Raw genomic sequence first — 55,551 nt, forward strand, 5'->3', positions numbered from 1 at the left:
TCTCCACCCCCCCCCCCCCACCCCGGCCCCCCCCCCCCCCCCCCCTTCCCCCTCCCCCCCCCCCCCCCCCCCCCCCCCCCCCCCCCCCCCCCCCCCCCCCCCCCCCCCCCCCCCCCCCCCCCCCCCCCCCCCCCGCGACCGTTCCCGTGGCAGGAGGAACGGGGTGGCCAGGAGCAGTACCCCGGCGATGCCGATCGCGATGCGCGCGCCGGTGGCGGCGGCCAGAACTCCCCACAGCGCGGTCAGCACGGCGATCGCGCCCGTGCCGGTCACTTTCCAGGCCACCAGGACCCGCCCGACCCGCTCGGCAGGCACCCGTTGGAGTCGTTCGGTCGCGAACAGCGGGTTGAACACACCCATGCACGTGATCAGGACCAGTTCGACGGCGACGACCAGGACCACGCCCGCGTACCCGGGCATGACGAAGAACAGCCCGACGGGCCACAGCGCCCGCAGTGCCCCGGAGGCGGTCAGGACGCGGCGGCGCCCGTAGCGGGCTGCCAGGCGCGGGGCGATCCGGGCGCCGGCGAATCCGCCGACGCAGGGCAGGCCGAACGCGAGCCCGTACTGCCACGCCGCCCAGTCCAGGTCGTCGAGGAGCAGGACGGCAAGGAGCGGTTCGGTGGCCATGATCAGCGCGTTGACGGCCACGGTGTTCCGGAACAGCGGGCGCAGCAGCCGGTCCTCGTGGATGAACCTCCACCCCTCGACCAGGTCCCCGGCCCGGAGCTTCCCGGCCCTGACCCGCTCGGTCGCCGCCTCCCGCTGCCGGATCGCACCGATCCCGAGCGCGGACAGCAGGAACCCGACGGCGTTGGCGATCACGGTGACCGCGGGTCCCAGCAGGCTGATCGCCGCCCCGCCCAGGGTGGGGCCGACCGCCGTGGCGGTCCAGGTGGTCGCCTCGAAACGGCCGTGGGCGACCAGCAGGCGGTCCGGGCGCACGAGTTGCCTGAGGCAGGCGCCGCCGGCGGCGGTGAAGGCGATGTTCGCCGCCGTACTGATCACGGAGACGGCCAGCAGCTGCGTGTAGGTCAGCAGACCGACGAACCACGCGGCCGGGATCGTCAGCAGGGCACCGAACCGCACCACGTCGGCGCCGATCATGACCGGCCTCTTCCGCCGGCCCTCGACCCACGGACCGAGCGGCAGCGCGAGAAGCGCACCGGCCGCCGGGCCGGCGGCCGCGAGCGCCGAGACCGCGGCCGGGCCGGCATGCAGCACCTGGATCGCGATCAGGGGGAAGGCACCGAACCCCAACCAGGTACCGACGGTGGAGGCGGCGAACGCCGCCCACAGCCATCCGAACGAGCGCCCGAGCTCCTGCCGTGCCATGTCCCGCCGCGCCATTTCCCGCCGCGCCATGAAGAACCCTCCACAACCTGTCGTCGACGGCGAGGATTCGACCAGGCGGACCTGCCCGTGATCCAACAACCACGGCATCGGTGAGCCACAACCACTGGTTGTACGGACGTAGGGTTCGCGGCGTGGACATCGAAGCCGTGCGCACGTTCGTCGCCGTCGCCGAGAACGGGCAGTTCCAGGAAGCCGCCGTGGAGCTGCGCGTCACCCAGCAGGCCGTCTCCAAGCGCGTGGCGAGCCTGGAACGCGGACTCGGGGTGACCTTGTTCGCGCGCACCGCCCGCGGTGCCCGACTCACCCTGGACGGACAGGCGTTCCTGCCGCACGCCCGCGAGGTCCTGCGGGCCGTGGAGCGCGCGGCCGCCTCGGTACGTCCCGGTGAACGGGTGCTGCGCGTGGACGTGCTCCAGCGGCGCATCGCCCCGGGCCTGGCGGTGCGCGACTTCTACCGGTCACACCCGGGCACGGACCTGGACGTGGTCACGCTCGGGAACGCGAACGCCACCAGGGCGATCGAGGCCGTCCTTGCGGGCGAGATCGACGCCACCTTCCGCGCGGTGCCCCAAGGCGGCCTGCCCGAGGGGATCAGCGCCGACCGAGTCCTGGACGACCCGCTGCACCTGGTCGTCGGTCCGCGCCACCCGCTCGCCTCCGCCCGGTCCTTGTCCCCGGCGGACCTGACCGGTCACCGGATCTGGATCCCGGGCATCAAACAGGGCACCGAATGGGCCGCCTACTACGACGAGCTCACGGAGGCCTTCGACCTCCGCATCGACGCGGTCGGCCCCGACTTCGGGCCCGAAGCGCTGATGGACGCGATCGCCGACTCCGCCGCCCTGGCCACACTCGTCGGATCGCGGGACAGCTACGTGTGGCCGACGGCCCATGATCTGCGGCGGATCCCGATCGCGGGGCCGACACCGGTCTACCCGCACTCGTTCCTCTACCGGACGGCCGACCCGCACCCGGTCCTCGCGGCGCTGCGCAGGCATCTCGTCCGGGCACGGCCGACGCCCCCCGCCGACGCCTGGACACCCGGCTGAGCGGGAGGAGGGTCGTCTCCCCCGCGCGGCGGAGGCGGTTCGTCGGTGGGCAGGAGGTGACGGGAGGGGTGCGCGCGGGAGCGTGGGGCCATGACACAGACCGCTTCCCTCCCCGCCGCGGCCCCCACGGGCCGGCCGAGCGCCGCCCGCCGGGTCCTGCGCGCCCTCGCCGTCCTGGCCTGCCTCCCGTACATCTCGCTCAAGATCGCCTGGGTGGCGGGGAGCGAAATCGGCATCCCGGCCGGCAGCCCGCTCCTGGAGGACCGGGAGCTGATGGCCGCCGTCAACGGGGTGACGGTGGCGATGGACGCCGCCGTCGTGGTCCTCGCCCTGCTGCTCACCCAGGCGTGGGGGCGGCGCGTGCCGTCGTGGCTGCTCGCCTTCCCCATGTGGGTGGCGACGGGTTTGATCGCCCCGATCATGGTGGGCTTCCCGGCGCAGACCGTCGTCTCGCTCTTCACCGGCCCCGAGCCGGCCGGCAGCCACGAGCCCTTCCTCGACCAGTGGGTCTTCACCACCGTCTACGGCGGCTTCATCGTCCAGGGGCTGGCGCTCGGCACCCTCTTCGTCCTCTACGCGCGCGACCGCTGGGGCCACGTCTGGCGCGGCACGCTCGGTGACCTGCCCGCCCGCCTCTCCGGAACCGGCGTGCGCGGCACGGCCGTTGTGGCCTCTCTGCTCGCCCTCGTCCCGGCCACCCTCCACGTGCTGTGGGCGGCCGGCTCCGCGACCGGGCTTCCGGCGGCGCGGACCGGCGGGCGGGACGGGGACTTCTACGTCCTCGAAGGACTGCGGCTGCTGTTCCTCGCCGTCGCCGTGGCCTTCGTCCTGGCGCTGGTGTTCCGCTGGGGCCGGTCGCTCCCGGTGCGCACGGTGCTGGGTCTCGGCTGGGTCGGTTCGGCCGGGGTGGGCTGCTGGGGCGGGTATCTGCTGCTGGTCACCTTCATGCCGGAGACCGATCCCGCGAAGGAGGCCACGGGCCTGATGCAGCTGACCTACTCTGGAGAAATGATCACGGGGGTCCTGCTGGCCGGCTGCCTGGCCGTCTTCCTGCGGCGTCGGAGCGCGAGCGCGTGAGACGGCCGTTCGCGCCGATCCTGGGCCGCCGGGCCAGGCTGCGGTGGGTGCATCTGATCCTGGGCGGCGCCCTGTTCATGCCGTACTGGCTGGTCGGCACGGTCGTCATGGGCTGGTTCCTGGGCGGGGAGTCGATGTTCGGGGGCAGTCTCTCCGTGCAGTTCGGGGCGTACGCGGTCGGTCTGCCGCTCGCCGCGCTCACCTCGCTCTTCCCGCTGACCCGGCCGATGTCGGTGGCGGCGGCTCGGGCGCTGTGCGGGATCGCGGGTGACGACCGGCTCGCGGACGGGCCGGCGCGGGGACGGAGCGCCAAAGCGCGTACGGCGGCCTGGTTCACGCTCCATCTGGGGATCGGCGCGCTGGTCAGCGGGGCGACGCTGGCGCTGCCGCCGTTCGCGGTGACGGTGATGGTGCTGCCGTTCTTCCGGTCGCTCCAGGAGTCGGAGCTCACGGCGTTCTGGGGCCTGGACCGGCCGGAGCTGCGGTGGGCGGGGGTGCCGGCCGGGGTGCTGATGCTGCTCGCGCTCGCCGTCGTCGCGGCGGGCACGGGAGCGTTCCTCGCCCGGCAGGCGCCGCGGCTGCTCGGGCCGAGCCCGGCCGACCGGCTCGCGGCGGCCGAGCGGCGCGCCGCCGAGCTGGCCGTGCGCAACCGGCTCGCGCGCGAGCTGCACGACTCGGTCGGTCACGCGCTGAGCGCGGTGACGCTCCAGGCGAGCGCGGCGCGCCGGGTCCTCGACGCCGATGTGGAGTTCGTACGGGAGGCACTGGCCGCGATCGAGGAGACGACCCGGCGCACGGTCGGCGAACTGGACACGGTCCTGGGCCTGTTGCGCGAGGGCGAGGACGACGGGGAACTGCCCGGGCCCCGGCTCGACGCTCTCGACGCGCTGGTGAGGGGCGCGGGGCGGCACGTGGAGCTGACGGTGACGGGGGCGCTCGACCGGGTGCCGGACGCGGTGTCGAGGGAGGCGTACCGGATCGTCCAGGAGGGCCTGACGAACGCGGCGCGGTACGCGGGCGGGGAGCGCGTGACGGCGCGAGTCGCCCTGGACGACGACGAGTTGGAGATCACGATGGAGAACCCCCTACCCGCCCGCGCGGCGGCGACCCGCCCCGACGGCGGCCGCGGCCTCCACGGCATAGCCGAACGCGCCCGCCTCCTCGGCGGCACATCGAAGGCGGGGCCGGTGGGGGACACCTGGCGCCTCACGGTGCGCCTGCCGCTGGGGGATGGACAGTGACCAGGATCGTGCTTGCCGACGACGAGCGGATGGTGCGGACGGCCCTGCGGGTCATCCTGGACGCGGAGCCGGACCTGGAGGTCGTGGGTGAGGCATCGACGGGGGCCGAGGCGGTGTCGGTGGTGCGTGAGGCGCGGCCCGACGTGGTCCTGATGGACGTGCGGATGCCGGAGATCGACGGGATCCGGGCGACCGAGCAGATCCTGGCGGGGATGGCGGATCCGCCGCGGATCGTCGTGGTGACGACCTTCGAGAACGACGCGTACGTCTACGACGCTCTACGGGTCGGGGCGGCCGGCTTCCTGCTCAAGCGGGCCGGCGCGGAGGAGCTCGTGGACGCGGTCCGGCTGGTCGCCCGCAGCGACTCGCTGCTCTATCCGGCGGCGGTACGGGGCCTGGCCGCCGAACACGCCCGCCGCCGGCCCCCGGCGGCGCCACCCTGGGTGGCCCGGCTGACCGAGCGGGAGGCGGAGGTGCTGCGCCTGGTGGCGACCGGCCTGACGAACGCGGAGATCGCCGAGCGCATGGGCGTCGGCCCGGCGACGGTGAAGACCCACGTGGCGGCGGTCCTGGCCAAGACGGGCGCGCGGGACCGTACGCAAGCGGTGATCCTGGCGTACGAGTCGGGGTTCGTCGCCACCAGGCGCGGCACCTCCGCATGAACGTTTCCTGAGAAAGGGGACACATCAGGAACCCGCCGCCGGGACCCGTTCGTCCCGCATATGGGATGAACAAGACGATCAGGCGCGCCTCCGCCTTCTCGCTGCTCCTGGTACTCGCCCTGCTGGGCCGGGCCACCTGGGTGCAGGCGTACGAAGGCAAGGCCCTCGCGGACGACAAGAACAACCGGCGGAAGGTCATGGCGCAGTACGCGCAGCCGCTCGGGAACATCATCGTGGCCGGTTCGCCGGTCACGGGCTCGAAGAAGACGGAGGGTGGCGATCTCGCGTACAAGCGCGGCTACACCGACGGCGAGCTCTACGCGGCCGTCACCGGGTACAGCTCACAGGCGTACGGCGCCACCCAGCTGGAGGGCATCTACTCCGACGTCCTGGACGGCACCGACACCCGGCTGAAGAACCCGCTCGACGCCCTCACCGGCAAGCAGCAGGAGCCCGGTGACGTCCTCACGACGATCGACCCGGCCGTCCAGAAGGCCGCGTACCGGGCGCTCGGCGACAAGAAGGGCGCGGCCGTCGCCATCGACCCGAAGACCGGCCGGATCCTGGGGATGGTGTCCACTCCTTCGTACGACCCCTCCGCGATCGCCGGTCTGACCGACGGCAGCACCTGGCGGGAGCTGACCGAGGACAAGGACAAGCCGCTGGTCAACCGTGCCCTGCGGCAGCCGCTACCGCCCGGCTCGACCTTCAAGCTGGTCGTCGCGGCGGCCGCGCTCGAGGACGGGCTGTACGGCTCCGTGGACACGGCGACCGAGAGCCCGAACCCGTACAAGCTGCCCGGTTCCACGCGCTATCTGGAGAACGAGAACCCCTCCGCGCCCTGCGAGAACGCCACGATCCGCACCGCGCTCCAGTACTCCTGCAACAACGTCTTCGCGAAGATCGCGGTCGACCTGGGCCAGGACAAGGTGAAGGCGATGGCGGAGAAGTTCGGCTTCAACGACAAGGAGCGGGACGTCCCGGTCCGCGCCTACCCGAGTGTGTATCCGTCCGACATGGACAAGGCGCAGACCGCGCTGACCGGTATCGGCCAGTTCGATGTGACGGCGACCCCGCTCCAGATGGCCATGGTGTCCGCGGCGATCGCCAACGACGGACTCATGGCGGCGCCGCACATGGTCTCGCAGGTCGTCGACTCCGACGGCGACACCCTCGAATCCTTCGAGGACGGCGACACGAAGCGGATCGTCTCCTCCTCGACGGCGGAGCAGCTGCGCAGCGCGATGGTGACCGTGGTCGACAAGGGCACGGGCACGAACGCGGCGATCTCCGGCGCCGAGGTGGGCGGCAAGACCGGCACCGCCCAGCACGGCGAGAACAACAGCAAGACGCCGTACGCCTGGTTCACGTCCTACGCGAAGGACGCGGACAGCGGCAAGGAGGTCGCGGTCGCCGTGCTGATCGAGGACTCGGGCGCGGCGCGCTCGGAGGTCAGCGGCAACGGTCTCGCGGCCCCGGTGGCCCAGAAGATGATGAAGGCGGCGCTGAAGTGAGCTAGCTACCGGTCCAGGGGCCTGGCCATGAAGAGCGCGGTCTCGCCCTCGGACTCGGTGCCGGTGTAGAGGGTGGTGTCCAGGCCGCAGAGCCGGAACCCCATGCGCCGGTAAGCCCGTACCGCCGGGACGTTGACGCTGGTGACCTCCAGCCAGGCGGTGCGGGCGCCGCGCTCGCGGCCGTGGGCCAGGGCGCGGCGCATCAGCTCGCCGCCGATGCCCCGGCCGCGGTGGGCGGGGGCGACGGTGATCTGGTGGACGACGAGTCGCCGGTTCCACTCCTCGACGCCGACGGCGATGAACCCGCAGAGGGTACCGTCGGCGTCGACGGCCACGATCTCGTGCAGGTCCGCTTCCCCATCTTCCGCGTCTTCCGCTTCTCCGGGGAAGACCTTGACCAGGGGCGGGTCGACGGGGACGAGCCGCAGCCCGAATCCGACGTCCCCGGCGGCGACTTCGTAGACGTAGTCCGTGGTGAACGAGTCGTCGAGCGCGGCGATGGCCGACTGGTCGGCGGGCCCCGCGACACGGTATGCAAGGTCACTCATGAACCGAGCATAGTTTCGACCCCGCGGAGGACCGCCGTGCGACTGCCCCGTTCCCTGTCCGGCTGGACCATGGCCGTCTTCGGGCTGCTCGCCGCCGCGTTGGGGGTGGTGGGACTGGTGACGCCCGACGCCGTGCTCACCGTCATGGGCTTCGAGCCCATACCCGAAGCCAGCCGCGCGGACGGGGACCACACCCTCGTCTTCCTCGCCGCGTCCTCGATGGCCGCGCTCAATATGGGCGTCTACTACATCCTGGCCGCGCTCGCGGACTGGAAGCCGTTCTTCCGCTGGACGGTCCCGTTCCGGCTCCTCACCTGTGCCGTCTTCACCCTCGCCGTCGCCTCCGGCCGGGCACCGACGGGATTCCTCGGCGTGGGCCTGTGGGAGGGTCTGGGCGCGGCGGCGACGGGGGCCGCCCTGCGATACGAGAACCGGGCCGCCCGGAGGAATGCCACGGCATGAGCCCGCGCCCTTCCGACGGCGAGCTGTGCGACGCCGCGCGCCGCACAGCTCGCCATCTCCAGTGCTAGCAGCGCTACTTGACGCCGAGCAGCTGCTCGATCGGGTCGATCGCGAAGTAGACCGCGAAGAGCGCCGCCGCCGCCCACAGCAGCCCGTGCACCTCGCGCGCCTTGCCGAGGACGGCCTTGATGACGACGTAGGCGAGGAAGCCCGCGCCGATGCCGTTGGTGATCGAGTACGTGAACGGCATGACGGCGATCGTCAGGAAGGCCGGGATGGCGATCTCGTACCTCGTCCAGTCGATGTGCCGCACCTGCGCCATCAGTAGGAAGCCCACGGCGACCAGGGCGGGTGCGGCGGCCTGGGCGGGGACGACGGTGGCCAGCGGGGTGAGGAAGAGGGCCAGGGCGAACAGGCCGCCGGTGACGACCGAGGCGAAGCCGGTGCGGGCGCCCTCGCCGACGCCGGCCGCCGACTCGATGTAGGAGGTGTTCGAGGAGGCGGAGGCCGCGCCGCCCGCGACGGCGGCGGCGCCGTCGATGAGCAGGACCCGGCCGAGGTGCGGGACCTTGCCGTTCTCGTCGAGGAGCCCGGCCTCGCTGGAGACGCCGACGACGGTGCCCATGGTGTCGAAGAAGTCGCTGAGCAGCAGCGTGAAGACGAGCAGGACGAGGGTGACGAGCCCGATCTGCTCGAAGGCGCCGAAGAGGCTGAAGGAGCCGACGAGACCGAAGTCGGGCGCGGCGACGATGTCCTCGGGCACGGCGGGGACGGTCAGGCCCCAGGCGGCTGCCGGGATGTCGGCGATCTTGTCGATGACGATCGCGACAACGGTCATCGCGACGATGGAGAGGAGGATCGCCCCCTTCACCTTGCGCGCCATGAGCGCGACGGTGAGCAGGACGCCGAGACAGAAGACGAGGACGGGCCAACCCGAGAGGTGGCCGCCCGCGCCGAGCTGGACGGGCACGGAGCCGGTCTCGCCGGGGATGCGGGTCACGAAGCCGGCGTCGACAAAGCCGATGAAGGCGATGAACAGGCCGATACCGACGCTGATGGCCTGCTTGAGAGCCTGCGGGATGGCGTGCATCACGGCCTCGCGCAGCCCGGTGACCACGAGGGCGCAGATCAGGAGGCCTTCGAGGACGACGAGCCCCATCGCGTCCGGCCAGCTCATGAGGGGTGCGAGCTGGAAGGCGACGACGGCGTTCAGGCCGAGTCCGGCGGCGACGGCGAGCGGGAGGTTGCCGCCGACGCCCATGACGACGGTCATGACGGCCGCCACCAGGGCGGTGACAGTGGCCAGTTGGGCGCCGCTGAGCGTGTGGCCGAACTTGTCCTCTGCGCTGCCCAGGATGATCGGGTTGAGCACGAGAATGTAGGCCATCGTGAAGAACGTGGCGAAGCCGCCGCGTATCTCCCGGCCGATCGTCGACCCTCTCGCGCTGATCGCGAAGTAACGGTCGACGGGGTTGGTTCTGGTGTCGAACATGGCTCTCCTCGGGACGGCTGGCTGGATTGTGCCCAGTGGTGAGCGCGTTCAGATGTCGTCGGTGTTACGGACTAAGACTTGATCCGCAATTCACCAGAGGGTGAGCTGGGGACTGCACGCGGGGTGGGGTCCGGGCTTTCTGGCGTGGTCGCGCACGGGGTGCGGCTCATCCGGGGTCGCTCGGTCCCGCCGTCCGGCGGTTCGGTGAGCAGAGGCACCACGTTGCCGTGGTACTGCCACGCGACCAGCACCCCGAGGGGTGTTCTGGCACGGTGTGGTTGACTCACGCAGGGCCTCTTCCAGCCCTTCTCCGTACATGATCTGTGCGTGCCGCGACCGTGCGGAGTCCAGGGTCGCGGTCTTGGGGTCGTCCGGGTCGGCCAGGTCCACGAAGGCGGCCAGGGCGGCGGAGACGAGATCCCGCTTGCCGACGAGCCCGCACGCGATGCACTTGTGCTCCCGGTCCCGCAGGGTCTTCTTCACGCGCTCGCCGCACAGGCAGTGCTGGGACAGGGCGGTGGACCAGGTGGAGGCCCGGACCAGTCGGCCGCCCGCGGCCCGGCATTCGGTCTCCAGGGCGGAGATGAGCATGCCGGGCGTGGTCTGCGAGAGACGCCTGCCCCACAGTCGGTACCAGGTGCGGATGTCACAGTCCTCGACCGTGAGGTTCGGGCCGTGGGCGGCGATGATCTCCCGCGCCACGGTCCGGGCGCGATGGCGCCGGTACTCGGCAGCGGAGGCGGCGGCTTCGGCCTGCCGGGCGCGCAGCTCCCGGTAGCTGCCGGACAGCCGGTCACGCCGGAACGCCTGCTTCGGAACCCCATCTGTGCGGGCGGTACGAGCGCCGCCAGGTACCGTGACCGTCTTCTCCGGAAGGCCCTTCGCGGCCCGGCGTTCCGCCCTGCGGGCCTGTCGCTTGGACATGCCGTACTGGGCGGTGTTGGTGGCGCGGCGGGAGCGCTCAAGGGCTCGTGCACGGCCCCGGCGCTTCTTCGCGGTCTTCTGCAGCCGCGCCCGCTCGGTGTCCGTGAGGACGATCTCGGAGGACTCCGGCTTGCCGTCTGCGGCGTCCAGGGAGGCGGGGAAGGAGGCGACGGAGAGGTTGGATACGTTGCCGTCCACCCCTCCGATCCGGTCCACCCCCGCCGCCTGGTCGCGCATGGCGCGTACGGCCGGGGAGGCGTAGCCGGGGCCGAGGACCATCAGGTGTGCCTCGTACGTCCAGCCGCCCAGCGCGGATGCCTTGCGGCGGCGCACGAGGTCCACCTTGTGCCAGCGGGCATCGGCCTCAAGGAAGTGCCGGACGCGCTCCTCCTGGCCCGGACCCTGCGGGATGCGCACGGGGAGCACGAGGTCACCACGCATACCGTCCGGGCCGCCCGCGAACACCACGGCGAGCGGGCCGATGTGGTCCCACCAATTGGCCTTCCGTGTCCCCTTGCCGGTGGAGACCTTCCCGTCCGGCCTGCTCGGCTTGGGCATCCGGTGCGGCTGCAGCAGGGTGTGCCGGCCGCCGTCGGTGTAGGCCATGACATGGCCGTGGAAGGTGCCGACCAGGCGGAAGGTCTCCCACTTGCGGTCGGTGGTGTGGGAGCGGGCACGGCCGGGGATGCGGGTGAAGTCGTGCCGGCGGCCCGTCTTCGGGCGGCCGAAGCGGTGGCCGGTGGCGTCCGGGAACAGGTGCCGCGAGACGCCGTTCCACACCTCGTCAGCCATGTGCATCGCCAGGGCCTTGGACACGTGGTGCTTGAGATGCCCGGCGTCCTCAAGGTGCCGGTACGCGCAGCGCTCCAGGGCTTCACGGGACAGGCCGAGGCGCTGCCGTACGGCCTTCGGCCCGCGCTCGTCGCGCTCGTGCCTGGCAGCCCAGTAGGCATCGACCTTGGCACGGGCATCGCGCTGGACGGCCCGCTTGATCGACCACATCGCGCCGAACAGGTTCTCCAGCCGGGCACGGTCGGCGGGGTCGGTGACGGCCAGCGGAAGCACCATCACGGACACGATCCCGTCGTCGGGCTTGGTCCACTTCGGGGCCTTGTTCTCCCCCCGGAACTTCCTCTGCGTCTGGGCAGCCCGCACAACCCTCACCCCCCTTCACCACGACCCCGGTTACACACCCCCAACCTAGAGAGCGCTCCGCACACACAGGCGAACTACGCACACATTCACCAATACTCGCGACATCTCGTGCATGTGTACGAGATGCAGGTGGCGGCACCACTCAAGGTCACCGTCCAGCACGTCTACAGCCTCAACAGCAGTCGCGACGGCTTCCCCACCCTCGTCTACGTCGGTGCTGGTCGCCCGCGTCGCCGCCCTCCTGCCCTCGGAGCGCGGGCGCGGGCGGCCCTGGGCGCTCCTGCTGGACAACCGCGTCCTGTTAGAACTCCTAACAAAATGAGATGAAGGATGGCCTCAGGTCGGGCGAGGATCGCTCAGTACTCGCCGACGAAAGGGCAGCTATGGGCGACGGTCCCCCGAGGGAGCTCATCTCGCTCGCTGATGACGAGGGCAACAGCGTCTCGGTCAACGTTCTGGGACGTAGTCCCAGGTGGTCCGCCGGGCTCGACGCGGAGATCGTCGTCAAGACGCCCTTCGTGTCCGGTCGTATCGACCTGGCGCTGTACGTTGCGAGGTTGGAGAGCTGGGCCGACGCACTGCACCGGCTTGACGCCGGCGAAGACGTGGCCTGGATGGAGATGAGCAGCGGGCCATCCATCTTCATCCAACTCACGGGCGAGCGCGACTGCCCGGAGGTGGTCGTGGAGGACGAGTCCGGGTCCATGGTCACCGTACGAGTCCCGCTCGTCCCGCCGGACGACTGGATTGCCGACCACCGCCAACGTCTGCGTCAGGTGATGGATCACTGGGTCCCGATGCTGTCAGGGTAGGGAAACAAGTCGCCGCCAGCAGATGAGGGCGCATGCGGGGGTCAGGAAGACTTCGTGGATGTCGTCGCGGATCTCCCAGCGGATCCGCAGGCGGCGGAACCAGTGCAGATGGGTGAATGAACGCTCCACGACCCAGCGTTGGGTGCCCAACCGGAGCCGTGCTCGGTACCGCGTCGAGCGATCACCGGCTTCACGCCGAGGTCCCAGACGAGTCGGCGGTACTTGTCGTGGTCGTAGCCGCGGTCACCGAGCACGATGTCCGGGCGACGTCGGGGCCGGCCACGCTTGCCCCGCACCGGCGGAACGGCTTTGAGCAGCGGAATGAGCTGGGTGACGTCGTTGCGAATTGCCCGGTCAGGGTAACGGCGAGCGGGGATGCCGGTGGCGTCGGTGATCAGGTGATGCTTACTGCCCGCCCTGCCCCGGTCAACAGGACTTCGTCCCGTCTTGGGGCCACCTTTAACGCCCGAATGTGGGAGCCGTCGACGGCCGCCCGGGAGAAGTCCAGGGCGTTCGCGGCGTGGAGCCGGGCGGGGAGAACTTCGTGGAGCCGGAGCCACACCCCGGCCTGGGTCCACTCGGCCAGGCGCCGCCAGCAAGTCATGCCGGAGCCGAAGCCGAGCTCCTGCGGCAGGTGTTCCCACACGAACCCGTGTGCAGCACGACAGGATGCCCTGGAACACCAGCCGGTCCGCATGCCGCTTGCGTCCCGGATGCCGGGTCCGACGCTCGACCCTGGACAACAGCGGCTCGATCACCGCCCACAAACCGTCATCGACCTCCCACGGCTTCGGCCGAGCCACCCCACACCCTTAGGGCAACTGCCCGATCCGCGCGGGCCGCCTCAGACGCCACGCTGCGCCCATGAGAGGAACAGCGGGTCTCTATCTGACCGGGGTGCTGGTGTCGGGCTTCGGTTCGACCGCGATGTGGCTGGCGTCGGGGATCTGGGTCAAGTCCCTGACCGGCTCGGACAGTCTGGCGGCCCTGACCGTGTTCGCGCTGTGGGCCCCGGCGCTCGTCGGGCCGCTGCTCGGGACGGTCGCCGACCGGGTGCGGCGGCGGCCGCTGATGGTGTGGTCGAACGTGGCGATGGCGGCGCTGCTGCCGGCGCTGCTCTGGGTCGACACGGCGGACCGCGTGTGGCTGCTGTTCGCGGTGCTCGTGCTGTACGGGGTCCAGGGCACCGTCCACGAGGCGGCGGAGGTCGCGCTGGCGGCGAGCGCGCTCGACAAGCGGCTGCTCGCGGACTTCAACGGGCTGCGGATGACGGTGAACGAGGGCGTGAAGCTGGTCGCCCCGCTGGTCGCGGCCGGTCTCTTCGCGCGGTACGGCGGAGGGCCCGTGGCGCTGCTCGACGCGGCGACGTTCGCGCTGGCCGCCGGGGTGTTCGCGCTGATGCGGGTACGGGAGGAGAGGCCGGCGCGCCCGGCCGTGGCGCACTGGCTGCGCGACGCGTCGAAGGGCCTGCGCACCATCCGGTCCTCGCCGGTGCTGCGCCCGCTGGTGCTGACGGGCTCGTTCACGATGCTGCTCGCCGGGGTCAACGGGGCGGCGGTCTACTCCGTGGTGGACCGAGGGCTCGGCCACTCCCCCGCGTACGCCGGGGTGTTGTACGCGGTGCAGGGCGCGGGCTCGCTCGTCGCGGGCCTGGCGGCGGGGCCGCTGCTGCGCCGGGTGCCGGGGTGGGCGGTGGCCGCCGCCGGACTGGCCGTCTTCGCCGTGGCGGTGGGCGCCCGCGCCGTCCCGCACGACGGCGTGGCGCTTGCGGCAAGCGCCCTGATCGGGGTGGGCCTGCCGCTCGTCCTGGTCGCCGCGATGACGGCGGTCCAACGGGAGGCCCCGCCGGACGCCGTCGGCCGCACGGCCGCGACAGCGCACACCCTCCTCTTCGTCCCGAACGCGATCGCCCTGGCGGCGGGCGCGGGCCTGGTCGCCTTCGTCGACATCCGGGTGCTGCTCCCGCTCCTGACGACGGCGGGACTGGCCGGGGCGGTCACCCTGGCGACCCGAAGGGCGGCCGGTGCGACCGAGGCGAGGGTCGGGGCCAGCGCCTGAGGCGCGGGGCGGGGCGGGCGCCTGAGCCGCAGGCCGGGACGCACACTGCGCCGCGCGCCGGGACGGGCACCTGACGCGCAGGTCAGGGCCGACGCCCGAGGGCGGGGCGGGCGGGCACCTGAAGCACGGGGCGGAGCGGACGCCTGAGCCGTGGCCGGGGGATACGACGCCCTGAGGCGGGGGTCGGGACGAACGCCGAGCCGCAGGCCGGGACGGACGTCTGAGGCACGGGTCGAGGCGGCGCCCGAGGCGCGGGCCGGGACGGACGCCTGAGGCTCGGGTCGAGGCGGCGCCCGAGGCACGGGTCGGGACGGACCCCTGAGCCGCAGGCCCGGACGGACGCCCGAGGCGCGGGTCGAGGCCGGCGCCCGAGGCGCGGGCCGGGACGGACACCGAGGCGCAGGCCCGGACGGACACCGCGGCGCGGGCCAGGGCCGACGCCCGAGACACGGAGCGGGGCAGGCACCCTAGGCGCCCGCCCCCGGCGGGCCCGGCCGCACCCGGGCCCGCCCCCACACCCCGGGCCCGCCCGCACAGCACGGCCCGGGTGGTCGGCGCCTCAGGACAGCGTGCGCAGGGCGTCCGCCACCTGTGCCAGGTCGGCGTCGGAGGCCAGGCCCGCGTGGTAGAGGTGGAGTTCGGTGGCGCCGTCCGCCGCCGCGCGCTTCGCGTCCTCGGCGAGCGTGGCGGGGGAGCCGCCCATGCCGGTCACGATGCCGAGGTTGGCCGCGAGGACGGTGTCCGGGCGGGCCGCGCGGGCGAAGGGGGCCACGGAGGCGGCCGGGGTGACGACGCCGTCCGCGACCGCGAACACGTGGGCCGGGTCAGTGCCGACGTTGGCGCCGCAGCGGTACGGAACCGGGTCCGCGTGCAGCAGGACGCGGAAGCCGGGCGGGGCGGCCGCCCGGACCGCGGCCACGGCGGCCTCCTGGAGCGCGCGGGCGGTCCGCGTGCGCCAGGCGAGGACCGGCTCCTCGAAGGCGTGGAGCCCGCGCACCGGGCCCCCCGCCCACACCGGCTCCAGCGCGCCCCGCACGGCCGCCGCCAGCGCGTCGGGGTCGACGCCCTCCTCCCCGTACCCCTCCTTACAGGAGGGGCAGAAGCAGAGGGACATCAGGTACTGCTCGCGGTCCCCGAGCGGGACCCCCGCTGTCTTGTCGTGGGCGTGGAGGTGGGCGAGGCCGTACCAGCCGCAGGACTCCAGCTCGGTGCCGGCCGCCCCGGGCCGTACCGCCGCCTCGGCCGCCAGGTCCACGAGGTACGCGCGGACGTCCGGCCGGCCGATGCACGGCGCCCACGGGTAGTGGTCGCCGTAGGCGTTGACGACCGAGGTCTGCGGATGTTCCGCGCCGAGACGGGAGTTGTGGGCGAGGACGACCCAGCTGTGCACCTCCAGGCCCGCCTCCGCGAGCGCGTCCGCCGCCTCGCCGTACGCGTCGCCGGACGCCCACTCCCCCGCCTCGTACGGCCGCAGCGCGCGCCCCGACCAGCGGGCGCCGTCCGGCGGGTAGAGCACGGCGGCGTGTTCGGCGGTGACGATCCGGTGCCCGGGGTGCCGGGGCGTCAGGGCCCGTGTGGAGTGGTACGCGGAGGCGAGCGTCACCTGCGCGAGGCCGAGGTCCGCGAGCCGGCCGGGCGCCGCCGGGTCGCCGACGACGTCCCAGGGGTAGACGAAGGTCCCGGCCCTCACGCGTCGCCCCCGAGCAGCGCCCGTCCGCGCTCGATGATCGTGGCGAGCTCCTTCAGGTGCTCGGGCGCGGGCTCGCTGAGCGGCGGCCGTACCTCCCCGACGTCCAGGCCCCCCATCCGTACCGCCGCCTTGACGAGGGAGACCGCGTAGCCGCGTCCCTTCGCGCGCAGTTCGACGAGGGGGCGGTAGAAGCCGTCGATGAGCCGGTTCACGGTCGCGTCGTCGCCCGAGGCGAGGGCGGTGTGGAAGGCGAGGGCGATGTCGGGGGCGAAGCAGAAGACGGCGGAGGAGTAGAGGGTGACGCCGATGCCCCGGTAGGCGAGTCCGGTGAGTTCGGCGGTCGGCAGCCCGTTGAAGTACAGCAGGTCGAGGCCCTCGGCCCGCACGGCGCTGACGATCCGCTGCATCAGGTCGAGGTCGCCGAGGCCGTCCTTGAGGCCGATGACGCCGTCGACGCGGGCGAGGGCGACGGCGGTCTCGGGGGTGAGGACGGCGTTGTCGCGCTGGTAGACGATGACGTCGAGCGAGGTGGCGGCGGCGAGTTCGGTGTAGTGACGCAGCAGCCCCGCTTGGTCGGCGACGACGAGGTACGGGGGCATGGCGAGGAGCCCGTCGGCGCCGGCCTCCTCGGCGAGCCGCGCGTACCGGACGGCGAGCGCCGTGCCGTAGCCGGCGCCGGCGACGACGGGGACCCGGCCGGCCGCCTCCTCCACGGCGGCGGCGACGCAGGCGCGGAACTCCTCGGGGGTCAGGGCGTGGAACTCGCCCGTGCCGCAGCAGGCGAAGACCGCGGCGGCGCCCGCCTCGATGCCGCCGCGCACATGGGCGCGGAAGAGGTCGAGGTCGACGGTGCCGTCCGGGGCGAAGGCGGTGACGGGGAAGAACAGCAGGCCGTCGAGCCGGTCGGCGAGCGGGGCTGTGGTCACGGGCGCTCCAGGGAAAGTCCGTCGTGCACGGTTCTGACTATCGTCCATATTCATGAACATCTTCACGCTAGAGCAGCCCAGAAGCGCCGGTCAAGGCGCAAACACCTCTCCACGTGCACTCTTGACGCTCGATCAGCCTGCTCCCTACCGTGTCCACGTTTGTGAATACGATCCACGGACGGAGACTCCTCCATGCCCACACCCCGTACCGTCCTGCTCACCGGCGCCGCCGGTGGCGTCGGCACGCTGATGCGCGAGCTGCTTCCCGCGTACGGATACGAGCTCCGGCTGCTCGACGTGGCGCCCGTCGACGGCGCGCCGGACGCGATCGTCGCCGACCTCGCCGACCGCGAGGCGCTGCGCGAGGCCGTCCGGGGAGTCGACGCGGTCATCCACCTCGCCGGGATCTCGCTGGAGGCCGACTTCGACAAGATCGTGGCCGCCAACATCACCGGCCTGCACCACCTCTACGAGGCGGCCCGCGAGGAGGGGGTGGACCGGATCGTCTTCGCCTCCAGCAACCACGCCGTCGGCTTCACACCGCGGCCACGCGGGGACGACCCTGTGATCCCCGTCGACACTCCGCACCGCCCGGACACCTTCTACGGCCTGTCGAAGTGCTTCGGCGAGGACCTGGCCCAGTTCTACTGGGACAAGCACGGCCTGGAGACCGTCTCGGTGCGGATCGGCTCCTGCTTCCCCGCGCCGACCTCGGTGCGCATGCTGTCGATGTGGCTGAGCCCGGCCGACTGCGCCCGGCTGCTGCACGCGGCGCTCACCGCCGAGGGCGTGGGACACACCGTCGTGTACGGATCCTCCGCCAACACCCGGCTGTGGTGGGACCTTTCCACGGCGCGGGCGCTCGGCTACGAGCCGCAGGACGACTCGGAGCCGTACGCGGAACGGATCATCGCCGAGCACGGGCTGCCGAAGGAGGACGATCCGGCGGAAGCGAACCTGGGCGGCCACTTCTGCACGGAGCCGCCGCGCTGGCCGCACTGATCGTCGGCGTACACAGACCCGGCCGGACTTATGCGGGGGCGCCGGCCGGGCCCATCGTCACGGCATGCGGTGACACACGCGACGGAGTGAACGTTACGGCGGTGGTGCGCCGCCCCGCGATCCGCTCAGCGCGGCGACTGTCCGCCGAACGCGGCGGATCCGGCCGTCACCTCCCCGAGCGCAGGGTCGCGGACGGCGTCTCCCCGAACCGCGTCCGGTACTGCGCCGCGAACCTTCCCAGATGCGTGAAGCCCCAGCGCCAGGCCACCTCGGACACGCTCAGCTCGCCGGGTCCCGCGCCCCGCAGCTCCTCGTGGACCCGTTTGAGCCTGACCTCGCGGACGTACGCCATCGGTGACATACCCACGTGCTCCCGGAACGACTCCTGGAGCCTGCGCACCCCGACCCGGGCGAGGGCGGCCAGCTCGGTCGTGGTGAACGGGTGCTCGGGACGGTCCCGTACGGCGTCCATCGCGCGCTTGACGGGCGCGGGCCGCAGCGGCTCGCCAGGGTGGGCGAGCTCGTCGCGCCAGGGGTGCTCGGCCGCGAGCAGCAGCCCGTTGAGCAACGCCTCCTGGAGAGGCGCTGCGACCAGCGCGTGGTGGGCCAGGCTGTCCCCGGCGAGCGCCTCGCGCGCCACCTGCCGGGCGAACCGCACCCAGCTCAGACCGGGGCCGCGGGTGATGTCCAGGTACGGAGCGAAGGCGAGGGGCCCGCGCGGCGGGCGCCCGATGAGCCGCTCCAGACGCTCGTGCAGCGCGGCCGCGTCGATCTTGACCGAGAGGACGCGGCAGTCCCCGCTCCAGCGGTCCAGGACGGTGTCCCCCGCCGGGTCGAGCAGCACCGCCTCGGTGGCCGTCGCGACCACCGGGGCACCGCCGCCCTGGCGCAACTCCATCGTGCCGCCGAGCGGGGCGTTGACGTGGAAGGCCCCGAGCTCGCCGAAACGCATCCGGACGTCCGCCCCGCAGGACAGGTCGCCGATGACCAGCGACCCCAGGTCGACGGTGTCGAACCTGGCGGCGAAGGGACGTTTCCGCCGCTCGATGACGTCCATGAAATTGGCGTAGTACCGCGCGTCGATCTCCTGGCGCGCCTCGTCCACGTCCCGCGTTCTGAAAGAGCTCCCACCCACGAGCCGAAGAATACGATCATCGGGCGAACCACCCCCGTCACCGGAGTGGCCGAAGGTGGCGAAGGTAAGGGAACGGCAAAGCTCCCTCGCTCGTTACCCCTGGCATGACCGCTATGACCCCCGGCTCGAACATCCCGCTCTCCGCCGCGCGCGTGGCGGTGGACGTCGCCGCTCCGGTACGGCTCGACGTCTCGGGCCTCCTGCTCAGCGCCAACGGCAAGGTGCGCTCGGACGACGACTTCATCTTCTACAACCAGCCGACCGGCCCCGGCGTGACCTACCGCTCCGGCGGCGGCACGGCCCCGGACGCGATCGTCGTGGACACCGGCGCGGTGCCGCCGGGCATCGAGAAGATCGTCGTCACCGCGAGCCCCGACGCCGCGGGCCAGACCTTCCAGGGCATCGAGCCCACGGCGACGATCCGCAACGCGGACGACGGCAGTGTCCTCGCCACCTTCACCCCTCCCCAGCTGGGTACGGAAACGGCCCTGGTGGTCGTGGAGATCTATCTCCGCAACGGCGCCTGGAAGGCGCGGGCCGTGGGCCAGGGGTACGCCAACGGGCTGGCGGGCATCGCCACCGACTTCGGCGTCTCGGTGGACGAGGAGCCGGCGGCCGCGCCCCAGGCTCCCCCGACCCCGGCCCCGGTCGCGGCCCCGGTCGCGCCGCCGGCGCCCGCCGCCGTGGACCCGCGGATCGCGGCCCCGACGCCTCCGCCGCCGGCCGCTCCCCCGGTGGCTCCTCCCGTCGGCGGCAAGATCAACCTGGACAAGGGCCGGGTCAGCCTCCAGAAGAACCAGACCGTCTCCCTGGTCAAGGGCGGCCGCCCGCTGCTGTCCCAGGTCAAGATGGGCCTCGGCTGGGAGCCCGCGTACCGCGGCAAGGACATCGACCTCGACGCCTCCGTCATCGCGTACGGCCCCCAGCGCAACCACCTGGACAGCTGCTACTTCGGCAAGCTGTCGATCCTGAACGGCGCGATCAAGCACTCCGGTGACAACCTGACCGGCGAGGGCGCGGGGGACGACGAGGTCATCGTCGTCGACCTCGGCCGCTTGCCCGCCGACGCCACGGGCCTGGTCTTCACGGTCAACTCGTTCTCCGGCCAGAAGTTCACCGAGGTCGCCAAGGCGTACTGCCGGCTGATGGACGCGGCGACCGGCGAGGAGCTGGTGCGCTTCGACCTGACGACGGCGGAGCCGCAGACCGGCGTGATGATGGCCAAGCTCATCAAGCAGTTCTCCGGCGAGTGGGAGATGACGGCGATGGGCGAGTTCGTGAAGTCGCGGACGGTCCGAGGCATGGTGAAGCCGGCGGCACAGGCGCTCTGACGGAACGACGAGAAGGGCCCGCCATGACCGGCGGGCCCTTCCGTCGTACCGATGCCGCTGTCAGCGGCGGGGCTGGCGGCGCCACGGGCCGGTGATGGCGAGCATGATGCCCGGGTCCTGGATGCTGGCGTACAGCGTGTCGCCGTCGGGCGAGAAGACGACGCCGGCGAACTCGCTGCCGTTCAGGTCGTTGCGGGCGATGGGGTAGGTGCGGCCGCGCTCGGTGGCGCCGAAAAGGTGCTGGACGCCCTCGCCGTCCTCGGCGATGACGAGACCGCCGTAGGGGGAGACGGTGATGTTGTCGGGGCCGTCGTACGTCGTGGCGACACCGAGCAGCACCTTCAGGGTGAGGGTGCGGCGCTTGGGGTCGTAGAACCAGACCTGGCCGTCGTGCGGGGCGCCGGGGCTCTCCTCGCGGGCGTACGAGGAGACGATGTAGGCGCCGCCGTCGGCCCACCACATGCCCTCCAGCTTGCGGGCGCGGGTGACCTCGTCGGGGCCGAACTGCTCACGGACCTCGACCTCGCGGCCGTCGCGGTCGGGGACGTCCACCCAGTCGACGCCGTAGACCGTGCCGATGCGGGTGGCGCGGGAGAGGTCGTCGACGAAACGGCCGCCCGAGTCGATGCAGCGGGGCGCCTGCAGGACGCCGGCGTCGTCGGCGAGGGTACGGAGCTTGCCGCGGCCGTGCTCGAAGCCCTTCGGCGGCACCCAGCGGAAGAAGAGACCGTTGGGCGCGGAGGCGTCCTCGGTGAGGTAGGCATGACCGCGCTTGGGGTCGATCACGACGGCCTCGTGGTCGTAGCGGCCGAACGCCTTGATGGGCTTGGGGTCGAGGTTGGCCCGGCGGTCGCGCGGGTCGACCTCGAAGACGTAGCCGTGGTCCTTGGTCATGCCGTTCTCGCCGGCGAGGTCGGAGTTCTCCTCGCAGGTGAGCCACGTGCCCCAGGAGGTGCGGCCGCCGGCGCAGTTGGTGGAGGTGCCGGCGATGCCGACCCACTCGGCGACGGTGCCGTCGCGGTGCACCTCGACGACCGTGCAGCCGCCGGACGCGGCGGGGTCGTAGACGAGGCCCTCGGTGAGCGGGACGGGGTGCTTCCACTTGGAGCGGGGGCCCTTGAGCTCGTGGTTGTTCACCAGGAGCGTGGTGCCGCGGGGGCCGGCGAAGGTGGCGGTGCCGTCGTGCTTCTGCGGCGTGAACTCGCCGGACTCCAGCGTGGTGACGCCGCTGTGGGTGAGAACGCGGTACGAGAACCCGGCGGGGAGGGCGAGGACGCCGGCGGGGTCCTCGACGAGGGGCCCGTATCCGAGCGGGTGGCCGTGGTCCTCGGCGGTGGCGAGCGCCTCGGGTGCGGTGGCGAGCGCCGCGACGGCGCCGGTCAGGACGAGCCCCGCGCCGGCGGCGGTGGACTGCTTGGCGAACTCTCTGCGGTTGAGCGGCATGACGATTCGTCTCCCTGCGGTCACCCGGGTGTCGGGCCACACGTTCCCGCCCGCGCATAAACGAGAGTTGAACAGAGAACCAGCCGCCCATGAACCTGCCCGCCGGCCGCCCCACGCGCCGCGGCCGGCGGGGCCTGCCGGGGGCTCGGTCGCCGCGAGGGGACTCGGACGCCGCGAGGGGCGGCGCGAACGCCCCGACAGGGGCTCAGGCACCGCGACGGAGGCTCGGACGCCGCGAGGGGACCCGGTGGCCGAGAGGGAACTCGGACGCGGCGAGGGGACCCGGTCGTGGCGAGGGGCGGCGCGAACGCCCCGACAGGGGCTCAGGCACCGCGACAGGGCTCGGACGCCGCGAGGGGACCCGGTGACCGCGAGGGAACTCGGACGCCGCGAGGGGACCCGGTCGTGGCGAGGGGACCCGTCGTGGCGACGGGGGCGCCGACGCCACGACGGGGCTCAGGCACTTCGACGGGCTCGGACGCCGCGAGGGGGCACGGACGCCGCGACGGGGCACGGGCGCCCGCGCCCGACGGGACCGCGGACGCCCCGCCCCCCGTCGCACGCGGACCTACGCGCGCGACCTCGCCTTGAAGGCTGCCTTGCGGGCGTCCTTCGCCGCGGTCTTGTCGGGGTGGAGGCGGCCCATGGCCTCCAGGACCTCCGCCGTCGCCGGGTGGTCGACGCGCCAGGCCGCGTCGAAGAAGCCGTTGTGGCGGCCCGTCAGGCCCTCGATCAGCTCGCGGAGTTCGTCCAGGTCGCCCCGCGCGTCCAGCTGTGCGGCGATCGTGTCGATCGCCAGCCAGAAGATCATCGACTCCGGCGGCGCCGGCACGTCCGCCGCCCCGCGCTCCGCCAGCCAGACCCGGGCGAGCCCGCCCAGTTCCGGGTCGTCGAGCACCTCCCGTACCGCGGGCTCCGCCTCCGCGCCCACGAGCGAGAGCGCCTGCTGGCAGTGGAGCCGGCGCAGCGGGGAGCCGGCGTCGGCGCCGCGCGCCGCGGCGAGCAGCTCCCGTGCCGCGCTCACCGCGTCCCGCCCGTCCAGCCAGCCCACGGTCTCGGCGCGGGCCGCGGTCTCGGGGTAGGACGCGAGCCCGTCGAGCAAGGCGTCCGCGCCCTTGTCGGCCAGTTCGCCGACGGCCGGCGCGTCCACGCCCGCCTCCAGCATCCGGGCCCGTACGCCGTAGAGCCCGAGCGGTGTCAGCCGGACCATCCCGTACCGGGCGATGTCCTCGTCGTCGACCTCGTCGATCTGCGCCGCGGGCTCCTCGCCCTCCTCCGCCATCAGCGCCTCGTCGACGGGCTGGTACGCGACGAGCCCGATGGGTTCGAGCAGCCGGAACTGGTCGTCGAGGCGCATCATCGCCTCCGAGACCTGCTCCAGTACGTCGTCGGTGGGCTCGCCCATGTCGTCCGGGACGATCATCGACGCGGCGAGCGCCGGCAGCGGCACCGGCCCCTCGCCCGGGCCGCCCTCGCCGACCGTGAGCAGATACAGGTTGCCGAGCACGCCCTCCAGGAACTCGGCCTCGTCCTCCGGGTTCCAGTCGAGGAGGTCGAAGTCGATCTCGCCGTCCTCGCCGATGACGTCCGCCAGGTCGTCCAGGGCGGGCGCGGTGGCGTCGGCGAACACCACGTCCAGGCCGTCGAGCCAGATTCCGAGGACGTCGAGCGGCGTCCCGCCGGTGAGGAGTGCGAGGTTCTCGCCCACGGTGACCGTGCCCGGGGCGTCGTCGTCGTCGCCGTCCTCGACCTCCACGAGCCCGGTGTCGACCGCGAGCCGCCACGCCTCGCTCGCGTACGCCGCGCCGTCCTCGTCCGCCGCGAGCCCCAACACCTCGGCGGCGGCGGGCAGTTGCTCCTCGACGAGCTCGCCTCCCGCGCCGACCCGGGTCTCGGGGCCGGCCCAACGGGCGAGCCGGGCCGCCCGGGCAAGCAGCGGCGTGGCCAGCGCATCCCTCGCCAGCTCCGCGTCCGAGTGCAGCTGAACGGGGGGCAGGGTGGGGCGGTCCGGTGCCATCTGGGGTCTTCTCCTCGAAGGACGTGAGCCTGGGTGGCCGTACGGTCGGCGAACGGCCTTCAGCGTAGACGCATTTCCCGTACGGCCCGCCGGTTCACGGATCCGTCAGCCTTCGTACACCCGTCGACCCTTGACAAGTGCACCGCTCAGCCAAGAGATTGACGCGCGTAGATCCATCGACCGAACATCCAAGCGTTTCCGGAGCTCCTTGATGCCTTCCTCCATACCGAGATCCGCGGCCTTCGCCGCCGTCGTATCGGCCGCGCTCGCCGCCGGACTCCTCGCGGGCTCGACCGCCTCCGCGGACACCTCGGCGGAGACCACCGCCGGCGTCCGTATCCACGACATCCAGGGCACCACCCGTGTCTCGCCCCTCGTCGGCACCCAGGTCAGCGGTGTCACGGGCATCGTGACCGCGGTCCGGACATACGGCTCGCGCGGATTCTGGATCCAGGACCCGCAGGGCGACGACAATCCGGCCACCAGCGAGGGCCTGTTCGTCTTCACGAGCTCCGTTCCCACCGTCGCCGTCGGCGACGCGGTCAGCGTGAACGGCACGGTCGGCGAGTACGTCCCCGGCGGCCTGAACTCCGGCAACCAGTCGCTGACCCAGATCTCCAAGCCGACCGTCACCGTGGTCTCGAAGGGCAACCCGCTCCCGGCCCCCGTGACCATCTCGGCCTGGTCCGTCCCCGACGCGTACGCCCCCGAGGGCGACCCGGCGGCCGGCGGCTCCATCAATGGCCTGACGCTGGACCCGGAGTCGTACGCCCTGGACTACTACGAGTCCCTGGAGGGCACCAACGTCCGCGTCGGCACCTCGCGGGTGGTGGGCGCCACCGACCCGTACAGCGAGCTGTGGGTGACGGTGAAGCCCTGGGAGAACCGCAACTGGCGCGGCGGCACGGTCTACGGCTCGTACACCTCGCAGAACACCGGCCGGCTCCAGATCCAGTCGCTGACCCCGATCGCCCAGCAGCCCTTCCCCAAGGCGAACGTCGGCGACGTGCTCTCCGGCACGACCGAGGGCCCGCTGGACTTCAACCAGTTCGGCGGCTACACGCTGACGGCGCGCACCCTGGGCACGGTCGTCGACCGCGGCCTGGAGCGCGAGACCACGGACCGGCAGCACAAGAACGAGCTGGCGGTCGCGACGTACAACGTCGAGAACCTCGACCCGTCCGACCCGCAGGCGAAGTTCGACGCGCTGGCGGCGGCCGTGGTGGACAACCTGGCCTCGCCCGACATCCTGGCCCTGGAGGAGATCCAGGACAACAACGGCGCCAAGAACGACGGCACGGTCGCCGCCGACCAGACGCTGAAGAAGTTCACCGACGCCATCGCTGCGGCGGGCGGCCCGGCGTACGAGTGGCGTTCGGTCGACCCGGTGAACAACAAGGACGGCGGCGAGCCCGGCGGCAACATCCGGCAGGTCTTCCTCTTCAACCCGGAGCGGGTCTCGTTCACCGACCGCACGGGCGGCGACGCGGCCACCGCGACGGGCGTGGTGCGCGGCGAGGACGGCACTCCGGAGCTGACCTTCTCCCCCGGCCGGATCGACCCGGCGAACGCGGCCTGGGACAACAGCCGCAAGCCGCTGGCGGGCGAGTTCACCTTCCGCGGCCGTACGGTCTTCGTGATCGCCAACCACTTCGGCTCCAAGGGCGGTGACGAGTCCCTGGTCTCGCACCACCAGCCGCCGAACCGATCCTCCGAGGCGAAGCGCCTGCTCCAGGCGCAGGCCGTGAACTCCTTCGTCAAGGACGTCCTCGCGATCGAGAAGAACGCCGACGTCCTGGTCCTCGGCGACATCAACGACTTCGAGTTCTCCGGGACGACGAAGGCGCTGACGGACGGCGGGGCGCTCTACCCGGCGGTGAAGTCCCTGCCACCCAGCGAGCGCTACTCGTACGTCTTCCAGGGCAACAGCCAGGTTCTCGACCAGATCCTGACCAGCCCGGGAATCGGCCACTTCGAGTACGACAGCGTGCACATCAACGCGGAGTTCACGGACCAGAACAGCGACCACGACCCGCAGGTCCTGCGCTTCCGCCCGTAAGTGATCTCGTGACGCGCCCGCGTGGAGAGTCAACGCGGGCGCGTAACACCGCGTGCGAGACTCGGAACGTGATCCTTCGCCCCGCCACCCGCGCCGAACTGCCCGCCGTCCTCGCGCTTCTCGCCGACGAGGAGAAGGTCGTGGACCCGGCCTCGGTCGTCGTCACCGCCGCGTACGAGCGGGCCTTCGCGGACATCGAGAGCGATCCGCGCAACGAGTTGCTGGTGCTCGTCGACGGCGGGACGGTCGTCGGCTGCCTGCAGGCGACATACATCCCCGGGCTCGGCAAGGGCGGTGCGGAGCGGGCCCTGATCGAGGCCGTACGGATCAGGGCCGACCGGCGGGGCGGCGGGCTCGGCCGGGAGCTGATGGCGCGGGCCGTGGAGCGGGCCCGCGAGCGCGGCTGCGCGCTCGTCCAGTTGACCAGCGACAGGCGGCGGACCGATGCCCACCGCTTCTACGCCTCGCTGGGCTTCGCGCGCAGCCACGACGGATTCAAGCTTCGTACGTGACGATGGCTCCGGCGGGGCAGAGCCCGACGGCCATCCGTGCGGCGGCCCGGTGTTCGGCGGCCGGCACGGGGTGGAGGAGCACCACCAGGCCTTCCTCGTCGTCCTGGTCGAAGACCTCGGGAGCCGTCAGCGCGCACATGCCGGCGCCGGCGCAGCGGTCACGGTCGACGCCGAGACGCAGCGGCTCTCGTGGGTCGCTCATGGCGTCTCCTCCTTGTCCCAGGTGACGGGCAGGCTGATCACGCCGTAGATGTTGGAGCGGTCGCGCAGCGGCACCTCCTGCGGCGGCACCGCGAGGCGCAGGGTGGGGAAGCGGGCGATGAGCGCCGGGAAGGCGACGGTCATCTCGACGCGGGCGAGCTGCTGGCCCAGGCACTGGTGGGCGCCGTGCCCGAAGGACACATGCCCGGTGGCCTTGCGGCGCACGTCGAGCCGGTCGGGGTCGGGAAACTTCCGCGGGTCGCGGTTGGCGGCCTGCACGGACACGGTCACCGTCTCGCCCGCCCTGATGAGCTGTCCCGCCAGCTCGACGTCCTCCAGGGCGGCCCGCGGCATCGGGTCGGCCACGCTGAGGTAGCGCAGCAGTTCCTCCACGGTCTGCTCCGCGAGGCCCGGGTCGGCGCGCAGCGCGTCGAACTGATCGGGGTTGCTCAGCAGGGCGAAGGTGCCGAGGGCGAGCATGTTCGCGGTGGTGTCGAGTCCGGCGGCGAGGAGCAGCCCGCCGATTCCGGCCAGCTCCTCGTCGGTGAGGTCGGAGGCGGTCAGATCGCTGAGCAGGTCGTCGGTGGGCTCGGCACGCTTGGCGAGGACCAGTTCGTTCAGGTACTGGAGCAGCGCCGTATACGCCGCGCCGATCGCTTCCGGCCCCGACGTCTGGTCGAAGACGGTCGCCACATGGCTCTGGAAGCGTTCCCGGTCGGCGTACGGCACCCCGAGCAGCTCGCAGATCATGAGCGCGGGCACGGGCTGCGCGAACGCCTCCACCAGGTCGGCCGTGGGCCCGGCCTGCTCCATGGAGTCCAGGCACTCGGCAGTGAACTGCTCGACGCGCTCGGTGAGTTGACGCATGCGACGGACGGTGAACCGCCCGGTGAGCAGGCGCCGGTAGCGGGTGTGCTCGGGGGCGTCGAGGCCAATGATGTCGCCGATCGGCGCCGGCGGCATCTCCTCGGGCATACCCGGCATGCCTATCGGCGGATGCATCAGTTCGTAACGCGAGCTGAAGCGCGGATCGGCCAGGACCGCGCGGGCCTCCGCATGGCCGGTGACCAGCCAGCCCACGTGTCCGTCTGCGTAGCGCATGCGGCGCAGCGGCTCGACGCTCAGCGCGGTGAGTTCGGCGGGCGGGTCGAAGGGGCAGCCGGTGCGCCGGTCGGTGGGCAGCGTGGGCAGCTCGTCGGCGGTGGTGCCGGTGGCTGTGGGGTCGTACGGCATGGGGTCCTCCTGTGATCGTCAGGCGTCGTTGAACTTCGAGGTCGACCAGAAGTAGCCGAGTACCGCGAGGCCGAGGCACCAGGCGACGGCGAGCCAGCCGTTGTGGCCGATCTCGGTGCCGAGGAGCAGGCCGCGCAGGGTCTCGATGGCGGGGGTGAAGGGCTGGTACTCGGCGATGGGCTGGAACCAGCCCGGCATCGCGTTCACCGGGACGAAGGCGCTGGAGATGAGCGGCAGGAAGATCAGGGGCAGTGCGTTGTTGCTGGCGGCTTCGGCGTTCGGGCTGATCAGGCCCATGCCGACCGCGATCCAGGTGAGTGCCGTGGCGAACAACGTCAGCAGTCCGAAGGCAGCGAGCCATTCCAGAGTGGTGGCGTCGGTGGAGCGGAAGCCGATGGCTACGCCGACTGCGCCGACGAGGACCACGCTGACGACCGACTGGAGCACGCTGCCGATGACGTGCCCGACGAGCACCGAACCGCGGTGGATCGCCATCGTGCGGAAGCGGGCGATGATGCCCTCGGACATGTCATTGGAGACCGAGACCGCGGTGCCGACCGTGGTGCCGCCGATGGTCATCAGCAGCAGGCCCGGGACGATGTACGCGATGTACTCGGAGCGATCGGCACCGCCGCCGCCGATGCCCGCGCTCATCACGTCGCCGAAGACGTAGACGAAGAGCAGGAGCAGGACGACCGGCGTCAGCAGCAGGTTCAGGGTGAGGGAGGGGTAGCGCCGGGCGTGCAGGAGGTTGCGGCGCAGCATGGTGGAGGAGTCGCGGACGGCGAGGGAGAGGGAGCTCATCGGACGGTCTCCTTGGGCTGGTTGGGCTGGTTGGGGATGTCGGCGCCGCCAGTCAGGGCGAAGAACACGTCGTCGAGGTCGGGGGTGTGCACGGTCAGCTCGTCCGCCTCGATGCCGGCCGAGTCCAGCCAGTCGAGGATGGAACGCAGCTCGCGCTGACTGCCGTCACTGGGGAGCTGCAGGGCGAGGGCTTCGTCGTCCCGGGAGGCCTCGCTCAGCGCGGCGGCAGCGGACTGGTACGCGGCCGGGTCGGTGAAGCGGAGCCGTACGTGTCCGCCGGGGATGAGCCGCTTCAGCTCCTCGGCCGTGCCCTCGGCGGCGATCCTGCCGTCGTTCAGGACCGCGATCCGGTCGGCGAGCTCGTCGGCCTCCTCCAGGTACTGCGTGGTGAGGAACACGGTGACGCCGCCCGTGACGAGCTCGCGGATGATCTGCCACATGTTGTGCCGGGAACGCGGGTCCAGACCAGTGGTCGGCTCGTCGAGGAAGATGATCCGCGGACTGCCGACCAGGGTCATCGCGATGTCGAGCCGGCGCTTCATGCCACCGGAGTAGGTCGACGCGGGCCTCGATGCGGCCTCGGTCAGGTCGAACCGCTCAAGCAGCTCGGCGGCGACCCGCCGCCCCTCACGCTTGGACAGGTGGTGCAGGTCCGCCATCAGGAGCATGTTCTCCTCACCGGTGATCAACCCGTCGACAGCGGAGAACTGCCCCGTGACACCGATCGCGGCACGCACGGCCTGCGCGTCGGTGGCGAGATCGTGGCCCGCGACCTGGACCTGTCCGCCGTCGGCGGCGATGAGCGTGGAAAGGATCTTCACGGCCGTGGTCTTGCCGGCACCGTTCGGCCCGAGCAGCGCGAACACGGAACCGGCCGGGATGCGCAGATCGATGCCGTCGAGGACGGTCTTGTCGCCGTACGACTTGCGCAGACCGACGGCGGAGACGGCGGCCGGCGACGGGTGACCATCACCCTGCATGGATGTGGACATGACAGAAGAAGGCATGAGGCCCTCCCGTTCGAAGGCTGAAGTGGCTGGGAAATTCGGTGAGTTGAGCCCCGGTAATCTCGGCGGCGCGGGGTCAGACCTTGGCGCGGCGGATGTCGATGTTGCCGTACCGGGTGCGGGCGCGGATCTTGACGGTGTCCTCGGAGTTCTCCGGGCCCTCGGACGCGGTGAGCGTGTTGCGCACCTGGCCGGAGCTCGAGTTGACGTCGAGCCAGGCGGCCGTGCCCTCGCGGACGCCGACGTCGATGGCGCCGTAGGACGTCTCCAACTGGATGGCGCCACGGGCCACTTCGTCCACGCGCAGGGTGCCGTGGGCGGTGGTGGCGGCCACCGAGGCCTCGGCGCGCCGGATCTCGATGTCGCCGTTGGCACCGCTCACCCGCAGCTCGCCGATCGCGGCGCCGATGGTCGTGGTGCCGTGCGAGTTCTTCAGGACGGCGGGGCCGTCGACGAGGCCGACACGCAGGCTGCCGGAGCTGGTGGTGATCTCGGCCATGCCCTCGACCCGGTCCACGGTGATCGAGCCGTGCGACGCGGTCAGCTTCAGCGGACCGGTCGTGTCGAAGCGCGCGTCGCCGGACGAGGTCTTCACGCGGACCTCGCCGAGCCGGCCCTCGCCGAGCACCTGGGCCCAGGCGCCGGTCATGTCGACGCTCGAACCCGCGGGCAGTTCGACCGTGACGTCGACGGTGCCGGTGCGGCCGAGGCCGAACCGGTTGCCCTTGGGCGTCCTGACGGTCAGCAGGCCCCTCGCGTACGTGACCTCGGTCTGGTCGGCCGCCCGTACGTCCAGGTCCTTCTTCGGGTCGCGGGGCCGCGCCTCGACGACGGTGTCGAGGCGGTCGCCCGCGGTGAACTGGATGGAACCGGCCTCCACGTGCGCGGTGACCGAGATCGGTTCGGGAGTGTCGAAAGAAGGCATGGCTGTCCCGTCCTCTTGGGTCCTTGGGACGTCCCCGCTGGTGGGACGTGGTGTGGGTGCTGTGCTGGTCTTTTCTTTTCGGCGGTGCGGTCAGGGCCCGCGTCTAGCGCACCCAGCCCGTGAAGCTCTGCCCGACGGTCTGGGCCTTCTCCGGCGTACGCGGCCGGGTGCCGCCCTCGACCGCGGCCGACACGGCCCGCACCAGCCACGCGTTGACCGATAGGCCCTCGCGGCTCGCGGCCTCCTCGGCGCGCGCCTTGAGGTGGGCCGGCAGACGCAGATTGACGCGGGCGGTGCCGCCCTCGTCCGTGTCGGCGGAGACCGGGGCCGGTGCGGGCGCCGGTACGTCGAGTGGTTCGGTACGGTCCTCGCGCTGCGGCAGCACCACCACGAACTCCGGGTCGAGTCCGCGCAGCCGCACGTCGACCGAGCCTGGCGCCAGCTCCCGCGTGACCTCACCCATGGCGGCGGACAGCGCGTTGAGCAGGGTGAGCCGGGTGGCGGACTCCAGGGGGGCGGTGAGCCGCTCGGCGAGGGCGCGGGCTTCGGCACCGCCGGCGTCCGCCGCGACGGCGAGTTCTTGCCGGAGGTTGTCGACGTAGGGCGTGAGGTCCATGACGCCATGGTGGCACACCCTTGGCGCCATGGCGAGCCAAGTTGGCTCCTTTTTCGCTAAGACCGCGGTGACCAGGAGTTTCTTCCTCGAATTGGCGCGCCATGGCGCCGTATCGGCAAGGGATTGGCTTGCGGTGACGCCACAGTGATGCCATGGTGACGCCATCGAGCGCCGCAGGTCTGGCACCACTGGACCGCCTGCCTGGCGTCATGTGATGCGGGCGCTCCCCATGCCCTTCCGACCCCTCCCTGCCCACCGACAGGAGTTCCCAGCCGTGGCTACCTTCCTCTACAAACTGGGCCGTCTCGCCTTCCGGCGCCGATGGCTGATGGCGCTGCTCTGGGTGGTGATCTTCTGCGGTGCGGGCCTCGCCGCCTCCTCCGCGCAGGCGCCGCCCGCCGACACCTTCTCGATGCCCGGCACGGAGTCGCAGAAGGCCTTCGACCTCCTGGAGCGGAAGTTCCCTGACGCGCGCGCCGACGGGGCGAGCGCCCGGGTCGTGGTCCGGGCGCCCCAGGGCGAAAAGCTCTCCGCCCCCGAGCAGAAGGCCCATGTCGCGGCGCTGGTCGCGCAGTTGAAGAAGTCCCCGCAAGTGGTCTCGGTGAGCGACCCGTTCACGACGAACGCGGTGAGCAAGGACGGCACCACCGCCTACGCCATCGCCACCTACGAGGTCCCCGCCACCAAGGTGAGTGACACGGCGCACGAGGCGCTCGACGACGCGCTGGCCACAGCCCGCGACGGCGGTCTGACCGCGGAGGCCGGCGGCGACGCCGTGAAGATCGAGGCCGCGATGGGCGGCACCGGCGAGCAGATCGGCATCGTGGTCTCCGCCGTGGTCCTGATCCTCACCTTCGGCTCGGTGATCGCCGCCGGAATGCCGCTGCTCACGGCCCTCATCGGCGTCGGCGTCGGCATCTCCGCGATCACGGCGCTCGGCACCACCCTCGGACTGTCCGGCAACACCTCCACCCTGTCGATGATGCTCGGCCTCGCCGTCGGCATCGACTACGCGCTGTTCGTCGTCTCCCGCTACCGCGCCGAGCTCACCGAGGGCCGCGACCGCGCCGACGCCGCGGGGCGGGCGGTCGGCACCGCGGGCTCCGCGGTCGTCTTCGCCGGGCTCACCGTCATCGTGGCCCTCGCGGGCCTGGCCGTGGTGAACATCCCGATGCTCACCAAGATGGGCCTCGCCGCCGCGGGCACCGTCGCCGTCTCCGTACTGATCGCCCTCACACTCGTACCGGCGCTGCTCGGCTTCGCGCCGGTCAAGGTGCTGCGCCGCCGCGACCGCGCACGGTTCTCCGGCAAGCCGCTCAGCCCCCGCCGGCAGCGCAAGGCCGCCGAGTACGCCGAGAAGGACGCGCGCCGCAAGCCCAACCTCGGCTCACGCTGGGCCAGTTACGTCCTGCGCCACCCCGTCGCCGTACTGCTCGTGGCCGTCGTCGGCCTGGGCACGGTCGCCGTGCCCGCCGCCGGCCTGGAGCTCGGCCTGCCCGGCGAGGGCACCATGGCCCCCGACACCACCCAGCGCAAGGCCTACGACATGCTCTCGGAGTCCTTCGGCGCCGGGTTCAACGGGCCTCTGATGATCACCGTGGAAGGCCCGGACGCGGCCGCCGCGGCCGACACCGTCGGCAAGCGGCTCGCCGAGCAGGATGGCGTCGCCACCGTCACCCCGGCCACGCCCAACGAGGCCGGCGACACCGCGATCCTCAGTGTCGTCCCGACCACCGGCCCCACCGACGGCGCGACCGAGGACCTGGTGCGCTCGATCCGCGCCCTCGCCGACGGCTTCCGGGCCGACACCGGCGCCGAGGTCCTCGTCACCGGCCAGACCGCGATGTTCATCGACTTCTCCAAGACCCTCGACGACGCGCTGCTTCCCTACCTCGGCCTGGTCGTGGGCCTGGCGTTCCTGCTCCTGATGGTGGTCTTCCGCTCGGTTCTGGTGCCGCTCAAGGCCGCGCTCGGCTTCCTGCTCTCGGTGACGGCGGCGCTCGGTGCGGTGGTGGCCGTCTTCCAGTGGGGCTGGCTCGCCGAGGTCTTCGGCGTCGATCAGCCGAGCCCGATCATGAGCACGATGCCGATCTTCATGATCGGTGTGGTCTTCGGCCTCGCCATGGACTACGAGGTGTTCCTGGTGACCCGCATGCGGGAGGCGTACGTCCACGGGGCGCGGCCCGCCGAGGCCGTCGTCACCGGCTTCCGCTACGGCGGCCGGGTGGTCGCCGCTGCCGCCGCCATCATGATCAGCGTGTTCTCCGGCTTCATCGCGGAGGACAACGACTTCATCAAGATGATCGGCTTCGGCCTCGCGGCCGCGGTGCTCTTCGACGCCTTCATCGTCCGCATGACGATCGTGCCCGCCCTGTTCGCCCTGCTCGGCAAGACCGCCTGGTGGCTGCCGCGCTGGCTCGACCGGCTGCTGCCCGACCTCGACGTCGAGGGCGAGAAGCTCTCCCGCACGACCGCCCCGGCCGGCGGGGTGGCGCCTCCGCGCCGCGCACACGAACTGGTCGATCAGGCACCACGGTAGACCGTGGTCAGGCCCAGCGGCTGGACGCCGCTGGGCCTGCCGGGTGTCCCATACTTCAGCGACACTCACCCCTCACCCCAAGCAGAACTAAGTGGACCTTCACCGTCAGGGCCACGCAGACTTCCCTGATGAGTACTGAACGCCCCTTCGGCCGGGCCCTCTGCGCGATGATCACCCCCTTCACCGCCTCCGGCGAACTGGATCTCGACGCCGCCCGCGTGCACGCAGCCCACCTGGTCTCCGAGGGCTGCGACGGCCTCGTCCTCAACGGCACCACCGGCGAGTCCCCGACCACCACGGACGCCGAGAAGGCCGCCCTGATCGAGGCGGTCCGCGAGGCCGTCGGCCCCGGCCCCGCCGTCCTCGCGGGCGTCGGCACCTCCGACACCCGCCACACGGTCGAGCTGGCGCGCCAGGCCGAGAAGGCGGGCGCGGACGGGCTCCTGGTCGTCACCCCGTACTACAGCCGTCCGCCACAGGCTGCGATCGAGGCGCACTTCCTCAGGGTCGCCGACGCGACCGGCCTGCCGGTGATGCTGTACGACATCCCCGGCCGCACGGGCACCCGGATCGAGCCGGCGACGATGCTGCGGCTCGCCGACCACCCGAGGATCGTCGCCGTCAAGGACTGCGCCTACGACCTGCTCGGCTCGTCGAAGGTGATCGCCCGCACCTCGCTCGCGTACTACTCCGGCTGCGAGGAGCTGAACCTGCCGCTGTACGCGGTGGGCGGCGCCGGTTTCGTCAGTACGGTGGCCAACGTGGCGCCCCGTCAGATGCGGGCCGTGCTCGACGCCTTCGACCGCGGCGACACGGCCGGGGCCGCCCGGCTGAACGCGCTCACGCTGCCGCTCGCCGAGCTGATGATGGCCTCCGGCCTGCCGGGTACGGTGACGGCCAAGGCGCTCCTCGGCGACTACGTCCGGGAACCGCTGCAGCCCGCCGACCTGGAGGCGGTCGACGGGCTGCGGGCGGCGTACGAGGATCTGGTTCAGTCGAACACGTAGGTGGTGCCGAACAGCGCCGCGTGTTCGAGCACGTCCTCCAGCGGGTCGTCGATCTGACCGGTGTGGAGGGTGAGGCTGGGACCGTTCTGGACGGTCGGGCCGTTGTGCGTGCGCGTGTGCGTCTCGTCCGCCGAGGCGGCCCCGGCGGACAGCAGGACGGCCGCGACGCTCAGCATTCCGACAACGGTGGGCCTCGTCCTCATATCGACTCCTCGCCTTGTCTGTTCGTGTGACCCTGCGTCGTCCTGCTAACGCAGCGTCACACGACCAGGTCACGCTCAGTTGTGGCTGTGGAGGATCTCGTTGAGCCCGCCCCACACCGCGTTGTTCGGGCGGGCCTCGACGGCGCCGGTCACCGAGTTGCGGCGGAAGAGGATGTTGTCGCCACCGGAGAGGTCGCGGGCCTTGACGATCTGGCCGTCGGGCATCGTGACGCGCGTTCCGGCTGTGACGTACAGGCCGGCCTCGACGACGCACTCGTCGCCGAGCGCGATGCCGACGCCCGCCTCGGCGCCGATGAGGCAGCGCTCGCCGATGGAGATGATGACGTTGCCGCCGCCGGAGAGGGTGCCCATGGTGGAGGCGCCGCCGCCGATGTCGGAGCCGTCGCCGATGACGACGCCGGCGGAGATACGGCCCTCGACCATCGAGGTGCCGAGGGTTCCGGCGTTGAAGTTGACGAAGCCCTCGTGCATGACGGTGGTGCCGGCGGCGAGGTGCGCGCCGAGGCGGACCCGGTCGGCGTCGGCGATCCGGACGCCGGCGGGGACGACGTAGTCGGTCATGCGCGGGAACTTGTCGACCGAGGTCACCTGGAGGTGCAGACCCTCGGCGCGGGCGTTGAGGCGGACCCTCTCGATGTCGTCGACGGCGACCGGGCCGAGCGAGGTCCAGGCGACGTTGGCGAGCAGGCCGAAGACGCCGTCGAGGCTCTGGCCGTGCGGCTTGACCAGCCGGTGGCTGAGCAGGTGCAGCCGCAGGTAGGCGTCGTGGGCGTCGAGCGGCTTGTCGTCGAGCGAGGAGATGACGGTACGGACGGCGACCACCTCGACGCCACGGCGGGCGTCCACGCCGAGGGCCTTGGCCGCGCCCTCACCGAGGGCGTTGACGGCGGCGTCGGGGGTGAGCCGCTCGGTCCCGGCGGGCCCGGGGGCGTCGGTCAGCTCGGGGGCGGGGAACCAGGTGTCGAGAACGGTGCCGTCGCCGGCGATGGTGGCAAGGCCGGCGGCGACGGCGCCGGTGGTGCGAGGAGCAGTGGTCATACGGAAAACCTAACGGTCGCGACGGCACCCGGGCCAACCGGTCTCAGGTACCGGTCGAGGCCTCGGCGATTCCGACGACACCGACGGCCGCCCACTCGTCGAATCCCCCGGGGCACCCGCCCCCGGCCCCGCGCCGGGCCGGACGCGGCCCGGCCACCGGTCCGGGCGCGCGGCCGGGCACGAGGCCGGGCACCAGTCCGGCCGCGGGCCGAGGCGCGGGCCCGGGCGCCGGGCCGAGGCACCGGGCCCAGGCGCCCGGCCGCGCCGTGCCCCCGCTAGCCGTCGGCGCCCGGTCCGAGCGGTCGTGCCGCCAGCAGCCTCGTCAGCATCTCGCGCGCGTACTCCTCGTCGTACGCCGCTCCGGTCAGCAGTACCTGGAGGCAGATGCCGTCCATCAGCGCGACGAGTGCGCGGGCGGTGGCGGGGTCGGTGTGCTGGGACAGGGTCTCGGTGACGGCCTGCGTCCACTCCGCCGCCACGGGGCGCAGGGCGGGTCGGCGTAGGGCGGCGAGGTAGAGCTCGTACTCCAGCTCCACCCGGTTCCGCTCGCCGGCCAGCCACCGCCCCATCAGCCGGGCGAGGGCCGCAGCGAGGTCGGTCTCCGGGGCGGCGAGCTCCGCGCTCTCGCGCAGCTCCCGGCCGAAGCCCTCGTTGGCCTGGCGCAGGGCGGCGACGAGGAGTTCGTCGAGGGAGGCGAAGTGGTACGTCGTGGAGCCGAGCGGCACGTCCGCCTCCGCGGCGACCGTACGGTGGCTCAGCCCGGCGATCCCCCGGGTGCCGACCACGCGCAACGCGGCGTCGACGATCCGCTGCCGTCGCTCCGGGTCGTGGCGGCGGGGGCGGGCCATCAGTGCGCTCCCCCCATGTTGAGCACGAGCACGCCCGCGATGATCAGCAGGACCCCGGCGACCTTGGCGACGCTGAAGGTCTCGTTCATGAAGAGGATGCCGATGGCGGCGACGGCGGCGGTGCCCACGCCCGACCAGATCGCGTAGGCGGTGCCGACCTGGAGGGTCCTGAGCGCCTGGGCGAGCAGCGCGAAGGCTATGACGTAGCCCGCGCCCGTGATGAGCGAGGGCCAGAGGCGGGAGAAGCCCTCGCTGTACTTCATCGAGACCGTCGCGATGATCTCCGCCGTGATGGCGCCTGCCAGCAGCCCGTATCCCATGCGTACCACCGTACACAGCAATATGTACGGTCGTACACAAGGGCTGCCGCTACGGTGTGCGCATGACATACGCCTCGGGACCGTACGGCTACGGTTATCCCCCTCCGCCCCCGCCGCCGAAGCCCGGCGTGATACCCCTGGCGCCCATGGGTCTCAGCCAGATCCTGACCGGCGCCTTCGCCACGATCGGCCGCTACTGGAAGCAGCTGCTCGGCGTCGCCGCGGCCGCGTTCGGCGCGGCCCTGCTGCTGCTCGCGGCGGCCGTCGGCGTCGCGTACGCGGCCGTCGGCGACCATCTGGCCGGGGTCTTCGACCTGCCGAGCGGGCAGGAACCGAGCTGGGAGGACGGCCGTCCGCTGTTGATCGCCTTCGGCTGTGTGTGGCTGATCGCCATGGCCGGGATGGTGGTCGCGAGCGCCGTCGTACACGCGGCGTGCCCTGTCGTCGTCCAGGAGGCGGTCCTCGGCCGCAGCACGACCTTCGGAGCGGTCTGGCGCCGAGCCTGGTCACGGATGCCCTCGGTCCTGGGCGCCGTCTTCCTGACGCTGCTGCTGACCGTACCGGTCCCGCTCATCGTGTTCGTGGCCACGTTCGCCGGTCTGCTGGTGGCCCTCTCGGGGTCGGGCCCGGTGGCGCTGGTGGTCCTGTCGTTCGGGGGCGCCGTGCTGGCCACCCTGCTGACCGCCCCGCTCGCCGCGTGGCTCTGGGTGAAGTTCAGCCTCGCCCCCACGGCCGCGGTCATCGAGGACCAGGGCGCCACGGCCTCGATGCGCCGCTCGTCCCAACTGGTCCGCGGCTCGTGGTGGCGGATCTTCGGCGGCACGCTGGCGGCCGGTGTCATCGCGGCGGTGGTCAACTGGGTGCTCCAGCAGGTCCTCGCCCCGCTGCTCTCCGCCTCGCTCTCCTTCACCGACGGCCCCGACCCCGAGTCCCCCGGGGAGCTCCTGCTTCTCGTCGTGCCCGTGGCCGTGATCGCGATCATCGGCTCGCTGATCGGGCAGTTCGTCTCCTCGGTCTTCCCGCCGCTGGTGACCGGTCTGCTCTACATCGACCAGCGCATCCGCCGCGAGAACCTGGCCCCGGCCCTCGCCGAGGCGGCGGCCGGGGCGCCTCCGTTCAGTCGGTGAGGGACCGCTTCGGACGCAGTACGCAGAACTCGTTGCCCTCGGGGTCGGCGAGGACGGCCCAGGTCACGTCCTCGCCCTGACCGACGTCGACCCGCCGGGCGCCGAGCGCGATGATCCTGGCGACCTCCGCCTCCTGGTCGTCGGGCGAGAGGTCGATGTGGAGCCGGTTCTTGACGGTCTTGGACTCGGGCACCGGCAGGAAGCACATCCCGGGCCAGGCGTGCTCGTCGGCTCCGATGACGATCTCGTCCTCCGCCTCGAAGAGGATCTTCCAGTCCAGGACCTGGGCCCAGAACCGGGCCTGGCCCGGGAGATCGTGGGCGTCGACGGCGAGGTGGTACATGCGAACGGCCATGCCCGCCAGTATGACTGGAGGGCATGGCCGTTCGCGTGAGAGACAGCGGTCAGACGTTGAAGCCGAGCGCGCGCAGCTGCTCGCGACCGTCGTCCGTGATCTTGTCCGGGCCCCACGGCGGCATCCAGACCCAGTTGATCTTCAGCTCGTTGACGATGCCGTCGGTGGCGGCCTTCGCCTGGTCCTCGATCACGTCGGTCAGCGGACACGCCGCCGACGTCAGGGTCATGTCCAGCGTCGCGACGTTCGAGTCGTCGATGTGGATGCCGTAGATCAGGCCGAGGTTGACCACGTCGATGCCCAGCTCGGGGTCGACGACGTCGTACAGCGCCTCGCGGATCTCTTCTTCTGAGGCCGGCTTCATCGTGGCCTCGGCGTTCTCGGTCATGCCGACTTCCTCTCCGCGTCACCCAGAGCCTGGGCCGTCGCGTCCTTCCACGCCATCCAGCTGAGCAGCGCGCACTTCACCCGGGCCGGGTACTTGGAGACGCCCGCGAACGCGACCGCGTCCTCCAGGATCTCCTCCATCGCGTCGTCCGGCTCGATCTGGCCCTTGGACTGCATCAGCTCCAGGAACGTGCCCTGGATCTTCTGCGCCTCGGCCAGCTCCTTGCCGACGAGCAGCTCGTTCAGGACCGAGGCCGAAGCCTGGCTGATCGAGCAGCCCTGACCCTCGTACGAGACGTCCTCGATCCGCGAGCCGTCGTACTTCACCCGGAGCGTGATCTCGTCGCCGCACGTCGGGTTGACGTGGTGCACCTCGGCGTCGCCGTCCCGAAGACCGCGCCCGTGCGGGTGCTTGTAGTGGTCCAGGATGACGTCCTGGTACATCGAATCCAGCTTCACGAGGGTCCCCTAGCCGAAGAAGTTCCGTACGTGCTCCAGACCCTCGACCAGGGCGTCGACCTCGGCCGGGGTGGAGTACAGATAGAACGACGCTCGCGTGGTCGCGGGAATTCCGTACCGCAGGCAGACCGGCCGCGCGCAGTGGTGGCCGACCCGGACCGCGATGCCCTGCTCGTCCAGGACCTGGCCCACGTCGTGCGGGTGGATGTCGCCGAGCACGAAGGAGATCGCCGCGCCGCGGTCCTCGGCCGTGGTGGGGCCGATGATCCGCAGGTCCGGCACCTCCTGGAGGCGGCGGACGGCGTACTCGGTGATCGCGTGCTCGTGGCGCGCGATGTTCTCCATGCCGATCGCCGACAGGTAGTCCACGGCCGCGCCGAGGCCGACGGCCTGGGCGATCGGGGGCGTACCCGCCTCGAACTTGTGCGGAGCCGGAGCGTACGTCGAGGAGTGCATCGAGACGGTCTCGATCATCTCGCCGCCGCCGAGGAACGGAGGCAGGTCCTCCAGGAGCTCCTGCCGTCCCCACAGCACGCCGATGCCGGTCGGGCCGCACATCTTGTGGCCGGTGAAGGCCACGAAGTCGGCCTGCAGCGCCTGCACGTCGAGCACCATGTGCGGGGCCGCCTGCGAGGCGTCGATGCAGACCAGCGCACCGACCTCCTGCGCACGCCGGATGATCGTCTCGACCGGGTTGATCGTGCCCAGCAGGTTCGAGACCAGCGTGAACGAGACGATCTTGGTCTTCTCGGTGATGACCTCTTCGATGTTCGAGAGGTCGAGACGGCCGTCGTCGGTGAGGCCGAACCACTTCAGCTTCGCGCCGGTGCGCTGCGAGAGCAGCTGCCACGGCACGATGTTGGAGTGGTGCTCCATCTCCGTGATGGCGATCTCGGTCTCGTGGTCCACGCGGTAGGGCTCGTCGGCCCAGCCCAGCATGTTGGCCACGAGGTTGAGCGACTCGGAGGCGTTCTTGGTGAAGATCACCTCGTCGCGGCTCGGCGCGTTGATGAACGCCGCGACCTTGTCACGGGCGCCCTCGTACAGCGCCGTCGCCTCCTCGGCGACGAGGTAGACGCCGCGGTGGACATTGGCGTTGTGGCGCTCGTAGTACTCGTTGAGCGCGTCGAGGACCTGGCGCGGCTTCTGCGAGGTCGCCGCGGAGTCCAGGTACACGATCTTCTTGCCGTCGTGGACCACGCGATCCAGGAGCGGGAAGTCCTTGCGGATCGCCTCGGTGTCGAGGAGGCCGGAGAGCCCCTGATGGGCAATTGTCACGCGGATACGCCACCCTTCGTGCTGTACGCCTCGTAGCCCTCGTTCTCCAGCTTGTCGGCGAGCTCGGCGCCGCCGGACTCGACGATGCGGCCCTCGGAGAAGACGTGGACGAAGTCGGGCTTGATGTAGCGGAGAATCCGCGTGTAGTGCGTGATCAGCAGGGTGCCGACCTCGCCGGTCTCGCGGACACGGTTGACGCCCTCGGAGACGATGCGAAGCGCGTCGACGTCGAGGCCGGAGTCGGTCTCGTCGAGGATCGCGATCTTCGGCTTGAGCAGTTCGAGCTGGAGGATCTCGTGGCGCTTCTTCTCGCCGCCGGAGAAGCCCTCGTTGACGTTGCGCTCGGCGAAGGCCGGGTCCATCTGGAGCTTCTCCATGGCCTCCTTGACCTCCTTCACCCAGGTGCGCAGCTTGGGCGCCTCGCCGCGGACCGCGGTGGCGGAGGTGCGCAGGAAGTTGGAGACCGAGACGCCGGGGACCTCGACCGGGTACTGCATGGCCAGGAAGACGCCGGCGCGGGCGCGCTCGTCGACGGACATCTCCAGGACGTCCTCGCCGTCCAGGGTCACGGTGCCACCGGTAACCGTGTACTTCGGGTGGCCCGCGAGGGAGTACGCCAGGGTCGACTTGCCGGAGCCGTTCGGGCCCATGATGGCGTGGGTCTCGCCCTGCTTCACGGTCAGGTCGACGCCCTTGAGGATCTCCCGGGGGCCGTTCTCGGCCTCGACGGAAACGTGCAGGTCGCGGATTTCAAGCGTTGCCATGGGTGACTCAGGACTCCTGGGTGACGGAGACGAGCACATCGTCCCCTTCGATCTTTACGGGGTATACGGGGACGGGGCGCGTCGCGGGAAGGCCGGACGGCTTGCCGGTGCGGAGGTCGAACGAGGAGCCGTGCAGCCAGCACTCGATCTGGCAGTCCTCCACCTCGCCCTCGGAGAGGGAGACGTTCGCGTGCGAGCAGATGTCGTAGATCGCGAACACCTCGCCCTCGGTCTGGACGATGGACACCGGCGTGCCGTCGAGTTCCACCCGCTTCGGGGTGTCCTCCTCCAGCTCGCTCAGCGCACAGGCGCGTACGAAGGCCATCAGACGGACGCCTCCAGCTCGGCCTCGATCTTGGCGATGAGGCGCTCCTGGACGTCCGGCAGACCGATCTGCTGGACCAGCTCGGCGAAGAAGCCGCGGACGACGAGGCGGCGGGCCTCGGTCTCCGGGATGCCGCGGGCCATCAGGTAGAAGAGCTGCTCGTCGTCGAAGCGGCCGGTGGCCGAGGCGTGACCGGCGCCGACGATCTCGCCGGTCTCGATCTCCAGGTTCGGCACGGAGTCGACGCGGGCGCCGTCCGTCAGGACCAGGTTCCGGTTGAGCTCGTAGGTGTCGGTGCCCTCGGCCTTGGCCTCGATGAGGACGTCGCCGATCCAGACGGCGTGGGCGTCCTGGCCCTGCAGCGCGCCCTTGTAGGCCACGTTGGACTTGCAGTGCGGGGTGTTGTGGTCGACCAGGAGGCGGTGCTCCTGGTGCTGGCCCGCGTCGGTGAAGTACAGGCCGAAGAGCTCGGCCTCGCCGCCGGTGGCGGCGTACTGGACGCGCGGGTGGATGCGGACGACGTCGCCGCCGAAGGTCACCACGACCGACTTGAACGAGGCGTCACGGCCGACCAGCGCGTTGTGCTGGGCGACGTGGACGGCCTTCTCGTCCCAGTCCTGGACGGAGACGACGGTGAGCTTGGCGCCGTCGCCGAGCAGGTAGTCGACGTTGGCGGCGAGCACCGCGTCACCGGTGTGGTCGATGACCACGACGGCCTCGGCGAAGGCGCCGAGCTCGATGACCTGGTGGCCGAAGGCGACCCCGCCCTGGCCGTGCACCGCGATGCGGATCGGCTCGGTGAGGACGGCCTCCTTGGCGACGGTCACGACCGAGGCCTTCTCGAAGGAGGAGTACGCCTGGGCGGCGACGCGGTCGACGGGCGTGCCGGCCCTGCCGAGGCGTGCGTCGTCACGGCCGACGGTCTCCACGGTGACGCCCTCGGGGGCCTCCACCTCGACCCGGACGCCCTCGCCGGTCGCGACGGCGCTGCCGTCGTGCAGGCCGCGCAGGCGCTCCAGCGGGGTGAACCGCCACTCCTCCTCGCGACCGTGCGGGACCGGGAAGTCCGCGACGTCGAAGGACGGGGGCGCGCTCATGCGCGTGGCGACGGTGGACTCGGCGGCCACCGCGATCGAGCCGGCGGTGGTGGAGCCCGCCGGGATGTTCTGAGCCTCAGCCATGGCTGTCGTCTTGCTCTCTTCCTACGTTTCGATCCTCGGCCCGCCGCGTGGGCGGGCCGCTAGCTGGTGGTGGGGGTCGGTCGGCGCGTCAGCCGACGGCTCCCTCCATCTGCAGCTCGATCAGCCGGTTGAGCTCCAGGGCGTACTCCATCGGGAGCTCCTTGGCGATCGGCTCGACGAAGCCGCGCACGATCATCGCCATCGCCTCGAACTCGGTCATGCCGCGGCTCATCAGGTAGAACAGCTGGTCCTCGGAGACCTTGGAGACCGTGGCCTCGTGCCCCATGGAGACGTCGTCCTCGCGGACGTCGACGTACGGGTACGTGTCCGAGCGGGAGATCGTGTCGACGAGCAGCGCGTCGCAGAGCACGTTCGACTTGGCGCCCGGGGCACCCTCGCCGATCTCGATGAGACCGCGGTAGGAGGTGCGGCCGCCGCCTCGCGCCACCGACTTGGAGACGATGTTGGAGGAGGTGTTCGGAGCCATGTGGACCATCTTGGCGCCGGCGTCCTGGTGCTGGCCCTCGCCCGCGAAGGCGATGGACAGGGTCTCGCCCCTGGCGTGCTCGCCCATCAGGTAGACGGCCGGGTACTTCATGGTGACCTTGGAGCCGATGTTGCCGTCGACCCACTCCATGGTCGCGCCCTCGTAGGCCACGGCGCGCTTGGTGACCAGGTTGTAGACGTTGTTCGACCAGTTCTGGATCGTCGTGTAGCGGCAGCGGCCGCCCTTCTTCACGATGATCTCGACGACCGCGGAGTGCAGCGAGTCGGAGGAGTAGATCGGGGCGGTGCAGCCCTCGACGTAGTGGACGTAGGCGTCCTCGTCGACGATGATCAGCGTCCGCTCGAACTGGCCCATGTTCTCCGTGTTGATACGGAAGTAGGCCTGCAGCGGGATCTCGACGTGCACGCCCTTCGGCACGTAGATGAACGATCCGCCGGACCACACGGCCGTGTTCAGCGAGGCGAACTTGTTGTCGCCGACCGGGATGACCGTGCCGAAGTACTCACGGAAGAGCTCCGGGTGCTCCTTGAGCGCGGTGTCCGTGTCCAGGAAGATGACGCCCTGCTCCTCCAGGTCCTCGCGGATCTGGTGGTAGACGACCTCGGACTCGTACTGGGCCGCGACACCGGCGACGAGGCGCTGCTTCTCCGCCTCGGGGATGCCGAGCTTGTCGTACGTGTTCTTGATGTCCTCCGGCAGGTCCTCCCAGGACTCGGCCTGCTTCTCGGTGGAGCGCACGAAGTACTTGATGTTGTCGAAGTCGATGCCCGACAGGTCGGAGCCCCAGGTCGGCATGGGCTTCTTACCGAAGAGGCGCAGACCCTTCAGCCGCAGCTTCAGCATCCACTCGGGCTCGTTCTTCTTCGCGGAGATGTCGCGGACGACATCCTCGTTCAGGCCGCGCTTGGCAGCGGCACCGGCCGCGTCGGAGTCGGCCCAGCCGTACTCGTACCGACCCAGGCCCTCGAGCTCGGGGTGGCTGATCTCGGTGGTCATGCGGGGTTCCTCCCGGCCGTGCTTGCGGATGCTTCTGATGGGGTGGTCTGTGGGGCGCTGTGCGGGATGAACGTCGTGCAGACGCCGTCACCGTGGGCGATGGTGGCGAGACGCTGGACGTGCGTTCCCAGGAGGCGGGAGAAGATCTCCGTCTCCGCCTCGCACAGCTGGGGGTACTGCTCGGCGACATGGGCGACCGGGCAGTGGTGCTGGCAGAGCTGCTCGCCGACCGGCGCGTTCCGCGCAGTGGCAGCGTACCCGTCCTTGCTCAGCGCCCTGGCGAGCGCCTCGGTGCGCTGGTCGGGCGCCGCCGACTCGACGGCCGCCCGGTACGCCTCGGCCTGGTGCTCGAGACGGTCGCGGGCGAAGGCCGCGACGGCTGCCTCTCCAGCAGCCCCTCCGCCGGCGGACTTTTCGATCCACCGGAGCGCGTCCACGGCGAGCGAGTCGTACGACTGGTCGAAGGCGTCCCGGCCGCAGTCGGTCAGCGCGAAGACCTTGGCGGGACGGCCGCGCGTACGGGCTCCGTAGACCCGCTTCTCCCGGGCTTCGACGACGTTCTCCGCGACAAGCGAGTCCAGATGCCGACGCACGGCCGCCTGGGTGAGGCCGAGCCGCGTCGCCAGATCGGCGACGGTCGACGGGCCGTGGTCCAGGATGGAGCGCGCGACCCGGTTGCGCGTGGAGCGCTCACCGGTCGCGAGTTCCTCCACGGGGGCCTCGCCGACGTTTTTCACAACGCCATTGTTGCGTAATTCCTCGAAGAGTGACAAGCGAGCTCGGGAGAGGGGCACGGTGCCGTGCATCACTCAGGTAAGGCTTACCTGACCTGCGAAAATGATCATTCGTAGGACGAATACGAGCCGGATTCGGCCCCCGCGCCGGAGGGGCCCCGGAGCCCTCTCTAGACTTCCCCGCATGCGAAACGAGTCCGTCGTCCAGATCCGCGGCCTGGTCAAGCGGTACGGGACGAAGACCGCCGTCGACGGCCTCGACCTCGATGTCAGGGCGGGCACCGTGACCGCCGTCCTCGGCCCCAACGGGGCCGGGAAGACCACGACGATCGAGACCTGCGAGGGCTACCGCAGGGCCGACGCCGGCACCGTCCGCGTCCTCGACCTCGACCCGGTCGCCGACGCGGCCCGGCTGCGCCCCCGGATCGGCGTGATGCTCCAGTCCGGCGGCGTCTACTCCGGCGCCCGCGCCGACGAGATGCTGCGCCACATGGCGAAACTGCACGCCCACCCCCTGGACGTGGACGCCCTGATCGAGCGCCTCGGCCTCGGCTCCTGCGGCCGGACCACCTACCGCCGGCTCTCCGGCGGACAGCAGCAGCGCCTCGCGCTCGCCATGGCCGTCGTCGGCCGCCCCGAGCTGGTCTTCCTCGACGAGCCGACCGCCGGACTCGACCCCCAGGCCCGCCACGCGACCTGGGACCTCGTCCGCGAGCTGCGCACCGACGGCGCCACCGTCGTCCTCACCACCCACTTCATGCACGAGGCCGAGGAGCTGGCGGACGACGTCGCCATCGTCGACGCCGGCCGGGTCGCCGCCCAGGGCAGCCCCGACGCACTGTGCCGCGGCGGCGCCGAGAACACCCTGCGCTTCACCGGCCGCCCGGGGCTCGACCTCGGCTCGCTGCTCAAGGCCCTGCCCGACGGCACCCAGGCCGCCGAGCCGACCCGGGGGACGTACCGGATCACGGGCGAGGTGGGCCCCCAGCTGCTCGCGACCGTCACCACCTGGTGCGCCCAGCACGGCGTGATGCCGGACGGCATCGCGGTGGAGCGCCACACCCTCGAAGACGTCTTTCTTCAGCTGACCGGCAAGGAGCTGCGCGCATGAGCGGCGGTACGTACGCACCGAAGCCGGGAGCCGCGCCCGTCGGCCGGATGATCGCGGCGCAGACGGTCCTGGAGGCCAGGATGCTGCTGCGCAACGGCGAGCAGCTGCTCCTCACCGTGATCATCCCGTCGCTGCTGCTCGTGCTGTTCTCGACCGTCGACATCGTCGACACAGGAACGGACAAGGCCGTGGACTTCCTCGCGCCCGGCGTCCTCGCGCTCGCCGTGATGTCCACCGCCTTCACCGGCCAGGCCATCGCCACCGGCTTCGAGCGCCGCTACGGAGTCCTGAAGCGGCTCGGCGCCTCCCCGCTCCCCCGCTGGGCGCTGATGACCGCCAAGACGCTCTCGGTCCTGGTCACCGAGGTGCTCCAGGTCGTCCTGCTCACGGCGATCGCGCTGGGCCTCGGCTGGTCCCCGCAGGGCGGCCCGGTCTCCGTCCTGCTGCTGCTCGTCCTCGGCACGGCGGCTTTCTCGGGCCTCGGCCTGCTGATGGCGGGCACGCTGCGCGCGGAGGCGACGCTGGCCGCCGCGAACCTGGTCTTCCTGCTGCTCCTGGTGGGCGGCGGGGTGATCGTGCCGCTGGACCGGTTCCCCGACGCGGCCCGCTCCGTCCTGGAGCTGCTGCCGATCTCGGCGCTCTCGGACGGTCTGCGGGACGTGCTCCAGGGCGGCGCCCCGATGCCGTGGGGTGCCGCCGCGATCCTCGCGGTGTGGGCGGTCGTCGGCCTCGGCGCGGCGGCGAGGTTCTTCCGCTGGGAGTAGCGGGAGGGTGACGTTCCGGGGTGACATCACCCGTAACGACCCCCTCGTGAAAACGCGCACAAGCCCTCTCCTACGATAGGGCCGTGCTGACCCCACTCGCCTACATCGCCAAGCGCTGGACCCCGTCCCCCGAGACGCTCCGGCGCGCCGCGCTCTCCGCCGTCGTGATGAGCGTCCTCATCATCGTCACGGGAGGCGCGGTCCGGCTGACCGGCTCCGGTCTCGGCTGCGACACCTGGCCCAAGTGCACGGACGACAGCCTCATCGTGACGCCCGAGCAGGGCTACCGCGGCGCGATCGAGTTCGGCAACCGGATGCTGACGTACGTCCTGTCGGCGGCGGTCGGCTGGGCGATCATCGCCGCGCGGTCCACCAAGCCGTGGCGGCGCGGGCTGACGCGGCTCGGCTGGGCGCAGTTCTGGATCGTCGCGAGCAACGCGGTCCTGGGCGGCATCACGGTGTGGATGGGGCTCAACCCGTGGACGGTCGCCGGCCACTTCATCGCCGCCAACTCGCTCCTGACCGTCGCCGTGATCACCTGGCACCGGACCCGCGAGGGCGACACGACGCCCAGGCGCCGGGTGCCCGGCCCGGTGCGCAAGCTCTCCTGGGCGATCATCGCGGCCTCGGCCCTGCTGATCGTCCTCGGCACGGGCGTCACCGGATCGGGCAAGCACGCCGGTGACAGCAGCGACGTCCCGCGCATGCCATGGGACTGGACCGACGCCGCCCGCCTCCACGCCGTCTCCGCGTGGGTCGTCGTCGCGCTCGCGCTGGCGATGTGGCTGGTGCTGCGGGTGGTCGACGCCCCCGACGACACCCGGGCGCGCGCCCGTGACCTGCTGATCGTGCTGCTCGCCCAGGGCGGGATCGGCTACCTCCAGTACTTCACCGGTGTGCCCGAGGTCCTGGTCGGCGCCCACATGCTCGGCTCCGCGCTGATGTGGATCGCGGTCCTACGCCTGGCCCTCAGCCTGCGCGAACGCCCGCTCCCCACCCCCGAGATCCCGACCCAGACCGACCTGGCGCCGGCCACGGCGTAGACGAGGGCCACCGCCCACCCGTTGCTCGGCCGCTGTCAGCGGAGCCCGTACACCCGCCGCGCGTTGCCCGACGCGATCATCGTCGCGACGCGCTGCGCGTCGGTCAGGGACCAGGCGCCCTCGCCCACCCACTCCCCCAGCACGCGCGACAGCGCCCCGCGGAAGACGCTCGCCGCGACGACATGCAGCTCCGGCAGGGCGTGGGCCCCGCTGGAGAAGAGCAGCTTGCCGAAGGGGGCCAGCTCCAGGAGTTCGGCGAGGACGGCCGCCGCCCGGGCTCCGGTCCTGGCGAGGACGGAGCCGAGGTCGGCGTACACATGCGGATAGAGGCCCGTCAGCTGCGCCGTCTGCCGGTGGTACGGGTATCCGTGCAGGAGCACGACGTCGGTGCCCAGGCCGCTGGTGGACGCGGCGAAGTCCGCGAGCCCCGCCGGTTCCTCGGCCCCCACGTGCAGCTGGAGCGGCCGTCCCGAGGTGACGGCGACCCAGAGGAGATGGCGCAGCAGCACGGGGTCGGTGAGCCGGCCGCCCACCGCGCGCCCGGCCAGCCAGCGCCCCGCCGCTCCTCGTACCTCCCCGGGCCCCGGCGGTTCCGACGCCTGGGCGAGGCCGCGGCTCACCCCCGCCACGGAGGTGAAGGCGACGGCGGTCGCGGCGGCGCCGTGGACGGCCTCGGCGAGGTTGGCGAGGAGCGCCTCGACCGAGCCGGACGTGTCGGCGACCTGCTCGGCGAGCAGTTCGAGACGGACGATCTCGTGTGCGGCGGCGGCGCCTGTGGAGGCGATCTCGGCGGGGCCGGTCAGATCGCCCGGCAGCCCGGTGTCCACGAGATAGGTGGAGATGCCGGAGGCGCGCAGCAGCCGCCGCCCGGACTCCAGTACGCCCAGTTCGCGCCGGCGGGCGAGGTAGCGGGCCGGCGGGCAGTGCGGTTCGAGACCCAGCAGCGGCGGGCACCAGCGGCGCACCGCGAAGCCGGTCTGGGTGTCGAAGAAGGTGGTGCCGGACGCGGGCGGCGCAGCCCCTGCTCCGGCAGGCTTGCCCAGGTACGCCTCGAAGGTGCCGAGGCCGAGCTCCGTGCGGAGCACCCCGTGGCAGTACTGGTCCACCAGGCTCGGGGTCTCGATCATTCGGGGGGCTCCCTGCGTGGACGTTCTTCCACACGTCCTAACGGGTGAGCCCCACCCGAGGTTGTTGCCGAGCGCGCCGAACGGTCACGCGTTCGACGGGCCGCCGATCTGGATACCGGCCATGCGGGTCCACTCGTACGGACCGGTGACGACCTTAGCGGCGAACTCGCCGTCGAACTCGTCGTGGAGGGTCAGCCCGGCCTTCTCGGCGGCCTGCTGGGCGACGGCGTGCGTGGGGGCCACCAGGTCGCCCCAGCCGCCGTCCTCGCCGACGAGCACGATACGGGTGCCCATCTGGCCGATGTAGGCGAGCTGCCCCTCGGCGCCGCCGTGCTTCTTGGAGAACGCCTGGATCTGCTTGGCGAGCTTGGCCGCCTTGCGCTCGCCCTTGGTGTCCGCCTGCGTGGTGTCTGCCATGACACCGATGCTACCCAGCGGTAGATCCACTGGCGACGGCCGGGGCGTGTGGGCTGTCCCACGCGCTCCGGCCGTTGTTCAGGACCTGAGGAACTACCTCAGGAAGGGGTCGACCGCGACCGCCACGAAGAGCAGCGAGACATAGGTGATCGACCAGTGGAAGAGGCGCATCTCCTTGAGCTTCGCGCCCGTCGCGCCGTTCTTCGCGCGGTTCAGCAGCGCGTGCGCCTCCCAGAGCCACCAGCCGCCGGTGAGCAGCGCCACGGCCGTGTAGAACCAGCCGGTGTAGCCGAGCGGGGTCAGCAGCAGCGAGACGGCGACCATGACCCAGCTGTACGCGACGATCTGCCGGGCCACGACCTTGTTGGAGGCGAGGACCGGGAGCATGGGCACGCCCGCGCGCGCGTAGTCCTCCTTCACCTTCATCGACAGCGGCCAGTAGTGCGGCGGCGTCCAGAAGAAGATGACGAGGAAGAGGATGACCGCGGCCCACGACATCGAGTTGGTGACGGCCGACCAGCCGATCAGCACCGGCAGGCAGCCGGCGATGCCGCCCCAGACGATGTTCTGGGACGTGCGCCGCTTGAGGATCATCGTGTAGATCACGACGTAGAAGAGGAGCGCGCCGAGCGAGAGGGCGGCGGAGAGCCAGTTGACCAGGAGGCCGAACCAGACCGTGGAGACCACGGCGAGGGTGAGGCCGAAGACCAGGCCCTCACGGGGAGTGAGGACGCCGGTGACCAGCGGGCGCTGGGAGGTGCGGTCCATCAGCGCGTCGATGTCGCGGTCGATGTACATGTTGAGCGCGTTCGCGCCGCCGGCAGAGAGGTAGCCGCCGAAACAGGTGGCGAGTACCAGCCACATGTTCGGAACGCCCTGCTCGGCGAGGAACATCACCGGAACGGTCGTGATGAGCAGCAGCTCGATGATCCGCGGCTTGGTCAGCGCCACGAACGCCTTGACGCGAGCCCCGAACGGCCGATGGCCCCCCGGGCTGGGAGTCAAGACGACCCCTGCGGGTCGGGACTCGACGGCCGTCACGCACACCCCTGACAGAGAAATTCCCAGCAAGCTCCCCGGATGAAGACGGGGTGAAGACTTGCGCGTACCACGCCACTGTAGACGTTGCCCATACGCCGATCTTCGCGGGGGTGGGGTCGTGTTGAGGGCCCTCGTCCCAAGGGATGGACAGCACTCGGGAGGCGAAGTGACAGAGTGACCCGCACTCTTGCCGTGTCTTCTGTTTTCCGGGGCGCGCACTCGAAAAGATGGACGTCATGACGGGGGTAGGCTCGACAACGCCGGTACACCCTCAGTCACCGGCTTCCCGTACATGTGTGGAGAGGAGCCCTGACTCAGGGTGAGCACTAAGCCGACCACCACAGACCTCGAGTGGACCGAATTGGACCAGCGGGCCGTGGACACCGCCCGCATCCTGGCCGCGGACGCCGTACAGAAGGTCGGCAACGGCCATCCCGGTACGGCCATGAGCCTGGCGCCCGCCGCGTACACCCTCTTCCAGAAGGTGATGCGACACGACCCGGCCGACCCGGAGTGGGTGGGGCGCGACCGTTTCGTACTCTCCGCCGGTCACTCGTCCCTGACCCTCTACACCCAGCTGTACCTGGGGGGCTTCGGGCTCGAGCTGGACGACCTGAAGGCGTTCCGCACCTGGGGCTCGAAGACCCCGGGTCACCCGGAGTACGGACACACCGCGGGTGTCGAGACGACGACCGGCCCGCTGGGCCAGGGTGTCGCCAACGCCGTGGGCATGGCGATGGCCGCCCGCTACGAGCGCGGTCTGTTCGACCCGGAGGCGGCCCCCGGCACCTCCCCGTTCGACCACAACGTCTACGTGATCGCCGGTGACGGCTGCCTCCAGGAGGGCATCTCCGCCGAGGCGTCCTCGCTCGCCGGTCACCAGAAGCTCGGCAACCTGATCCTGCTGTGGGACGACAACCACATCTCGATCGAGGGCGACACCGAGACGGCCGTGTCCGAGGACACGATGAAGCGGTACGAGGCGTACGGCTGGCACGTCCAGCGCGTCGAGCCGCAGGCCAACGGCGACCTGGACCCGGCCGCGCTGTTCGCGGCGGTCAAGGCCGCCGAGGCCGAGACCGAGCGTCCGTCGTTCATCGCGATGCGCTCGATCATCGCCTGGCCCGCCCCGAACGCCCAGAACACCGAGGCCGCGCACGGCTCGGCGCTCGGCGACGAGGAGATCGCGGCCACCAAGCGCGTCCTCGGCTTCGACCCGGAGCAGACCTTCGAGGTCACCGGCGAGGTCATCGGTCACACCCGCTCGCTCGGCGACCGTGGCCGTGAGGCCCGCGCCGCGTGGGAGAAGTCCCTCGCCGAGTGGCGTACGGCCAACCCGGAGCGGGCCGCGGAGTTCGACCGTATCCAGGCGAACGAGCTGCCCGAGGGCTGGGAGTCGCACATCCCGGTCTTCGAGGCGGGCAAGGGTGTCGCCACCCGCGCCGCGTCCGGCAAGGTCCTCCAGTCGCTCGGCGCCGTCATCCCGGAGCTGTGGGGCGGCTCGGCCGACCTGGCCGGCTCGAACAACACGACGATCGACAAGACCTCGTCGTTCCTGCCCGAGGGCAACCCGCTGCCCGAGGCGAACAAGTACGGCCGCACGATCCACTTCGGCATCCGCGAGCACTCCATGGCCGCGGAGATGAACGGCATCGCGCTGCACGGCAACACCCGTGTCTACGGCGGCACCTTCCTGGTGTTCTCCGACTACATGCGCAACGCCGTGCGGCTGTCCGCGCTGATGCACCTGCCGGTGACGTACGTCTGGACCCACGACTCGATCGGTCTGGGCGAGGACGGCCCGACGCACCAGCCGGTGGAGCACCTGGCGTCGCTGCGCGCGATCCCCGGGCTGAACATCGTCCGCCCGGCGGACGCCAACGAGACCGCCATCGCCTGGCGCGAGATCGTCAAGCGCCACACCCGCGTGTTCGGCGAGGGGGCCCCGCACGGCCTCGCGCTGACCCGCCAGGGTGTGCCGACGTACGCGCCGAACGAGGACACGGCCAAGGGCGGTTACGTCCTGCTCGACGCCGAAGGCGGCGAGGCACAGGTCGTCCTTATCGGCACCGGCTCCGAGGTGCACCTGGCCGTCGAGGCCCGGGAGCAGCTCCAGGCCGCCGGCGTCCCGACCCGTGTGGTCTCGATGCCGTCCGTCGAGTGGTTCGAGGAGCAGGACCAGGCGTACAAGGACTCCGTCCTGCCGCCGTCGGTGAAGGCGCGCGTGGCCGTCGAGGCCGGTATCGGTCTCACCTGGCACAAGTACGTCGGCGACGCCGGCCGGATCGTCTCGCTGGAGCACTTCGGTGCCTCGGCCGACGCGAAGGTCCTCTTCCGCGAGTTCGGCTTCACGCCGGAGGCCATCACCGCCGCCGCCAGGGAATCTCTCGCCGCCGCCGCGCGCTGACGCACTTAGACACGACTTTTGGAGAACCTCTCATGACAGACGCTCTCAAGCGCCTCTCCGACGAAGGCGTCGCGATCTGGCTGGACGACCTCTCGCGTCAGCGGATCACGTCCGGCAACCTGGCCGAGCTCATCGACCAGCAGCACGTGGTGGGTGTCACCACCAACCCGTCCATCTTCCAGAAGGCGATCTCGGAGGGCCACGGTTACGACCAGCAGCTCGCCGACCTCGCCGCGCGCAAGGTGACCGTGGACGAGGCCATCCGCATGATCACGACGGCTGACGTGAGGGACGCCGCCGACATCCTGCGCCCGGTCTTCGACGCCACGGACGGCCAGGACGGCCGGGTCTCGATCGAGGTCGACCCCCGGCTCGCCCACAACACGGCGGCCACCATCGCCGAGGCCAAGCAGCTCGCCTGGCTGGTCGACCGTCCCAACACGCTCATCAAGATCCCGGCCACCAAGGCGGGTCTGCCGGCGATCACCGAGGTCATCGGCCTCGGCATCAGCGTCAACGTGACGCTGATCTTCTCGCTCGAGCGTTACCGCGCGGTCATGGACGCCTACCTGGCGGGCCTGGAGAAGGCCAGGGAGCGCGGCCTGGACATCTCCCTGATCCACTCCGTGGCCTCCTTCTTCGTCTCCCGGGTGGACTCGGAGATCGACAAGCGCCTGACCGCGATCGGCACGGACGAGGCCACGGCCCTCAAGGGCAAGGCCGCCCTCGCCAACGCCCGGCTGGCGTACGAGGCGTACGAAGAGGTGTTCTCGAGCGAGCGCTGGGCCGCCCTGGACAGGGCGCAGGCCAACAAGCAGCGTCCGCTGTGGGCCTCGACCGGCGTCAAGGACCCGGCGTACAAGGACACCCTGTACGTCGTCGACCTGGTCGCGCCCGGCACGGTCAACACCATGCCCGAGGCGACGATGGAGGCCACCGCCGACCACGGTGAGGTCACCGGCGACACCGTGCGCGGCACCTACGAGCAGTCCCGCGCCGAGCTGGAGGCCGTCGAGAAGCTCGGCATCAGCTACGACGACGTGGTGCAGCTGCTCGAGGACGAGGGCGTCGAGAAGTTCGAGGCGTCCTGGAACGACCTGCTCAAGTCGACCGAGGCGGAGCTTGAGCGCCTCGCACCTTCGGAGGCGTAAGCACTTTGAGCGCAGTCCACGGAGCCAACCCGCTCCGTGACGCCGCAGACCGACGGCTCCCGCGCATCGCGGGGCCGTCGGGCCTGGTGATCTTTGGCGTCACGGGCGATTTGTCCCGTAAGAAGCTGATGCCTGCCGTCTACGACCTGGCCAACCGCGGCCTGCTGCCGCCGGGCTTCTCGCTCATCGGCTTCGCGCGCCGCGAGTGGCAGGACGAGGACTTCGCGCAGGAGGTCTACGAGGCCGTCAAGCAGCACGCGCGCACCCCGTTCCGCGAGGAGGTGTGGCAGCAGCTGATCCAGGGGATGCGGTTCGTCCAGGGCGACTTCGATGACGACGACGCCTTCGAGAAGTTGAAGTCCACCGTCGAGGAGCTGGACAAGGCGCAGGGCACCGGCGGCAATTTCGCCTTCTACCTGTCCGTGCCGCCGAAGTTCTTCCCTCTTGTCGTCCAGCAGCTGAAGAAGCACGGCCTGGCCGACCAGAAGAACGGCTCCTGGCGCCGCGCGGTCATCGAGAAGCCGTTCGGCCACGACCTGGTCTCCGCCAAGGAGCTCAACGAGGTCGTCCACGAGGTCTTCCCGCCCGAGGCGGTCTTCCGGATCGACCACTACCTGGGCAAGGAGACCGTCCAGAACATCCTGGCGCTCCGCTTCGCCAACACGCTCTTCGAGCCGATCTGGAACCGGTCGTACGTCGACCACGTGCAGATCACCATGGCCGAGGACATCGGCATCGGCGGCCGCGCCGGCTACTACGACGGCATCGGCGCCGCCCGTGACGTCATCCAGAACCACCTCCTCCAGCTGCTCGCGCTGACCGCGATGGAGGAGCCCGCCTCCTTCGACGCGGACGCGCTCGCGGCCGAGAAGACCAAGGTGCTCGGCGCGGTGAAGCTGCCGAAGGACCTGGGTGCTTCGACCGTGCGCGGTCAGTACGCGCCGGGCTGGCAGGGCGGCGCGAAGGCCGTCGGCTATCTCCAGGAGGACGGGATCGACCCCAAGTCGAAGACCGACACCTTCGCGGCCATCAAGCTGGAGATCGACAACCGCCGCTGGGCGGGCGTCCCCTTCTATCTCCGTACCGGCAAGCGGCTCGGCCGCCGCGTCACCGAGATCGCGGTGGTCTTCCAGCGCGCGCCGCACTCCC

General features: G+C 71.3%; 52 protein-coding genes and 1 pseudogene (1 of these 53 only partly in view). 21 read left to right on the top strand and 32 right to left on the bottom strand.

Features of this window, described 5'->3' with window-relative positions; all coding sequences use genetic code 11:
- On the bottom strand, window positions 1-1,365 hold a 1,365-nt coding region (locus tag ACZ4VI_RS19785; protein WP_468000770.1), incomplete at its 3' end, for an MFS transporter.
- 122 nt (window positions 1,366-1,487) lie between these two features.
- Between ACZ4VI_RS19785 and ACZ4VI_RS19790 the strand changes: the two genes are divergently transcribed.
- The 5 genes from ACZ4VI_RS19790 (at window position 1,488) to ACZ4VI_RS19810 (ending at window position 6,899) form a co-directional block, all read left to right on the top strand.
- Window positions 1,488-2,405, top strand: a complete 918-nt coding sequence (locus ACZ4VI_RS19790) for a LysR family transcriptional regulator (protein ID WP_468000772.1) — start codon at window positions 1,488-1,490, stop codon at window positions 2,403-2,405.
- 90 nt (window positions 2,406-2,495) lie between these two features.
- On the top strand, window positions 2,496-3,482 hold the full coding sequence (locus tag ACZ4VI_RS19795) for a hypothetical protein (RefSeq protein WP_468000774.1): 987 nt from the start codon (window positions 2,496-2,498) through the stop codon (window positions 3,480-3,482).
- A complete protein-coding gene (locus ACZ4VI_RS19800; RefSeq protein WP_468000776.1) occupies window positions 3,479-4,723 on the top strand; it encodes a sensor histidine kinase in 1,245 nt (414 codons plus the stop codon). The genes ACZ4VI_RS19795 and ACZ4VI_RS19800 overlap by 4 nt, the downstream gene beginning before the upstream one ends.
- On the top strand, window positions 4,720-5,385 hold the full coding sequence (locus tag ACZ4VI_RS19805) for a response regulator transcription factor (RefSeq protein WP_468000778.1): 666 nt from the start codon (window positions 4,720-4,722) through the stop codon (window positions 5,383-5,385). Before ACZ4VI_RS19800 ends, ACZ4VI_RS19805 begins: the two co-directional genes overlap by 4 nt.
- 65 nt (window positions 5,386-5,450) lie before the next feature.
- Window positions 5,451-6,899: a peptidoglycan D,D-transpeptidase FtsI family protein gene (locus tag ACZ4VI_RS19810; RefSeq protein ID WP_468000779.1), complete on the top strand. Its 1,449-nt coding sequence runs from the start codon at window positions 5,451-5,453 to the stop codon at window positions 6,897-6,899.
- 5 nt (window positions 6,900-6,904) lie between these two features.
- Here ACZ4VI_RS19810 and ACZ4VI_RS19815 read toward each other — a convergent pair whose 3' ends face one another.
- Window positions 6,905-7,447: a GNAT family N-acetyltransferase gene (locus ACZ4VI_RS19815; protein ID WP_468000782.1), complete on the bottom strand. Its 543-nt coding sequence runs from the start codon at window positions 7,445-7,447 to the stop codon at window positions 6,905-6,907.
- 69 nt (window positions 7,448-7,516) lie between these two features.
- On the opposite strand from ACZ4VI_RS19815, the gene ACZ4VI_RS19820 reads away from it, so the two are divergent.
- Window positions 7,517-7,909 carry a hypothetical protein gene (locus ACZ4VI_RS19820; protein WP_468001150.1) on the top strand — a complete coding sequence of 131 codons (393 nt, stop codon included), beginning with the start codon at window positions 7,517-7,519 and terminating at the stop codon, window positions 7,907-7,909.
- 73 nt (window positions 7,910-7,982) lie between these two features.
- Here the strand turns inward: ACZ4VI_RS19820 and ACZ4VI_RS19825 are convergent, their stop codons facing one another.
- Entirely contained in the window at window positions 7,983-9,401 is a 1,419-nt protein-coding gene (locus ACZ4VI_RS19825) for an NCS2 family permease (RefSeq protein ID WP_468000784.1), read from the bottom strand.
- Between the two features lie 90 nt (window positions 9,402-9,491).
- Window positions 9,492-11,480: a zinc ribbon domain-containing protein gene (locus ACZ4VI_RS19830; protein WP_468000786.1), complete on the bottom strand. Its 1,989-nt coding sequence runs from the start codon at window positions 11,478-11,480 to the stop codon at window positions 9,492-9,494.
- 323 nt (window positions 11,481-11,803) lie between these two features.
- Between ACZ4VI_RS19830 and ACZ4VI_RS19835 the strand changes: the two genes are divergently transcribed.
- Window positions 11,804-12,292 (top strand): DUF5959 family protein, encoded by a 489-nt coding sequence (locus ACZ4VI_RS19835; protein WP_468000788.1) that lies wholly within the window; start codon window positions 11,804-11,806, stop codon window positions 12,290-12,292.
- On the opposite strand, the pseudogene ACZ4VI_RS19840 reads toward ACZ4VI_RS19835, so the two are convergent.
- A pseudogene (locus tag ACZ4VI_RS19840) lies at window positions 12,284-13,095 on the bottom strand (IS5 family transposase). The gene ACZ4VI_RS19835 and the pseudogene ACZ4VI_RS19840 sit on opposite strands and share 9 nt — an antisense overlap.
- 61 nt (window positions 13,096-13,156) lie before the next feature.
- Between ACZ4VI_RS19840 and ACZ4VI_RS19845 the strand changes: the two are divergent.
- Window positions 13,157-14,350, top strand: a complete 1,194-nt coding sequence (locus ACZ4VI_RS19845) for an MFS transporter (protein ID WP_468000789.1) — start codon at window positions 13,157-13,159, stop codon at window positions 14,348-14,350.
- 559 nt (window positions 14,351-14,909) lie between these two features.
- Here ACZ4VI_RS19845 and ACZ4VI_RS19850 read toward each other — a convergent pair.
- The gene (locus tag ACZ4VI_RS19850) at window positions 14,910-16,040 is read right to left on the bottom strand and encodes a hypothetical protein (protein WP_468000791.1); all 1,131 of its coding nucleotides are present in this window, start codon (window positions 16,038-16,040) and stop codon (window positions 14,910-14,912) included.
- Window positions 16,037-16,966: a 5-dehydro-4-deoxyglucarate dehydratase gene (locus ACZ4VI_RS19855; RefSeq protein WP_468000793.1), complete on the bottom strand. Its 930-nt coding sequence runs from the start codon at window positions 16,964-16,966 to the stop codon at window positions 16,037-16,039. Before ACZ4VI_RS19855 ends, ACZ4VI_RS19850 begins: the two co-directional genes overlap by 4 nt.
- A gap of 192 nt (window positions 16,967-17,158) precedes the next feature.
- On the opposite strand from ACZ4VI_RS19855, the gene ACZ4VI_RS19860 reads away from it, so the two are divergent.
- Window positions 17,159-17,968 carry an NAD-dependent epimerase/dehydratase family protein gene (locus tag ACZ4VI_RS19860; RefSeq protein WP_468000795.1) on the top strand — a complete coding sequence of 270 codons (810 nt, stop codon included), beginning with the start codon at window positions 17,159-17,161 and terminating at the stop codon, window positions 17,966-17,968.
- A 166-nt stretch (window positions 17,969-18,134) separates the two neighbouring features.
- Here ACZ4VI_RS19860 and ACZ4VI_RS19865 read toward each other — a convergent pair whose 3' ends face one another.
- Window positions 18,135-19,073, bottom strand: coding sequence for an AraC family transcriptional regulator (locus tag ACZ4VI_RS19865; protein WP_468000796.1), 939 nt, complete (start codon window positions 19,071-19,073; stop codon window positions 18,135-18,137).
- A gap of 134 nt (window positions 19,074-19,207) precedes the next feature.
- Between ACZ4VI_RS19865 and ACZ4VI_RS19870 the strand changes: the two genes are divergently transcribed.
- Window positions 19,208-20,434 carry a TerD family protein gene (locus ACZ4VI_RS19870; protein WP_468000798.1) on the top strand — a complete coding sequence of 409 codons (1,227 nt, stop codon included), beginning with the start codon at window positions 19,208-19,210 and terminating at the stop codon, window positions 20,432-20,434.
- A 60-nt stretch (window positions 20,435-20,494) separates the two neighbouring features.
- On the opposite strand, the gene ACZ4VI_RS19875 is transcribed toward ACZ4VI_RS19870, so the two are convergent.
- Together ACZ4VI_RS19875 and ACZ4VI_RS19880 are read right to left on the bottom strand one after the other, a co-directional pair.
- Window positions 20,495-21,877 (bottom strand): alkaline phosphatase PhoX, encoded by a 1,383-nt coding sequence (locus tag ACZ4VI_RS19875; RefSeq protein WP_468000800.1) that lies wholly within the window; start codon window positions 21,875-21,877, stop codon window positions 20,495-20,497.
- 568 nt (window positions 21,878-22,445) lie between these two features.
- Entirely contained in the window at window positions 22,446-23,894 is a 1,449-nt protein-coding gene (locus ACZ4VI_RS19880; RefSeq protein WP_468000802.1) for a hypothetical protein, read from the bottom strand.
- Window positions 23,895-24,105: 211 nt separating this feature from the next.
- Here ACZ4VI_RS19880 and ACZ4VI_RS19885 point away from each other — a divergent pair, with 211 nt between their 5' ends.
- Both ACZ4VI_RS19885 and ACZ4VI_RS19890 read left to right on the top strand, forming a co-directional pair.
- Window positions 24,106-25,953, top strand: coding sequence for an endonuclease/exonuclease/phosphatase family protein (locus ACZ4VI_RS19885; protein WP_468000804.1), 1,848 nt, complete (start codon window positions 24,106-24,108; stop codon window positions 25,951-25,953).
- A 68-nt stretch (window positions 25,954-26,021) separates the two neighbouring features.
- On the top strand, window positions 26,022-26,465 hold the full coding sequence (locus ACZ4VI_RS19890; RefSeq protein ID WP_468000806.1) for a GNAT family N-acetyltransferase: 444 nt from the start codon (window positions 26,022-26,024) through the stop codon (window positions 26,463-26,465).
- Here the strand turns inward: ACZ4VI_RS19890 and ACZ4VI_RS19895 are convergent.
- The 6 genes from ACZ4VI_RS19895 to ACZ4VI_RS19920 form a co-directional block, all read right to left on the bottom strand.
- Entirely contained in the window at window positions 26,449-26,667 is a 219-nt protein-coding gene (locus ACZ4VI_RS19895) for a ferredoxin (RefSeq protein WP_468000807.1), read from the bottom strand. The genes ACZ4VI_RS19890 and ACZ4VI_RS19895 overlap by 17 nt on opposite strands.
- Window positions 26,664-27,899 carry a cytochrome P450 gene (locus ACZ4VI_RS19900; protein ID WP_468000809.1) on the bottom strand — a complete coding sequence of 412 codons (1,236 nt, stop codon included), beginning with the start codon at window positions 27,897-27,899 and terminating at the stop codon, window positions 26,664-26,666. The genes ACZ4VI_RS19895 and ACZ4VI_RS19900 overlap by 4 nt, the downstream gene beginning before the upstream one ends.
- An 18-nt stretch (window positions 27,900-27,917) precedes the next feature.
- Window positions 27,918-28,703, bottom strand: coding sequence for an ABC transporter permease (locus tag ACZ4VI_RS19905; RefSeq protein WP_468000810.1), 786 nt, complete (start codon window positions 28,701-28,703; stop codon window positions 27,918-27,920).
- Window positions 28,700-29,710, bottom strand: coding sequence for an ATP-binding cassette domain-containing protein (locus ACZ4VI_RS19910; protein ID WP_468000812.1), 1,011 nt, complete (start codon window positions 29,708-29,710; stop codon window positions 28,700-28,702). The genes ACZ4VI_RS19905 and ACZ4VI_RS19910 overlap by 4 nt, the downstream gene beginning before the upstream one ends.
- 76 nt (window positions 29,711-29,786) lie before the next feature.
- Window positions 29,787-30,635 carry a DUF4097 family beta strand repeat-containing protein gene (locus tag ACZ4VI_RS19915; RefSeq protein WP_468000814.1) on the bottom strand — a complete coding sequence of 283 codons (849 nt, stop codon included), beginning with the start codon at window positions 30,633-30,635 and terminating at the stop codon, window positions 29,787-29,789.
- 103 nt (window positions 30,636-30,738) lie between these two features.
- Complete coding sequence (locus ACZ4VI_RS19920; RefSeq protein WP_468000816.1) at window positions 30,739-31,251, bottom strand: hypothetical protein; 513 nt, start codon at window positions 31,249-31,251, stop codon at window positions 30,739-30,741.
- Between the two features lie 274 nt (window positions 31,252-31,525).
- On the opposite strand from ACZ4VI_RS19920, the gene ACZ4VI_RS19925 reads away from it, so the two are divergent.
- Together ACZ4VI_RS19925 and dapA are read left to right on the top strand one after the other, a co-directional pair.
- Window positions 31,526-33,790, top strand: a complete 2,265-nt coding sequence (locus tag ACZ4VI_RS19925) for an MMPL family transporter (RefSeq protein ID WP_468000818.1) — start codon at window positions 31,526-31,528, stop codon at window positions 33,788-33,790.
- 128 nt (window positions 33,791-33,918) lie between these two features.
- A complete protein-coding gene (gene dapA / locus ACZ4VI_RS19930) occupies window positions 33,919-34,797 on the top strand; it encodes a 4-hydroxy-tetrahydrodipicolinate synthase (protein ID WP_468000820.1) in 879 nt (292 codons plus the stop codon).
- On the opposite strand, the gene ACZ4VI_RS19935 is transcribed toward dapA, so the two are convergent.
- From ACZ4VI_RS19935 to ACZ4VI_RS19950, 4 genes are all read right to left on the bottom strand, one after another.
- Complete coding sequence (locus ACZ4VI_RS19935; RefSeq protein ID WP_468000822.1) at window positions 34,782-35,000, bottom strand: hypothetical protein; 219 nt, start codon at window positions 34,998-35,000, stop codon at window positions 34,782-34,784. The genes dapA and ACZ4VI_RS19935 overlap by 16 nt on opposite strands.
- A gap of 75 nt (window positions 35,001-35,075) precedes the next feature.
- Window positions 35,076-36,059, bottom strand: a complete 984-nt coding sequence (dapD, locus tag ACZ4VI_RS19940; RefSeq protein ID WP_468000823.1) for a 2,3,4,5-tetrahydropyridine-2,6-dicarboxylate N-succinyltransferase — start codon at window positions 36,057-36,059, stop codon at window positions 35,076-35,078.
- 275 nt (window positions 36,060-36,334) lie between these two features.
- Window positions 36,335-36,907, bottom strand: a complete 573-nt coding sequence (locus ACZ4VI_RS19945) for a TetR/AcrR family transcriptional regulator (RefSeq protein ID WP_468000825.1) — start codon at window positions 36,905-36,907, stop codon at window positions 36,335-36,337.
- Window positions 36,907-37,227, bottom strand: coding sequence for a DMT family transporter (locus ACZ4VI_RS19950; protein WP_468000827.1), 321 nt, complete (start codon window positions 37,225-37,227; stop codon window positions 36,907-36,909). The genes ACZ4VI_RS19945 and ACZ4VI_RS19950 overlap by 1 nt, the downstream gene beginning before the upstream one ends.
- A gap of 146 nt (window positions 37,228-37,373) precedes the next feature.
- Between ACZ4VI_RS19950 and ACZ4VI_RS19955 the strand changes: the two genes are divergently transcribed.
- Window positions 37,374-38,354 carry a DUF7847 domain-containing protein gene (locus ACZ4VI_RS19955; protein ID WP_468000829.1) on the top strand — a complete coding sequence of 327 codons (981 nt, stop codon included), beginning with the start codon at window positions 37,374-37,376 and terminating at the stop codon, window positions 38,352-38,354.
- Here ACZ4VI_RS19955 and ACZ4VI_RS19960 read toward each other — a convergent pair.
- The 9 genes from ACZ4VI_RS19960 to ACZ4VI_RS20000 all read right to left on the bottom strand — a co-directional run bounded on the left by ACZ4VI_RS19960 (window position 38,344) and on the right by ACZ4VI_RS20000 (window position 45,344).
- Window positions 38,344-38,709 carry a VOC family protein gene (locus ACZ4VI_RS19960; protein ID WP_468000830.1) on the bottom strand — a complete coding sequence of 122 codons (366 nt, stop codon included), beginning with the start codon at window positions 38,707-38,709 and terminating at the stop codon, window positions 38,344-38,346. The genes ACZ4VI_RS19955 and ACZ4VI_RS19960 overlap by 11 nt on opposite strands.
- 49 nt (window positions 38,710-38,758) lie before the next feature.
- The gene (locus ACZ4VI_RS19965) at window positions 38,759-39,097 is read right to left on the bottom strand and encodes a metal-sulfur cluster assembly factor (protein WP_384413075.1); all 339 of its coding nucleotides are present in this window, start codon (window positions 39,095-39,097) and stop codon (window positions 38,759-38,761) included.
- On the bottom strand, window positions 39,094-39,555 hold the full coding sequence (sufU, locus tag ACZ4VI_RS19970) for a Fe-S cluster assembly sulfur transfer protein SufU (RefSeq protein ID WP_017238621.1): 462 nt from the start codon (window positions 39,553-39,555) through the stop codon (window positions 39,094-39,096). Before sufU ends, ACZ4VI_RS19965 begins: the two co-directional genes overlap by 4 nt.
- A 9-nt stretch (window positions 39,556-39,564) precedes the next feature.
- Window positions 39,565-40,833, bottom strand: coding sequence for a cysteine desulfurase (locus tag ACZ4VI_RS19975; RefSeq protein WP_468000832.1), 1,269 nt, complete (start codon window positions 40,831-40,833; stop codon window positions 39,565-39,567).
- Window positions 40,830-41,597: a Fe-S cluster assembly ATPase SufC gene (gene sufC / locus ACZ4VI_RS19980; RefSeq protein WP_468000833.1), complete on the bottom strand. Its 768-nt coding sequence runs from the start codon at window positions 41,595-41,597 to the stop codon at window positions 40,830-40,832. Before sufC ends, ACZ4VI_RS19975 begins: the two co-directional genes overlap by 4 nt.
- Window positions 41,598-41,604: 7 nt before the next feature.
- Window positions 41,605-41,922, bottom strand: a complete 318-nt coding sequence (locus ACZ4VI_RS19985; RefSeq protein ID WP_468000835.1) for a non-heme iron oxygenase ferredoxin subunit — start codon at window positions 41,920-41,922, stop codon at window positions 41,605-41,607.
- Complete coding sequence (gene sufD / locus ACZ4VI_RS19990) at window positions 41,922-43,103, bottom strand: Fe-S cluster assembly protein SufD (protein ID WP_468000836.1); 1,182 nt, start codon at window positions 43,101-43,103, stop codon at window positions 41,922-41,924. The genes ACZ4VI_RS19985 and sufD overlap by 1 nt, the downstream gene beginning before the upstream one ends.
- Before the next feature lie 88 nt (window positions 43,104-43,191).
- Entirely contained in the window at window positions 43,192-44,607 is a 1,416-nt protein-coding gene (sufB, locus tag ACZ4VI_RS19995; protein ID WP_468000838.1) for a Fe-S cluster assembly protein SufB, read from the bottom strand.
- On the bottom strand, window positions 44,604-45,344 hold the full coding sequence (locus tag ACZ4VI_RS20000) for a helix-turn-helix transcriptional regulator (protein ID WP_468000840.1): 741 nt from the start codon (window positions 45,342-45,344) through the stop codon (window positions 44,604-44,606). The genes sufB and ACZ4VI_RS20000 overlap by 4 nt, the downstream gene beginning before the upstream one ends.
- Window positions 45,345-45,525: 181 nt before the next feature.
- Here ACZ4VI_RS20000 and ACZ4VI_RS20005 point away from each other — a divergent pair, with 181 nt between their 5' ends.
- The 3 genes from ACZ4VI_RS20005 (at window position 45,526) to ACZ4VI_RS20015 (ending at window position 48,259) form a co-directional block, all read left to right on the top strand.
- Window positions 45,526-46,452 carry an ABC transporter ATP-binding protein gene (locus ACZ4VI_RS20005; protein ID WP_468000841.1) on the top strand — a complete coding sequence of 309 codons (927 nt, stop codon included), beginning with the start codon at window positions 45,526-45,528 and terminating at the stop codon, window positions 46,450-46,452.
- The gene (locus ACZ4VI_RS20010; RefSeq protein ID WP_468000843.1) at window positions 46,449-47,216 is read left to right on the top strand and encodes an ABC transporter permease; all 768 of its coding nucleotides are present in this window, start codon (window positions 46,449-46,451) and stop codon (window positions 47,214-47,216) included. The genes ACZ4VI_RS20005 and ACZ4VI_RS20010 overlap by 4 nt, the downstream gene beginning before the upstream one ends.
- An 83-nt stretch (window positions 47,217-47,299) precedes the next feature.
- A complete protein-coding gene (locus ACZ4VI_RS20015; RefSeq protein WP_468000845.1) occupies window positions 47,300-48,259 on the top strand; it encodes a COX15/CtaA family protein in 960 nt (319 codons plus the stop codon).
- Between the two features lie 35 nt (window positions 48,260-48,294).
- Here the strand turns inward: ACZ4VI_RS20015 and ACZ4VI_RS20020 are convergent, their stop codons facing one another.
- The 3 genes from ACZ4VI_RS20020 to ACZ4VI_RS20030 all read right to left on the bottom strand — a co-directional run bounded on the left by ACZ4VI_RS20020 (window position 48,295) and on the right by ACZ4VI_RS20030 (window position 50,844).
- Entirely contained in the window at window positions 48,295-49,386 is a 1,092-nt protein-coding gene (locus ACZ4VI_RS20020) for an amidohydrolase family protein (protein WP_468000846.1), read from the bottom strand.
- A gap of 84 nt (window positions 49,387-49,470) precedes the next feature.
- Window positions 49,471-49,803, bottom strand: coding sequence for a hypothetical protein (locus ACZ4VI_RS20025; protein ID WP_468000848.1), 333 nt, complete (start codon window positions 49,801-49,803; stop codon window positions 49,471-49,473).
- A gap of 93 nt (window positions 49,804-49,896) precedes the next feature.
- Complete coding sequence (locus tag ACZ4VI_RS20030; protein WP_468000849.1) at window positions 49,897-50,844, bottom strand: heme o synthase; 948 nt, start codon at window positions 50,842-50,844, stop codon at window positions 49,897-49,899.
- 319 nt (window positions 50,845-51,163) lie between these two features.
- On the opposite strand from ACZ4VI_RS20030, the gene tkt reads away from it, so the two are divergent.
- The 3 genes in view from tkt to zwf are tightly spaced (at most 32 nt apart) and all read left to right on the top strand, a layout consistent with a single transcriptional unit that may run on beyond the window.
- Window positions 51,164-53,251: a transketolase gene (gene tkt, locus ACZ4VI_RS20035; RefSeq protein WP_468000851.1), complete on the top strand. Its 2,088-nt coding sequence runs from the start codon at window positions 51,164-51,166 to the stop codon at window positions 53,249-53,251.
- Between the two features lie 32 nt (window positions 53,252-53,283).
- Window positions 53,284-54,402, top strand: coding sequence for a transaldolase (gene tal / locus ACZ4VI_RS20040; protein ID WP_468000853.1), 1,119 nt, complete (start codon window positions 53,284-53,286; stop codon window positions 54,400-54,402).
- A 5-nt stretch (window positions 54,403-54,407) separates the two neighbouring features.
- Window positions 54,408-55,551 carry the 5' portion of a glucose-6-phosphate dehydrogenase gene (gene zwf / locus ACZ4VI_RS20045; protein WP_385150739.1) on the top strand. Its footprint extends 389 nt past the window's final position, so 1,144 of the gene's 1,533 nt are visible here — the first part of the coding sequence; its start codon is at window positions 54,408-54,410; its stop codon lies beyond the right edge, outside the window.

It is taken from the genome of Streptomyces sp. NPDC029169 (genome assembly GCF_055563935.1).

Bases quoted from the DNA above. Each gene is read 5' to 3' on its own strand.
- ACZ4VI_RS19795 (WP_468000774.1), top strand. From the start codon at position 2,496: ATGACACAGACCGCTTCCCTCCCCGCCGCGGCCCCCACGGGCCGGCCG.
- ACZ4VI_RS19810 (WP_468000779.1), top strand. From the start codon at position 5,451: ATGAACAAGACGATCAGGCGCGCCTCCGCCTTCTCGCTGCTCCTGGTA.
- ACZ4VI_RS19815 (WP_468000782.1), bottom strand. From the start codon at position 7,447: ATGAGTGACCTTGCATACCGTGTCGCGGGGCCCGCCGACCAGTCGGCC.
- ACZ4VI_RS19820 (WP_468001150.1), top strand. From the start codon at position 7,517: ATGGCCGTCTTCGGGCTGCTCGCCGCCGCGTTGGGGGTGGTGGGACTG.
- ACZ4VI_RS19825 (WP_468000784.1), bottom strand. From the start codon at position 9,401: ATGTTCGACACCAGAACCAACCCCGTCGACCGTTACTTCGCGATCAGC.
- ACZ4VI_RS19835 (WP_468000788.1), top strand. From the start codon at position 11,804: ATGAAGGATGGCCTCAGGTCGGGCGAGGATCGCTCAGTACTCGCCGAC.
- ACZ4VI_RS19845 (WP_468000789.1), top strand. From the start codon at position 13,157: ATGAGAGGAACAGCGGGTCTCTATCTGACCGGGGTGCTGGTGTCGGGC.
- ACZ4VI_RS19860 (WP_468000795.1), top strand. From the start codon at position 17,159: ATGCCCACACCCCGTACCGTCCTGCTCACCGGCGCCGCCGGTGGCGTC.
- ACZ4VI_RS19870 (WP_468000798.1), top strand. From the start codon at position 19,208: ATGACCGCTATGACCCCCGGCTCGAACATCCCGCTCTCCGCCGCGCGC.
- ACZ4VI_RS19875 (WP_468000800.1), bottom strand. From the start codon at position 21,877: ATGCCGCTCAACCGCAGAGAGTTCGCCAAGCAGTCCACCGCCGCCGGC.
- ACZ4VI_RS19880 (WP_468000802.1), bottom strand. From the start codon at position 23,894: ATGGCACCGGACCGCCCCACCCTGCCCCCCGTTCAGCTGCACTCGGAC.
- ACZ4VI_RS19885 (WP_468000804.1), top strand. From the start codon at position 24,106: ATGCCTTCCTCCATACCGAGATCCGCGGCCTTCGCCGCCGTCGTATCG.
- ACZ4VI_RS19895 (WP_468000807.1), bottom strand. From the start codon at position 26,667: ATGAGCGACCCACGAGAGCCGCTGCGTCTCGGCGTCGACCGTGACCGC.
- ACZ4VI_RS19900 (WP_468000809.1), bottom strand. From the start codon at position 27,899: ATGCCGTACGACCCCACAGCCACCGGCACCACCGCCGACGAGCTGCCC.
- ACZ4VI_RS19905 (WP_468000810.1), bottom strand. From the start codon at position 28,703: ATGAGCTCCCTCTCCCTCGCCGTCCGCGACTCCTCCACCATGCTGCGC.
- ACZ4VI_RS19910 (WP_468000812.1), bottom strand. From the start codon at position 29,710: ATGCCTTCTTCTGTCATGTCCACATCCATGCAGGGTGATGGTCACCCG.
- ACZ4VI_RS19915 (WP_468000814.1), bottom strand. From the start codon at position 30,635: ATGCCTTCTTTCGACACTCCCGAACCGATCTCGGTCACCGCGCACGTG.
- ACZ4VI_RS19920 (WP_468000816.1), bottom strand. From the start codon at position 31,251: ATGGACCTCACGCCCTACGTCGACAACCTCCGGCAAGAACTCGCCGTC.
- dapA (WP_468000820.1), top strand. From the start codon at position 33,919: ATGAGTACTGAACGCCCCTTCGGCCGGGCCCTCTGCGCGATGATCACC.
- ACZ4VI_RS19935 (WP_468000822.1), bottom strand. From the start codon at position 35,000: ATGAGGACGAGGCCCACCGTTGTCGGAATGCTGAGCGTCGCGGCCGTC.
- dapD (WP_468000823.1), bottom strand. From the start codon at position 36,059: ATGACCACTGCTCCTCGCACCACCGGCGCCGTCGCCGCCGGCCTTGCC.
- ACZ4VI_RS19945 (WP_468000825.1), bottom strand. From the start codon at position 36,907: ATGGCCCGCCCCCGCCGCCACGACCCGGAGCGACGGCAGCGGATCGTC.
- ACZ4VI_RS19950 (WP_468000827.1), bottom strand. From the start codon at position 37,227: ATGGGATACGGGCTGCTGGCAGGCGCCATCACGGCGGAGATCATCGCG.
- ACZ4VI_RS19955 (WP_468000829.1), top strand. From the start codon at position 37,374: ATGGGTCTCAGCCAGATCCTGACCGGCGCCTTCGCCACGATCGGCCGC.
- ACZ4VI_RS19960 (WP_468000830.1), bottom strand. From the start codon at position 38,709: ATGGCCGTTCGCATGTACCACCTCGCCGTCGACGCCCACGATCTCCCG.
- ACZ4VI_RS19965 (WP_384413075.1), bottom strand. From the start codon at position 39,097: ATGACCGAGAACGCCGAGGCCACGATGAAGCCGGCCTCAGAAGAAGAG.
- sufC (WP_468000833.1), bottom strand. From the start codon at position 41,597: ATGGCAACGCTTGAAATCCGCGACCTGCACGTTTCCGTCGAGGCCGAG.
- ACZ4VI_RS19985 (WP_468000835.1), bottom strand. From the start codon at position 41,922: ATGGCCTTCGTACGCGCCTGTGCGCTGAGCGAGCTGGAGGAGGACACC.
- sufD (WP_468000836.1), bottom strand. From the start codon at position 43,103: ATGGCTGAGGCTCAGAACATCCCGGCGGGCTCCACCACCGCCGGCTCG.
- sufB (WP_468000838.1), bottom strand. From the start codon at position 44,607: ATGACCACCGAGATCAGCCACCCCGAGCTCGAGGGCCTGGGTCGGTAC.
- ACZ4VI_RS20005 (WP_468000841.1), top strand. From the start codon at position 45,526: ATGCGAAACGAGTCCGTCGTCCAGATCCGCGGCCTGGTCAAGCGGTAC.
- ACZ4VI_RS20010 (WP_468000843.1), top strand. From the start codon at position 46,449: ATGAGCGGCGGTACGTACGCACCGAAGCCGGGAGCCGCGCCCGTCGGC.
- ACZ4VI_RS20020 (WP_468000846.1), bottom strand. From the start codon at position 49,386: ATGATCGAGACCCCGAGCCTGGTGGACCAGTACTGCCACGGGGTGCTC.
- ACZ4VI_RS20025 (WP_468000848.1), bottom strand. From the start codon at position 49,803: ATGGCAGACACCACGCAGGCGGACACCAAGGGCGAGCGCAAGGCGGCC.
- tal (WP_468000853.1), top strand. From the start codon at position 53,284: ATGACAGACGCTCTCAAGCGCCTCTCCGACGAAGGCGTCGCGATCTGG.